General features: G+C 60.1%; 51 protein-coding genes (2 of these 51 running past the window's edge). 32 read left to right on the forward strand and 19 right to left on the reverse strand.

Going from position 1 to position 57,671, the window contains the following annotated elements; all coding sequences use genetic code 11:
- The 3 genes from glyS to M5B44_RS20425 all read left to right on the forward strand — a co-directional run.
- On the forward strand, window positions 1–1,832 hold the 3' portion of the coding sequence (glyS, locus tag M5B44_RS20415; protein WP_114880852.1) for a glycine--tRNA ligase subunit beta. It extends 223 nt beyond the left edge of the window; only the last 1,832 of its 2,055 coding nucleotides appear in the window; its start codon lies off the left edge, out of view; it ends in the stop codon at window positions 1,830–1,832.
- A gap of 4 nt (window positions 1,833–1,836) precedes the next feature.
- Window positions 1,837–2,376, forward strand: a complete 540-nt coding sequence (gene gmhB, locus M5B44_RS20420) for a D-glycero-beta-D-manno-heptose 1,7-bisphosphate 7-phosphatase (protein ID WP_167748786.1) — start codon at window positions 1,837–1,839, stop codon at window positions 2,374–2,376.
- 82 nt (window positions 2,377–2,458) lie between these two features.
- Complete coding sequence (locus M5B44_RS20425) at window positions 2,459–3,238, forward strand: lysophospholipid acyltransferase family protein (RefSeq protein ID WP_085713092.1); 780 nt, start codon at window positions 2,459–2,461, stop codon at window positions 3,236–3,238.
- A 157-nt stretch (window positions 3,239–3,395) separates the two neighbouring features.
- On the opposite strand, the gene M5B44_RS20430 is transcribed toward M5B44_RS20425, so the two are convergent.
- Window positions 3,396–4,937 (reverse strand): sensor histidine kinase, encoded by a 1,542-nt coding sequence (locus M5B44_RS20430; protein WP_248740315.1) that lies wholly within the window; start codon window positions 4,935–4,937, stop codon window positions 3,396–3,398.
- A gap of 166 nt (window positions 4,938–5,103) precedes the next feature.
- Here M5B44_RS20430 and M5B44_RS20435 point away from each other — a divergent pair, with 166 nt between their 5' ends.
- Window positions 5,104–5,820 carry a response regulator transcription factor gene (locus tag M5B44_RS20435; RefSeq protein WP_085713094.1) on the forward strand — a complete coding sequence of 239 codons (717 nt, stop codon included), beginning with the start codon at window positions 5,104–5,106 and terminating at the stop codon, window positions 5,818–5,820.
- A 62-nt stretch (window positions 5,821–5,882) separates the two neighbouring features.
- Here M5B44_RS20435 and gyrB read toward each other — a convergent pair whose 3' ends face one another.
- The 4 genes from gyrB to dnaA are packed head-to-tail and all read right to left on the reverse strand — an operon-like array spanning window position 5,883 to window position 12,090.
- Entirely contained in the window at window positions 5,883–8,300 is a 2,418-nt protein-coding gene (gyrB, locus tag M5B44_RS20440) for a DNA topoisomerase (ATP-hydrolyzing) subunit B (protein ID WP_085686140.1), read from the reverse strand.
- 5 nt (window positions 8,301–8,305) lie between these two features.
- Window positions 8,306–9,409: a DNA replication/repair protein RecF gene (recF, locus tag M5B44_RS20445; protein ID WP_248740316.1), complete on the reverse strand. Its 1,104-nt coding sequence runs from the start codon at window positions 9,407–9,409 to the stop codon at window positions 8,306–8,308.
- A 14-nt stretch (window positions 9,410–9,423) separates the two neighbouring features.
- Entirely contained in the window at window positions 9,424–10,527 is a 1,104-nt protein-coding gene (gene dnaN / locus M5B44_RS20450; protein WP_085733897.1) for a DNA polymerase III subunit beta, read from the reverse strand.
- A gap of 39 nt (window positions 10,528–10,566) precedes the next feature.
- Entirely contained in the window at window positions 10,567–12,090 is a 1,524-nt protein-coding gene (gene dnaA / locus M5B44_RS20455) for a chromosomal replication initiator protein DnaA (RefSeq protein ID WP_085713096.1), read from the reverse strand.
- Between the two features lie 566 nt (window positions 12,091–12,656).
- Between dnaA and rpmH the strand changes: the two genes are divergently transcribed.
- The 24 genes from rpmH to M5B44_RS20575 all read left to right on the forward strand — a co-directional run bounded on the left by rpmH (window position 12,657) and on the right by M5B44_RS20575 (window position 38,004).
- Window positions 12,657–12,791, forward strand: a complete 135-nt coding sequence (gene rpmH, locus M5B44_RS20460; protein ID WP_003213577.1) for a 50S ribosomal protein L34 — start codon at window positions 12,657–12,659, stop codon at window positions 12,789–12,791.
- Between the two features lie 16 nt (window positions 12,792–12,807).
- A complete protein-coding gene (rnpA, locus tag M5B44_RS20465) occupies window positions 12,808–13,209 on the forward strand; it encodes a ribonuclease P protein component (protein ID WP_011336726.1) in 402 nt (133 codons plus the stop codon).
- Window positions 13,202–13,447: a membrane protein insertion efficiency factor YidD gene (gene yidD / locus M5B44_RS20470; RefSeq protein ID WP_010465488.1), complete on the forward strand. Its 246-nt coding sequence runs from the start codon at window positions 13,202–13,204 to the stop codon at window positions 13,445–13,447. The genes rnpA and yidD overlap by 8 nt, the downstream gene beginning before the upstream one ends.
- A 2-nt stretch (window positions 13,448–13,449) precedes the next feature.
- Window positions 13,450–15,132 (forward strand): membrane protein insertase YidC, encoded by a 1,683-nt coding sequence (yidC, locus tag M5B44_RS20475; RefSeq protein ID WP_248740317.1) that lies wholly within the window; start codon window positions 13,450–13,452, stop codon window positions 15,130–15,132.
- 81 nt (window positions 15,133–15,213) lie between these two features.
- Window positions 15,214–16,584, forward strand: a complete 1,371-nt coding sequence (gene mnmE, locus M5B44_RS20480; protein ID WP_114886525.1) for a tRNA uridine-5-carboxymethylaminomethyl(34) synthesis GTPase MnmE — start codon at window positions 15,214–15,216, stop codon at window positions 16,582–16,584.
- Between the two features lie 553 nt (window positions 16,585–17,137).
- The gene (gene mnmG, locus M5B44_RS20485) at window positions 17,138–19,036 is read left to right on the forward strand and encodes a tRNA uridine-5-carboxymethylaminomethyl(34) synthesis enzyme MnmG (RefSeq protein ID WP_085702244.1); all 1,899 of its coding nucleotides are present in this window, start codon (window positions 17,138–17,140) and stop codon (window positions 19,034–19,036) included.
- A complete protein-coding gene (rsmG, locus tag M5B44_RS20490; RefSeq protein ID WP_007911906.1) occupies window positions 19,033–19,677 on the forward strand; it encodes a 16S rRNA (guanine(527)-N(7))-methyltransferase RsmG in 645 nt (214 codons plus the stop codon). Before mnmG ends, rsmG begins: the two co-directional genes overlap by 4 nt.
- A gap of 18 nt (window positions 19,678–19,695) precedes the next feature.
- A complete protein-coding gene (locus tag M5B44_RS20495) occupies window positions 19,696–20,493 on the forward strand; it encodes a ParA family protein (RefSeq protein WP_085713099.1) in 798 nt (265 codons plus the stop codon).
- Between the two features lie 9 nt (window positions 20,494–20,502).
- The gene (locus tag M5B44_RS20500; RefSeq protein ID WP_085713100.1) at window positions 20,503–21,375 is read left to right on the forward strand and encodes a ParB/RepB/Spo0J family partition protein; all 873 of its coding nucleotides are present in this window, start codon (window positions 20,503–20,505) and stop codon (window positions 21,373–21,375) included.
- A 148-nt stretch (window positions 21,376–21,523) separates the two neighbouring features.
- Window positions 21,524–21,931 carry a F0F1 ATP synthase subunit I gene (locus tag M5B44_RS20505; RefSeq protein ID WP_003229783.1) on the forward strand — a complete coding sequence of 136 codons (408 nt, stop codon included), beginning with the start codon at window positions 21,524–21,526 and terminating at the stop codon, window positions 21,929–21,931.
- Between the two features lie 16 nt (window positions 21,932–21,947).
- A complete protein-coding gene (atpB, locus tag M5B44_RS20510) occupies window positions 21,948–22,817 on the forward strand; it encodes a F0F1 ATP synthase subunit A (protein WP_085686128.1) in 870 nt (289 codons plus the stop codon).
- A gap of 134 nt (window positions 22,818–22,951) precedes the next feature.
- Window positions 22,952–23,209 (forward strand): F0F1 ATP synthase subunit C, encoded by a 258-nt coding sequence (gene atpE / locus M5B44_RS20515; protein ID WP_003097235.1) that lies wholly within the window; start codon window positions 22,952–22,954, stop codon window positions 23,207–23,209.
- Between the two features lie 58 nt (window positions 23,210–23,267).
- Window positions 23,268–23,738: a F0F1 ATP synthase subunit B gene (locus tag M5B44_RS20520; RefSeq protein ID WP_007954149.1), complete on the forward strand. Its 471-nt coding sequence runs from the start codon at window positions 23,268–23,270 to the stop codon at window positions 23,736–23,738.
- A gap of 12 nt (window positions 23,739–23,750) precedes the next feature.
- Entirely contained in the window at window positions 23,751–24,287 is a 537-nt protein-coding gene (locus M5B44_RS20525; protein ID WP_007911956.1) for a F0F1 ATP synthase subunit delta, read from the forward strand.
- 21 nt (window positions 24,288–24,308) lie between these two features.
- Window positions 24,309–25,853 carry a F0F1 ATP synthase subunit alpha gene (gene atpA, locus M5B44_RS20530; RefSeq protein ID WP_085606310.1) on the forward strand — a complete coding sequence of 515 codons (1,545 nt, stop codon included), beginning with the start codon at window positions 24,309–24,311 and terminating at the stop codon, window positions 25,851–25,853.
- Between the two features lie 50 nt (window positions 25,854–25,903).
- The gene (gene atpG, locus M5B44_RS20535; protein ID WP_008084419.1) at window positions 25,904–26,764 is read left to right on the forward strand and encodes a F0F1 ATP synthase subunit gamma; all 861 of its coding nucleotides are present in this window, start codon (window positions 25,904–25,906) and stop codon (window positions 26,762–26,764) included.
- 27 nt (window positions 26,765–26,791) lie between these two features.
- The gene (gene atpD / locus M5B44_RS20540) at window positions 26,792–28,168 is read left to right on the forward strand and encodes a F0F1 ATP synthase subunit beta (RefSeq protein WP_007954162.1); all 1,377 of its coding nucleotides are present in this window, start codon (window positions 26,792–26,794) and stop codon (window positions 28,166–28,168) included.
- Between the two features lie 45 nt (window positions 28,169–28,213).
- Complete coding sequence (locus M5B44_RS20545; RefSeq protein WP_007954164.1) at window positions 28,214–28,639, forward strand: F0F1 ATP synthase subunit epsilon; 426 nt, start codon at window positions 28,214–28,216, stop codon at window positions 28,637–28,639.
- Window positions 28,640–28,757: 118 nt separating this feature from the next.
- Window positions 28,758–30,125, forward strand: a complete 1,368-nt coding sequence (gene glmU / locus M5B44_RS20550; protein ID WP_248740318.1) for a bifunctional UDP-N-acetylglucosamine diphosphorylase/glucosamine-1-phosphate N-acetyltransferase GlmU — start codon at window positions 28,758–28,760, stop codon at window positions 30,123–30,125.
- Window positions 30,126–30,257: 132 nt separating this feature from the next.
- Window positions 30,258–31,034 (forward strand): DeoR/GlpR family DNA-binding transcription regulator, encoded by a 777-nt coding sequence (locus M5B44_RS20555; protein WP_085713102.1) that lies wholly within the window; start codon window positions 30,258–30,260, stop codon window positions 31,032–31,034.
- A gap of 2 nt (window positions 31,035–31,036) precedes the next feature.
- On the forward strand, window positions 31,037–32,869 hold the full coding sequence (gene glmS, locus M5B44_RS20560; RefSeq protein ID WP_085713103.1) for a glutamine--fructose-6-phosphate transaminase (isomerizing): 1,833 nt from the start codon (window positions 31,037–31,039) through the stop codon (window positions 32,867–32,869).
- A gap of 404 nt (window positions 32,870–33,273) precedes the next feature.
- Complete coding sequence (hutU, locus tag M5B44_RS20565) at window positions 33,274–34,965, forward strand: urocanate hydratase (protein WP_248740319.1); 1,692 nt, start codon at window positions 33,274–33,276, stop codon at window positions 34,963–34,965.
- 2 nt (window positions 34,966–34,967) lie between these two features.
- Complete coding sequence (gene hutH, locus M5B44_RS20570) at window positions 34,968–36,500, forward strand: histidine ammonia-lyase (RefSeq protein WP_248740320.1); 1,533 nt, start codon at window positions 34,968–34,970, stop codon at window positions 36,498–36,500.
- Window positions 36,501–36,597: 97 nt separating this feature from the next.
- A complete protein-coding gene (locus M5B44_RS20575; protein WP_248740321.1) occupies window positions 36,598–38,004 on the forward strand; it encodes an amino acid permease in 1,407 nt (468 codons plus the stop codon).
- Window positions 38,005–38,050: 46 nt separating this feature from the next.
- On the opposite strand, the gene M5B44_RS20580 is transcribed toward M5B44_RS20575, so the two are convergent.
- From M5B44_RS20580 to M5B44_RS20605, 6 genes are all read right to left on the reverse strand, one after another.
- Entirely contained in the window at window positions 38,051–38,959 is a 909-nt protein-coding gene (locus M5B44_RS20580; RefSeq protein WP_119426903.1) for a MurR/RpiR family transcriptional regulator, read from the reverse strand.
- A gap of 105 nt (window positions 38,960–39,064) precedes the next feature.
- Window positions 39,065–39,829 carry an ABC transporter ATP-binding protein gene (locus M5B44_RS20585; RefSeq protein ID WP_248740322.1) on the reverse strand — a complete coding sequence of 255 codons (765 nt, stop codon included), beginning with the start codon at window positions 39,827–39,829 and terminating at the stop codon, window positions 39,065–39,067.
- A gap of 18 nt (window positions 39,830–39,847) precedes the next feature.
- Complete coding sequence (locus tag M5B44_RS20590; RefSeq protein WP_248740323.1) at window positions 39,848–40,960, reverse strand: succinylglutamate desuccinylase/aspartoacylase family protein; 1,113 nt, start codon at window positions 40,958–40,960, stop codon at window positions 39,848–39,850.
- Window positions 40,961–40,969: 9 nt separating this feature from the next.
- Entirely contained in the window at window positions 40,970–41,668 is a 699-nt protein-coding gene (locus M5B44_RS20595; RefSeq protein WP_248740324.1) for an ABC transporter permease, read from the reverse strand.
- Between the two features lie 13 nt (window positions 41,669–41,681).
- Window positions 41,682–42,371, reverse strand: a complete 690-nt coding sequence (locus tag M5B44_RS20600; protein ID WP_096817045.1) for an ABC transporter permease — start codon at window positions 42,369–42,371, stop codon at window positions 41,682–41,684.
- Between the two features lie 89 nt (window positions 42,372–42,460).
- Window positions 42,461–43,237, reverse strand: a complete 777-nt coding sequence (locus M5B44_RS20605) for an ABC transporter substrate-binding protein (RefSeq protein WP_134828588.1) — start codon at window positions 43,235–43,237, stop codon at window positions 42,461–42,463.
- A 228-nt stretch (window positions 43,238–43,465) separates the two neighbouring features.
- Between M5B44_RS20605 and M5B44_RS20610 the strand changes: the two genes are divergently transcribed.
- The 3 genes from M5B44_RS20610 to M5B44_RS20620 all read left to right on the forward strand — a co-directional run bounded on the left by M5B44_RS20610 (window position 43,466) and on the right by M5B44_RS20620 (window position 47,193).
- Window positions 43,466–44,392, forward strand: coding sequence for a LysR family transcriptional regulator (locus tag M5B44_RS20610; protein ID WP_248740325.1), 927 nt, complete (start codon window positions 43,466–43,468; stop codon window positions 44,390–44,392).
- A gap of 104 nt (window positions 44,393–44,496) precedes the next feature.
- Entirely contained in the window at window positions 44,497–45,123 is a 627-nt protein-coding gene (locus tag M5B44_RS20615; protein ID WP_248740326.1) for a glutathione S-transferase family protein, read from the forward strand.
- 45 nt (window positions 45,124–45,168) lie between these two features.
- Complete coding sequence (locus tag M5B44_RS20620; protein ID WP_248740327.1) at window positions 45,169–47,193, forward strand: pyridoxamine 5'-phosphate oxidase family protein; 2,025 nt, start codon at window positions 45,169–45,171, stop codon at window positions 47,191–47,193.
- 4 nt (window positions 47,194–47,197) lie between these two features.
- On the opposite strand, the gene M5B44_RS20625 is transcribed toward M5B44_RS20620, so the two are convergent.
- From M5B44_RS20625 to M5B44_RS20660, 8 genes are read right to left on the reverse strand one after another with little or no spacing between them, the layout of a single operon-like run.
- Window positions 47,198–48,328 carry a glycosyltransferase family 4 protein gene (locus M5B44_RS20625; RefSeq protein WP_248740328.1) on the reverse strand — a complete coding sequence of 377 codons (1,131 nt, stop codon included), beginning with the start codon at window positions 48,326–48,328 and terminating at the stop codon, window positions 47,198–47,200.
- Window positions 48,329–49,459 (reverse strand): glycosyltransferase family 4 protein, encoded by a 1,131-nt coding sequence (locus tag M5B44_RS20630; protein WP_248740329.1) that lies wholly within the window; start codon window positions 49,457–49,459, stop codon window positions 48,329–48,331.
- Entirely contained in the window at window positions 49,443–50,810 is a 1,368-nt protein-coding gene (locus M5B44_RS20635; protein ID WP_248740330.1) for a glycosyltransferase family 4 protein, read from the reverse strand. Before M5B44_RS20635 ends, M5B44_RS20630 begins: the two co-directional genes overlap by 17 nt.
- Window positions 50,807–52,057 (reverse strand): ABC transporter ATP-binding protein, encoded by a 1,251-nt coding sequence (locus tag M5B44_RS20640; protein ID WP_248740331.1) that lies wholly within the window; start codon window positions 52,055–52,057, stop codon window positions 50,807–50,809. Before M5B44_RS20640 ends, M5B44_RS20635 begins: the two co-directional genes overlap by 4 nt.
- A complete protein-coding gene (locus M5B44_RS20645; RefSeq protein ID WP_248740332.1) occupies window positions 52,057–52,854 on the reverse strand; it encodes an ABC transporter permease in 798 nt (265 codons plus the stop codon). Before M5B44_RS20645 ends, M5B44_RS20640 begins: the two co-directional genes overlap by 1 nt.
- On the reverse strand, window positions 52,855–54,297 hold the full coding sequence (locus tag M5B44_RS20650; RefSeq protein WP_134828579.1) for a mannose-1-phosphate guanylyltransferase/mannose-6-phosphate isomerase: 1,443 nt from the start codon (window positions 54,295–54,297) through the stop codon (window positions 52,855–52,857).
- 3 nt (window positions 54,298–54,300) lie between these two features.
- Window positions 54,301–55,272, reverse strand: a complete 972-nt coding sequence (gene gmd / locus M5B44_RS20655) for a GDP-mannose 4,6-dehydratase (protein WP_085708757.1) — start codon at window positions 55,270–55,272, stop codon at window positions 54,301–54,303.
- Window positions 55,269–56,183, reverse strand: a complete 915-nt coding sequence (locus M5B44_RS20660) for a GDP-mannose 4,6-dehydratase (protein ID WP_248740333.1) — start codon at window positions 56,181–56,183, stop codon at window positions 55,269–55,271. The genes gmd and M5B44_RS20660 overlap by 4 nt, the downstream gene beginning before the upstream one ends.
- Window positions 56,184–56,611: 428 nt before the next feature.
- Here M5B44_RS20660 and M5B44_RS20665 point away from each other — a divergent pair, with 428 nt between their 5' ends.
- Window positions 56,612–57,671 carry the 5' portion of a glycosyltransferase gene (locus tag M5B44_RS20665; RefSeq protein WP_248740334.1) on the forward strand. The gene runs 500 nt beyond the window's last position, so the window shows 1,060 of its 1,560 coding nt (coding positions 1–1,060); its start codon is at window positions 56,612–56,614; its stop codon lies beyond the right edge, outside the window.

Here is a 57,671-nt window from a genome sequence, read left to right on the forward strand (position 1 = left end):
CGCCACGTCAGGCTGCGTTCGATGCCGAAGGCAATCCGACTCAAGCGGCACTGGGCTTCGCCAAGAAGTGCGGCGTCGAGCTGAGCGAAATCGACCAGAGCGGTCCGAAACTGCGCTACAGCCAGAACATCGCCGGCAAGCCGACCGCCAGCCTGCTGCCGACCATCGTCGAAGACTCGCTGAACGACCTGCCGATCCCGAAACGCATGCGTTGGGGTGCACGCAAGGAAGAGTTCGTGCGTCCGACCCAGTGGCTGGTGATGCTGCTCGGCGATCAGGTCATCGACTGCACGATCCTCGCGCAGAAGGCTGGCCGTGAATCCCGTGGCCACCGTTTCCACCACCCGGAAAGCGTGCGCATCGGTTCGCCGTCGAGCTACCTGGCCGACCTGCGTGCCGCTTACGTGCTGGCCGACGCCAACGAGCGTCGCGAGATCATCAGCAAGCGCACCGAAGAGCTGGCGACCCGTCAGGAAGGCACCGCGATCGTGCCGCCGGCGCTGCTCGACGAAGTGACTGCACTGGTCGAGTGGCCGGTGCCGCTGGTGTGCTCGTTCGAGGAACGTTTCCTCGACGTGCCGCAAGAAGCGCTGATCACCACCATGCAGGACAACCAGAAGTATTTCTGCCTGCTGGATGCCGACGGCAAGTTGCTGCCACGTTTCATCACCGTGGCCAACATCGAATCCAAAGACCCGCAGCAGATCATCGCCGGTAACGAGAAGGTGGTTCGCCCACGTCTGACCGACGCCGAGTTCTTCTTCAAGCAGGACAAGAAGCAGAAGCTCGAAGCGTTCAACGATCGCCTGCAGAACGTGGTGTTCCAGGAAAAACTCGGCAGCGTCTACGACAAGGCCGAGCGCGTGTCGAAACTGGCCGCGTACATCGCCGCACGCATCGGCGGCAACGCTTCGTGGGCTGCCCGCGCAGGCCTGCTGTCCAAGTGCGACCTGGCCACCGAAATGGTCGGCGAGTTCCCGGAGATGCAAGGTGTCGCCGGCTACTACTACGCCCTCAATGACGGCGAGCCGGAAGACGTTGCCCTGGCCCTGAACGAGCAGTACATGCCACGCGGTGCCGGCGCTGAACTGCCGGCCACCCTGACCGGTGCGGCCGTGGCCATCGCCGACAAGCTCGACACCCTGGTCGGCATCTTCGGCATCGGCATGCTGCCGACCGGCAGCAAAGACCCGTATGCCCTGCGCCGTGCGGCACTGGGCGTGCTGCGGATCCTGATCGAGAAACAACTGGATCTGGACCTCAACGACGCCGTGGCTTTTGCCGTGAATTCCTTCGGTGCCAAGGTCAAGGCTGCCGGCCTGAACGACGCGGTGCTGGAATTCATCTTCGACCGCCTGCGTGCGCGTTACGAAGACGAAGGCGTGGACGTGGCCACCTACCTGTCGGTACGTGCCCTGAAGCCGGGTTCGGCGCTGGACTTCGACCAGCGTGTGCAGGCGGTGCAGGCCTTCCGCAAACTGCCGGAAGCGGCAGCGCTGGCGGCGGTGAACAAGCGTGTGTCGAACTTGCTGAGCAAAGTGGAAGGCTCCGTGCCGACCGACGTTCAGGCCAAGTACTTCGACAACGCCAACGAGTTCTCGCTGTACTCGGCGATCCAGCAAGCGGACCAGGCAGTACAGCCAATGGCCGCAGCGCGTCAGTACAACGAATCGCTGGCACGCCTGGCCGCCCTGCGCGAGCCGGTCGACGCGTTCTTCGACGCGGTGATGGTCAATGCCGAAGACGCCAATGTACGGGCCAACCGTTACGCGCTGCTGGCGCGTCTGCGTGGCCTGTTCCTGGGCGTTGCCGACATTTCGCTGCTGGGTTGAGGGATTGCTGTTGAAACTGCTGATTCTCGATCGGGACGGAGTGATCAACTACGACTCCGACGCTTACATCAAGTCGGTGGAGGAGTGGATTCCGCTGCCCGGCTCGATCGAAGCGATTGCGCAGTTGAGCAAGGCCGGCTGGACGGTGGCGGTCGCCACCAACCAGTCGGGCATTGCTCGCGGCTACTACGACCTCGCCACCCTCGATGCCATGCACGCGCGCCTGCGCGAACTGGTGGCGGAGCAGGGTGGTGAAGTCGGGCTGATCGTGTATTGCCCGCATGGGCCGGACGAGGGTTGCGAATGTCGCAAGCCGAAACCCGGCATGCTGAAAACCATCGCGCAGCATTACAACGTGGCGCTGACCAATGTCTGGTTCGTCGGCGACAGCCTTGGTGACCTGGAGGCCGCCAAAGCCGTCGATTCACAGCCCGTTTTGGTAAAGACCGGGAAAGGCGAAAAGACTCTGGGCAAGACCCTTCCGGTCGGCACCCTGATTTTTGACGATCTGGCGGCGATTGCCGCAGAACTTATCCACAACTAGAGTACTTCTGAAGTTCCTGACCAGGGATTGATCGGGAGTGCGCTTGAACAGTCGGGCATCGCCCGTAACGGTAAACGTCGCCATGTCGATACTGCAGGCCATCAGAATCTTCCTCTTTTACCTGCTGCTGGGCACCACCGCTCTGCTGTGGTGCAGCCTGAGCTTTTTTATCGCGCCCTTTCTGCCGTTCAAGGCGCGCTATCGCTTCATCAACGTGTACTGGTGCCGCTGCGCCTTGTGGTTGACCAAGGTGTTCCTCGGTATCCGTTACGAAGTCAAAGGCGCAGAAAACGTGCCTGACCGGCCCTGCGTGATTCAATCGAACCACCAGAGCACCTGGGAGACGTTCTTTCTCTCCGCTTATTTCTCGCCCTTGAGTCAGGTGCTCAAGCGCGAATTGCTGTACGTGCCGTTCTTCGGGTGGGCGATGGCCATGCTGCGGCCGATCGCCATTGATCGCGACAACCCGAAAGCTGCGCTCAAGCAAGTTGCGGCAAAGGGTGACGAGCTGCTCAAGGACAATGTCTGGGTGCTGATCTTCCCGGAAGGCACTCGCGTTCCTCATGGCACCATCGGCAAGTTTTCCCGCAGCGGCAGCGCCCTGGCGGTGAATGCGGCACTTCCAGTGCTGCCGATTGCACACAATGCCGGCAAGTTCTGGCCGAAAATCGGCTGGGGCAAAAAGCAGGGTGTGATCACCGTAGTCATCGGTGAACCGATGTATGCCGAAGGATCAGGCCCTCGCGCCATCGCCGATTTGAACGACCGGGTACAGGCCTGGAACGAGCAGGCTCAACGGGAAATGGGTTCGTTGCCACCGGCACCACAAGCCCCGGCAGCCAGCGATCAAGTGACTGTCTGATTTTTGTGGATAACCTGTGTACGGTTTGTTGGCAATATTCCGAAAACAGCGATTAACTGACTGATTTATATATATATTTCTGAAGATGATAAAACACCGTAAAAGGTGCATAAGTTTTTTTCGGAAGTAAGAAAACCGGCTGATATAGCCGGTTTTTTTATGCCTGCTCTTCAACGATCAGCGGCAGCTCAAGACGGAATGTGGTGCCCTGATCGATGACGCTGATGCATTCGATCCGCCCACCGTGGTGATCCACCACGGCTTTGACCATCGACAGACCCAGCCCGACGCCATCGATGCCCTTGGCCGAAGAAAAACGCCGATATTGAGTGAACAGATCGGGCAGCTCTTCAGCCGCAATGCCTTTTCCCTGATCGGTCAGTTCGCAGTGCAGCCAGTCATCATGGCAGCGAACCCGCAACCTGACCGTGGACCCGGCGGGGCTGTACTTGATCGCATTTTCCAGCAGATTGAACAGCGCCCGGGTCAGCAGACCCTGGTCCGCCAGCACCAGACGTTCCTGGGATTGTTCATCCATATCGTTCAACAGCTCGATACGCTTTTGCTGGGCAATGGGCAGCGCCTGATCCAGGACGTCCATTACCAGCATCGCAAACAGACTCGGCTGGAACTGATAGGCCTTGGATTCGGCCCGGGCCAGCAGCACGAAACCGTCGGTCAGCTCCAGCGCTCGACGCACCTGGCGTTCAATCTGCTCGAATAATGGGGAATCTGCCCCGGCCTGATGTCGATGCACATCAAGCAGAGCGAGAATCGCTGAATGTGGCGCACGCAGGTCATGGGACAGAAAACGCAGCAACACGCCGCGCTGCTCTTCGGCGGCACGTTCGGCGCTCAGATCGGTAAGGCTCAGCAGCCAGCCAATCGGCGTGTCGCCGTCCACCGGTAACAATGCGGCGCGTTCCAGCCGCAAGCTGCGCTCCTTGTGATCACGAAACTCCACGAGAGGCAGGTCGGACAACTGTGGATGCGACGCTGTGGATAAATCCGGATAGCCAAGACTCGCCAGGCGATCGAGGACTTCATCACCGACCAGATCACTGCCGAACAAGTCACGCGCCTTGCGGTTGCCCAACAGGATCTGACCTTTGGGATCACTGATCAGGGTCGCAACCGGCAAATACTCCAGGCCATCGGCGATGAAACGCCGGGTGTCACGCGTGCGGCTCATGGCCTGTTCGAGGGCCATGATCTGACCTTGTAACCGGTCGCCACTGGCAAATTGTGCGCGCCGACGCTCGGGGAAAACCTTCGGTTCATCGTCCAGCCGGGACAACTCCCAGCCGAAGTAGGTCAGCACGACACTCAGACGTCGCCAGTTCCAGATCAGATAACCGAACAGCATGCCCAGCACTGCCGGCGTGGGGGACCACCAACGCTGAACTTCCGCCAGGCCGGCGCTGGTCAGCAGCACGCCAACCATGCCGATCAGCGTGAGCCAGAGCGCCAGACGCGGTCGCCACAGCAACAATCCCAGCACGATGGCCACCAGCACGGTAGACAGCACTGCGCCGCTGACAGGTGACGGGTCATGCAGATTGATCTGCGCACGCCAGGACAACAATGCAGTCAGCGGCAACAGCACTAGACTTATCCACACCCACTCGCGCACCAGTTGCCGAAACAGGCGTTGAACCTGACTTTGCACACGGCTTTCGTGGCGGCGTCGGTTAATCATGGAAAACAGGGCAGGGCGGGTTGAATGGTTTCATAGGCGACAGGTCTGAGGACGTAGACCCGAAGAATCATAGCGGCTCACCCCACGGCGTGCCGCTTACTTTCACTGCTTTGGTCGAACCGCCGGTATCGACCACCCATTACCCAAGCGACAAGGAATCCCGCGTATGCGCGTTGCGATACTGGACGATGAACCCGCCGAACTGCGCCGGGTCGAGCAGACCCTGCAACAAATGGCCGAGGCCGGCGAACAGCCCTGGTCGCTGCACAGTTTCGAACGCGGAGAAGACCTGCTGCGGCAACTGCGCCGGGAAACCTTCGACCTGCTGATCCTCGACTGGCAACTGCCCGACCTCACCGGCCTGGCGCTGCTGCGCTGGACCCGAGAGCACATGGAAGCGCCACCGGCCGCCATCATGCTCACCAGCCGTGACGGCGAGAGCGATATCGTCCAGGCGTTGAATGCAGGTGCCGACGACTATGTCAGCAAGCCCTTTCGTCCAAACGAGTTGAAGGCTCGTGTCACCGCCGTATTGCGCCGGCACAGCCATCAGCGCCCGACGGTGGCCAATGTCCTGCGTTTCAATGATCTGGTATTTGATGACGCCGAATTGACCGTTACCCGTGAGGGCAAGCCGATCATGATGACCGAGCGCGAGTATCGCCTCGCACATTGCCTGTTCAGTAACTTGGGTCGGCCGTTGTCGCGGGACTATCTATACGAAAGGTTCTGGCCCCACGAAGAAATGGCGTCATCGCGACCACTGGATACTCATATCTATCGGCTGCGTAACAAGCTGGGGCTGACGGCGGATCGGGGTTGGCAGCTGCTGACGATTTATGGGTATGGGTATCGGTTGGAGAGTGTGGCGGCAGGGGAATGAATCGCAGGCAATAAAAAAGGCCAACGCTTTTGCGTTGGCCTTTTCGTTGGCGCCGACCGGGATCAGAAATCCAGGTTGGACACCGCCAGAGCATTGCTCTCGATGAAGTCACGGCGAGGCTCGACCGCATCACCCATCAGGGTGTTGAAGATCTGGTCTGCGCCGATGGCGTCTTCGATGGTGACTTTCAGCATGCGGCGCACGCTTGGGTCCATGGTGGTTTCCCACAGCTGATCCGGGTTCATCTCGCCCAGACCTTTGTATCGCTGAATGGTGTGGCGCTTGGTGCTTTCGGCCATCAGCCAGTCCAGGGCTTCCTTGAACTCGGTGACCGCTTTCTTGCGCTCGCCACGCTGGATGTACGCGCCTTCGTCGAGCAGGGTACTCAGTTGAGCGCCGAGGGTGACGACAGTCTTGTAGTCGTTGCTGCCGAAGAAGTCGCGGTTGAAGGTGACGTAGTTCGACAGGCCGTGGGAGATCAGTTCGACCTCTGGCAGCCACACGCCACGTTCGCGGTCTTCACGCAGGCTGGCCTTGTAGACCAGGCCGGACTTCTCGACGGTGCGCAGACGGACTTCGTACTGGGCCAGCCAGTCTTGCATCTTGGCATGGTCGCCGAGCATTTCCAGGCTCACGGCCGGCAGGTAGATGAAGTGCTCGGTCAGCTCCTGCGGGTACAGACGCGACAGACGCTTGAGGGTCTTCATCACCATGCGGAAGTCGTTCACCAGACGTTCCAGCGCTTCGCCGGAAATGCCCGGGGCGTCTTCGTTCAGGTGCAGGCTCGCATCTTCCAGGGCCGACTGCGTCATGTACTCTTCCATGGCGTCGTCGTCTTTGATGTATTGCTCTTGCTTGCCTTTCTTGACCTTGTACAGCGGCGGCTGGGCAATGTAGATGTAGCCGCGTTCGATCAGCTCAGGCAGCTGACGGAAGAAGAAGGTCAGCAGCAGGGTACGGATGTGCGAACCGTCGACGTCAGCATCGGTCATGATGATGATGTTGTGATAGCGCAGTTTGTCGATGTTGTACTCTTCGCGACCGATACCGCAGCCCAGTGCGGTGATCAGGGTGCCCACTTCCTGGGACGAGATCATCTTGTCGAAACGGGCTTTCTCGACGTTGAGGATCTTGCCCTTCAGCGGCAGGATGGCCTGGGTCTTGCGGTTACGTCCCTGCTTGGCAGAGCCGCCCGCGGAGTCACCTTCCACAAGGTACAGTTCGGACAGCGCCGGGTCTTTTTCCTGGCAGTCAGCGAGCTTGCCCGGCAGGCCGGCGATGTCCAGCGCACCTTTGCGGCGGGTCATCTCACGGGCCTTGCGCGCCGCTTCACGGGCACGGGCGGCGTCGATCATCTTGCCGACGACCAGCTTGGCTTCGTTCGGGTTTTCCAGCAGGAAGTCCGAGAAGTACTTGCCCATTTCCTGTTCGACCGCGGTCTTCACTTCGGAGGACACCAGCTTGTCTTTGGTCTGGGAGCTGAACTTCGGATCCGGCACCTTCACCGAAATGATCGCAGTCAGGCCTTCACGGGCGTCGTCACCGGTGGTGGCGACTTTGTGTTTCTTCGCCAGACCTTCCTGCTCGATGTAGTTGTTCAGGTTACGCGTCAGTGCGGAACGGAAGCCCACCAGGTGGGTACCGCCGTCGCGCTGCGGAATGTTGTTGGTGAAGCACAACAGGTTCTCGTTGAAGCTGTCGTTCCACTGCAGGGCGATTTCCACGCCGATGCCATCTTCACGCTGGATGTTGAAGTGGAACACCTGGTTGACCGCAGTCTTGTTGGTGTTCAGGTATTCAACGAACGCACGCAGGCCGCCTTCGTACTTGAACAGCTCTTCCTTGCCGCTGCGCTCGTCCTTGAGGACGATACCGACACCGGAGTTGAGGAAGGACAGTTCACGAATACGCTTGGCCAGAATGTCCCAGCTGAAGTGAATGTTCTTGAAGGTTTCCTTGGAAGCCTTGAAGTGAATCTGGGTGCCGGTGGTTTCGCTGTCGCCAACGATCGCCATCGGTGCCTGAGGTACGCCGTGGACGTAAGTCTGTTCCCAGATCTTGCCGCTGCGGCGAACGGTCAGGACCAGCTCTTCGGACAGCGCGTTCACTACCGAAACACCTACACCGTGCAGACCGCCGGATACCTTGTAGGAGTTGTCGTCGAACTTACCGCCGGCGTGGAGGACGGTCATGATGACCTCGGCGGCGGATACGCCTTCCTCTTTGTGTACGTCTACCGGGATGCCTCGGCCGTTGTCTTTAACGGTGATGGACTCATCCGGGTGGATGATGATGCTGATGTCGTCGCAATGGCCGGCGAGGGCTTCGTCGATCGAGTTGTCGACCACCTCGAACACCATGTGGTGCAGACCGCTGCCATCGTCGGTGTCACCAATGTACATACCGGGACGTTTGCGCACGGCATCCAGGCCTTTCAGCACTTTAATGCTCGATGAGTCGTACGTATTTTCTTCGCTCAATGCCTTCACTCCCGATGGTCGTGGGTCTGGGTGATACGGCCCTGTTCCACGTGGAACAGAGCGACTGGCGTTTCCGTCTGCCAGCCTTCCCTCAATAATTCGTGATCTACACAGGTGATAAAAACCTGGCAGCGTAAGTCTTCCAGCAAGCGGCACAGCGCGCGACGGTGGCTCTCGTCCAGCTCGGACGGCAAGTCATCCACCAGATAAATACACTGACCGCGCCGGGCCTGGCTCACCAGATGCCCCTGGGCAATGCGCAACGCACAGACCACCAGCTTCTGCTGACCCCGGGACAAGATGTCCGCGGCATTGTGTGCGCCCAATCTAAGACGCAAGTCAGCGCGTTGCGGTCCGGCCTGGGTATGACCCATCTGCTGGTCCCGCTGCAGGGATCCGGCAAGTACGGCACTCAATTCCCGATCCTTGTCCCAGCCTCGGTAATAGCTGAGCGTCAAACCTTCGAGCTCAACCAGTTCGCTCAAGGTTTGTTCAAAGACTGGTTTCAAGGCTTTGATGTAAGCGCGGCGGTATTCATCGATTTCAGCGCTGGCCTGGCACAGTTCCCTGTCCCAAACCGCTTGCGAAACGGCGTCAAGTGTACCATGCCGCAGCCAGGAGTTTCTCTGGCGCAAGGCCTTCTGCAAACGCTGCCAGGTGGCCATGAACCGCGGTTCGACGTGGAACACGCCCCAGTCCAGGAACTGCCGGCGGATCTTCGGTGCCCCCTCCAGCAGACGAAAACTGTCGGGGTTGATCAACTGCAGCGGCAGGATCTCCGCCAGTTGTGCCGCGCTGCGGGCATTCTGGCCGTCGATGCGAATCTGGAACTCGCCCTGACGGTCGCGAGAGATCCCCAATGCGCTATGGCCACCCTCGGCGAGCTCGACCTGCCCGAATACGGTACAGGCGAGTTGCTCATACTGGATGACCGGCAACAGCCGCGTGCTACGGAACGAACGGGCAAGCCCCAGCAGATGAATGGCTTCCAGAACACTGGTTTTGCCGCTGCCGTTGGCGCCGTAAAGAATGTTGATTCGGGAGGAGGGGGAGAAGGTCACCGGGTGCAGATTGCGCACCGCGGTGACCGAGACGCGACTTAGCGACATCCAGAGTCAGCTGATTACAGACGCATCGGCATGACAACGTAAGCCGAATCGTCGTTGTCGGACTCTTGTACCAGCGCACTGCTGTTGGAGTCGGACAGGATCAGACGAACCTGCTCGGTGGTCATCACGCCCAGCACGTCGAGCAGATAGCTCACGTTGAAGCCGATTTCCAGGGAGCCGCCGTTGTATTCCACACCTACTTCTTCTTCCGCTTCTTCCTGCTCCGGGTTATTGGCCTGGATTTTCAGCTGACCGCTGGCCAGTTGCAGACGGATACCGCGGTACTTCTCGTTGGACAGAATCGCGGTACGGCTGAACGCTTCGCGCAGCGCCTGACGATCGCCCAGTACCAGCTTGTCGCCGCCCTTCGGCAGAACGCGCTCGTAGTCAGGGAACTTGCCGTCGACCAGCTTCGAAGTGAAGGTGAATTCACCCGTGGTAGCACGAATGTGGTGCTGACCCAGGACGATGCTGACGTTGCCGTCCGGCTCGGTGAGCAGACGTGCCAGTTCGAGAATACCTTTGCGCGGCACGATCACTTGATGGCGATCCTGCTGACCGATGTCGGCCTGCATTGAGCACATGGCCAGACGGTGACCGTCGGTAGCCACGGCGCGAATCACACCGGTGGACACTTCCAGCAACATACCATTGAGGTAGTAACGCACATCCTGCTGGGCCATGGCGAAACTGGTGCGCTCGATCAGGCGACGCAGCTTGCTCTGATCCAGGCTGGTGGTCAGCGAACCCGGGCCTTCTTCCACAGTCGGGAAGTCATTGGCCGGCAGGGTCGACAGAGTGAAGCGGCTACGGCCAGCTTTCACCACAAGCTTCTGCTCGTCGACCTTGATGTCGATCAGCGCGTCGTTCGGCAGGCTTTTGCAAATATCCATCAGCTTGCGCGCAGGCACGGTGATGGAACCTGTTTCAGCCGGCTCTTCGAGTTGCACGCGACCGACCAGCTCGACTTCCAGGTCGGTACCGGTCAGCGACAGCTGCTGGCCATCGACGACCAACAGCACGTTGGACAGTACCGGCAAGGTCTGTCGGCGCTCGACGACGCCTGCGACCAGTTGCAGGGGTTTCAACAGGGCTTCGCGTTGAATGGTGAAATGCATGGTCTAGTCCCTTGCCTTAATAAGCTGCGCTGGTGTTCATCAAGTGGTCAGTGTACGCAGCAGGTTCTTGTAGTCCTCGCGGATGTCCGCGTCGGATTCCTTAAGTTCGTTGATCTTGCGGCAGGCGTGCAACACCGTCGTATGGTCACGACCGCCAAACACATCGCCGATTTCCGGCAGGCTGTGGTTGGTCAGTTCCTTGGACAGAGCCATGGCGACCTGACGCGGGCGAGCGACCGAACGCGAACGGCGCTTGGACAGCAAGTCGGAGATCTTGATCTTGTAGTACTCGGCGACGGTGCGCTGAATGTTATCCACAGAGACCAGTTTGTCCTGCAATGCCAACAGGTCCTTCAGGGATTCGCGAATCAGCTCGATGGTGATGTCGCGGCCCATGAAGTGCGAGTGGGCGATCACGCGTTTCAGCGCGCCTTCCAGCTCACGGACGTTGGAGCGAATTCGCTGGGCGATGAAGAACGCCGCATCGTGTGGCAACTCGACTTTGGCCTGGTCGGCCTTCTTCATCAAGATGGCGACGCGGGTTTCCAGCTCCGGCGGCTCGACGGCGACCGTCAGGCCCCAGCCGAAGCGGGATTTGAGGCGCTCTTCAAGGCCTTCGATTTCTTTCGGGTAGCGGTCACTGGTGAGAATGACCTGCTGGCCACCTTCAAGCAGGGCGTTGAAGGTGTGGAAAAACTCTTCCTGGGAGCGCTCCTTGCGGGCGAAGAACTGAATGTCGTCGATCAGCAGGGCGTCCACCGAACGGTAGAAACGCTTGAACTCGTTGATCGCGTTCAGTTGCAGCGCCTTGACCATGTCGGCCACGAAACGCTCGGAATGCAGGTACACGACCTTGGCATTCGGGTTCTTCTTTAACAGGTGGTTACCCACCGCGTGCATCAAGTGCGTTTTACCCAGACCGACGCCGCCATAAAGGAAGAGCGGGTTGTAGCCGTGCTTGGGGTTGTCTGCCACTTGCCATGCCGCCGCACGGGCGAGCTGGTTGGATTTACCTTCGACGAAGTTCTCGAAGGTAAAGGTGCGATTCAGGTAACTGGTGTGCTTGAGCGCACCCTCGACCTGCACGGTGCGCTGTTCGGCACGCACTGGCGCTTGCTGGGAGGCGGCGCCTGCCATCGGATCGAAACTGTCGCGGGAAGGCTCTTCGCTGACTTCCTCGGTTTTCTGCGTCGCACGCTTGGCCGGGGTTGGAGCCGGCGCTGGTGCCGGAGCGCTGACGGGTGCGGCATTGGCCTGAGCCAGGGATGCAGCAGCGGCGGCCAACGGTGCATTCGGCGCAGCACGCGGCGCAGAACTGCGTTTGCTGCCTATTAATAAGGAGAGCGACGGTGCGAGGCCATTGCCATGCTCATCCAGCAGTTCAAGGACGCGCCCCAGGTACTTTTCGTTGACCCAGTCCAGAACAAAACGGTTCGGTGCGTAGACACGCAACTCGTCGCCTTCGGCTTCGACCTGTAATGGACGGATCCAGGTGTTGAATTGTTGGGCTGGCAGCTCTTCGCGCAAAAGCTCCACGCACTGCTGCCAAAGTTCCACTGACACGGAAATCCCCTAAGTTGAAAGCCGGTGAGGCAAAAACAAGCGGCCATTGTAGCGGCGGGACGTTCACTTATCCACATGCAGGTTGCCCGGTGGACATGATTTATCAATGCCTTAACCGGTGAAAAAGCGACCGACGGTGTGTGAATAAGCTCTGTGGATAACCTTAGCTGAGGGCACTGGACAACTGGGGGCGAAACTCGGTGGATAACGCGCCTGTGGATAACAGCGCTTTCCACACACAGGTTATCCGATAGCGCAGCACAGGCTGAACACGGTTTTCCACCGTAGTTGTCATTCTCTGTACATCACGCCGAACAAGGTCTGAAAGCAGTTATCCACAGAAGAAGGCGGTCCTAGCTTTTACAAGCTTTACAGAAAAGCTTTAAATAATTCCCTTCTTTATTTTTATGTCTGGCAGACAAGGTTTCGATCCTGGAGGCATCAGAGATCTATTTATAAGGAAACGTTGGTTGGAAATTGACCTATTGCCTTGCTTTCTCTAGAATCCCCGGTCTCTTAAAACGGGGGCCATTCCGGCCCGTTGTGGACGAACCAGGTAACACGACATGAAACGTACTTTCCAACCAAGCACTATCAAACGCGCTCGTACCCACGGTTTCCGTGCTCGCATGGCTACCAAGAACGGTCGTGCCGTACTGTCGCGTCGTCGCGCCAAAGGCCGCGCACGTCTGGCAGTTTGATAATCCGGCACTGGAGGTGAGTCAGGACTTCAGTCGGGAAAAGCGTCTGCTTACTCCCCGGCATTTCAAGGCAGTCTTTGACTCCCCTACCGGCAAGGTTCCGGGGAAAAATCTCCTGCTCCTTGCACGCAACAACGATCTCGATCACCCCCGTCTTGGACTGGTTATCGGGAAAAAGAGCGTGAAGCTCTCCGTTGAGCGCAATCGCCTCAAACGTCTGATGCGCGAATCGTTTCGCCTGCACCAGGATTCACTGGTCGGCTGGGACATCGTTATCGTCGCGCGCAAAGGTTTGGGGGACGTAGAAAACCCCGAATTGATTCAGCATTTCGGCAAACTCTGGAAGCGTCTGGCACGCAACAAGCCGGTACCAGCAGTCAAAACCGAAACTGTAGGGGTAGACAGTCCAGATGCGTAAACTGGCACTCGTTCCGATCCAGTTTTACCGCTACGCCATTAGTCCCTTGATGGCCAGTCACTGTCGTTTCTACCCCAGTTGTTCTTGCTACGCGTATGAAGCCATCGAAAATCATGGCCTTCTGCGCGGTGGCTGGCTGACCTTTCGTCGTTTAGGTCGCTGTCATCCGTGGAATCCCGGTGGTTATGACCCGGTTCCACCTATCCCTACCTCCCGTTCTTCTTCGATGGCCGAGTAATCATGGATATCAAACGCACGATCCTGATCGTCGCCCTGGCAATCGTGTCCTATGTCATGGTTCTTAAATGGAACCAGGACTATGGTCAGGCTGCCCTGCCGACTCAGAATGTTGCTTCCAGTACGACTACATCCGGTTTGCCGGACACCGCCACTGGCAATAACGCTGCAGCCAGTGACGATATTCCGCGCGCCGCAAGCGATACCAGCGCACCTGCCGAAACGCCGGTCGCCGCCAGCAAGGATCTGATCCAGATCAAAACCGACGTGCTCGATCTGGCGATCGATCCACAGGGTGGCGATGTTGCTCAACTGACCTTGCCGCTGTATCCACGTCGTCAGGATCGTCCGGACGTTCCGTTCCAGCTGTTCGACAACGGCGGCGAGCGTATCTATCTGGCGCAAAGCGGTCTGATCGGCACCAACGGTCCGGACGCCAGCCCGGCCGGTCGCCCGATCTACTCCTCGGAGAAGAAGACTTATCAACTGGCTGACGGTCAGGACCAATTGGTCGTCGACCTGAAGTTCAGCAAGGACGGCGTCAACTACATCAAGCGTTTCACCCTGAAACGTGGCCTGTATGACGTGACCGTGACTTATCTGATCGACAACCAGAGCGCGCAGCCCTGGTCCGGTTCGATGTTTGCTCAGCTGAAACGCGATGCAAGCGCCGATCCTTCGTCGACCACTGCTACCGGCACCGCGACTTACCTGGGTGCCGCCCTGTGGACAAGTTCCGAGCCGTACAAGAAAGTGTCCATGAAAGACATGGACAAAGGTCAGCTCAAGGAAACCGTCACCGGTGGCTGGGTTGCCTGGCTGCAACACTACTTCGTGACGGCATGGGTTGCTCCGAAGGGCGAAAACAACATCGTCCAGACCCGTAAAGACAGCAAAGGTAACTACATCATCGGTTACACCGGTCCTTCGCTGACCGCTGCACCGGGTGCAAAAGTCGAGACCAGTGCTGTTCTGTACGCCGGTCCGAAAAGCCAGGCTGTATTGAAAGAGTTGTCCCCAGGTCTGGAACTGACCGTCGACTACGGCATTCTGTGGTTCATTGCCCAGCCGATCTTCTGGCTGCTGCAACATATCCACGCCATTGTCGGCAACTGGGGCTGGTCGATCATCTTCCTGACCATGCTGATCAAAGGGCTTTTCTTCCCTCTGTCGGCCGCCAGCTACAAGTCGATGGCCCGCATGCGTGCCGTGGCGCCGAAACTGGCTGCACTGAAAGAGCAACATGGCGATGACCGGCAGAAAATGTCGCAAGCCATGATGGAGCTGTACAAGAAAGAGAAGATCAATCCGCTGGGTGGCTGCTTGCCGATCCTCGTGCAGATGCCGGTTTTCCTTTCCCTGTACTGGGTTCTGCTGGAAAGCGTGGAAATGCGCCAGGCGCCGTTCATGCTGTGGATTACCGACCTGTCGATCAAGGATCCGTTCTTCATCCTGCCGATCATCATGGGCGCGACCATGTTCATCCAGCAGCGTCTGAACCCGACTCCTCCGGATCCGATGCAGGCGAAGGTCATGAAAATGATGCCAATCATCTTCACCTTCTTCTTCCTGTGGTTCCCGGCGGGTCTGGTGCTGTACTGGGTTGTGAACAACTGCCTGTCGATTGCCCAACAGTGGTACATCACGCGTAAGATCGAAGCGGCGACGAAAAAAGCCGAGGCGTAACTTACTCTGTGGATAACACCACTCAAAACGCCCCCTAGTGGGGCGTTTTGCTATCTGCCATTTTTGTCTGGATACCGGTTTATGAGCGCACCTCGTGAAACCATCGCAGCCGTCGCTACCGCCCAGGGCCGTGGCGGCGTGGGCATCGTTCGAATTTCCGGGCCGCTGGCCAGCGTTGCGGCCAAGGCCATCAGCGGCCGTGAACTGAAGCCACGGTTCGCCCACTACGGCCCGTTCTTCAGTGACGATCAACAGGTTCTCGATGAAGGTCTGGCGCTGTATTTCCCCGGGCCGAACTCGTTCACCGGTGAAGATGTGCTGGAACTGCAGGGCCACGGCGGTCCGATCGTCCTCGACATGTTGCTCAAACGTTGTCTGGAACTGGGTTGCCGTCTGGCCCGTCCGGGGGAATTCAGCGAACGCGCCTTCCTCAATGACAAACTCGACCTGGCTCAGGCCGAGGCCATTGCCGACCTGATCGAAGCAAGTTCTGCACAGGCTGCACGTAATGCCTTGCGTTCCTTGCAAGGTGCATTTTCCCAACGTGTGCATAACCTCACCGAACAACTGATAGGTCTGAGGATTTACGTCGAGGCAGCCATCGATTTCCCGGAAGAAGAGATCGATTTTCTCGCCGATGGCCATGTATTGAGCATGCTCGACAAGGTACGCGACGAGTTATCCACCGTCCTGCGTGAAGCCGGGCAGGGTGCGCTGCTGCGTGATGGCATGACGGTGGTGATTGCAGGTCGTCCGAATGCCGGCAAGTCCAGTCTGTTGAATGCACTGGCCGGACGAGAAGCCGCCATCGTGACGGAAATCGCCGGCACGACCCGGGATATCCTGCGCGAACATATCCACATCGATGGCATGCCGCTGCATGTCGTGGATACCGCCGGTTTGCGTGATACCGACGACCATGTGGAAAAGATTGGTGTCGAACGTGCGTTGAAAGCCATTGGCGAAGCCGATCGGGTACTGCTGGTGGTCGACGCCACAGCGCCGGAAGCTGCCGATCCGTTCGCGTTGTGGCCCGAATTCCTTGAAACCCGGCCAGATCCGGCAAAGGTCACCCTGATTCGCAATAAAGCGGATCTCACCGGTGAAGCGATTGCCCTGGAAGTCAGCGACGATGGCCATGTAACTATCAGCCTGAGCGCCAAGGCTGCCGGCGAAGGCCTGGATCTGCTTCGCGATCACCTCAAGGCCTGCATGGGTTACGAGCAGACCTCGGAAAGCAGCTTCAGCGCACGCCGCCGCCACCTGGAAGCACTGCGTCATGCCAGCGCGGCCCTGGAACACGGTCGTGCACAGCTTACTCTGGCAGGGGCTGGCGAACTGTTGGCGGAAGATCTGCGTCAGGCTCAGCAGTCCCTCGGGGAAATTACCGGGGCGTTCAGCTCCGATGATCTGCTCGGACGGATCTTTTCCAGCTTCTGCATCGGTAAATAACCCTTCTGTTGTCCACAGACAGGTCCATTCGCGACCTGTCTGTTTCTCCTTTTCGAATTCCTTCCTTTCCAGTGCCGGGCAGATTCCTTCTCCCTGAGCGGATTTCCCCTGCCCGCTGCATGCTCATTCATCCGATTTCTGTGGATTAAGCCCTGTGAATAACTGCCGCTGAGGGCAGTTGATAACAGGGCCTGAAAACTGAACATAACTGCCTCTGTGGATAACCAACCCATTCATCCACAGGCTTACACCGGTTATCCAAGGGCCTCATGGCCACATGAGCACAGGGTTTTGAATCTCTGTACATATTGAAAATAAAGGTCTGTAGCAATCTATCCACAGAAATCATGGGCAGTAAGAATAAGCTTTAAAACAAAGGTTTTATAAATTTCTCTCTTTTTTATTCTTTTAACCGCGAGTTCTCCACAGCTGGTTAAATTTTGTGCAAAGGGTTCTTTAGGAAGGGCGAAGTCCCTATACTTGTCGACCAGGTCCAGAAACCTGATCTCAAACTATTCCTGAATTACCTACTTAAGCAGGCACGAGGTGCGTGGTGGATTTCCCTTCCCGTTTTGAAGTGATCGTCATCGGCGGCGGTCATGCCGGTACCGAGGCAGCACTGGCCTCAGCACGCATGGGTGCAAAAACCCTTCTGCTGACGCATAACGTGGAAACCCTCGGTGCCATGAGTTGCAACCCGGCCATCGGCGGCATCGGCAAAAGCCATCTGGTCAAGGAAATCGACGCCCTCGGCGGCGCGATGGCCATGGCCACCGATCTGGGCGGCATCCAGTTTCGCGTGTTGAACAGCCGTAAAGGCCCGGCCGTACGTGCAACCCGTGCACAAGCCGACCGGATTCTTTACAAGGCCGCTGTCCGCGAAATCCTGGAAAACCAGCCGAACCTGTGGATATTTCAACAAGCCGCCGACGACCTGATCGTCGAGCAGGAACAAGTACGCGGTGTCGTCACACAAATGGGTCTGCGTTTCTTCGCCGATTCCGTGGTGTTGACCACCGGTACCTTCCTGGGCGGACTTATCCACATCGGTTTGCAGAATTTTTCCGGCGGTCGTGCCGGTGATCCGCCGTCGATCGCCCTGGCGCATCGTCTGCGCGAACTGCCGCTGCGTGTCGGTCGCCTGAAAACCGGTACGCCACCGCGTATCGACGGCAAGTCTGTGGATTTCTCGGTCATGACCGAGCAACCAGGCGATACGCCGATCCCGGTGATGTCGTTCATGGGCAACAAGGAACAACATCCACGGCAAGTCAGTTGCTGGATCACCCACACCAACGCCCGTACCCACGAAATCATCGCCGCGAACCTCGATCGTTCGCCGATGTATTCCGCTGCCGGCGAAATCGAAGGCATCGGCCCGCGTTATTGCCCGTCGATCGAAGACAAGATCCACCGCTTTGCCGACAAGGAAAGCCATCAGGTGTTCATCGAGCCGGAAGGCCTGACCACCCATGAGCTGTATCCGAACGGGATATCCACAAGCCTGCCGTTCGACGTGCAATTGCAGATCGTGCAGTCGATTCGCGGCATGGAAAACGCGCACATCGTGCGTCCGGGTTATGCGATCGAGTACGACTACTTCGATCCGCGTGACCTGAAGTACAGCCTGGAAACCAAAGTCATCGGCGGTCTGTTCTTTGCCGGCCAGATCAACGGCACCACCGGTTACGAAGAAGCCGGCGCCCAAGGTTTGCTGGCCGGCGCCAACGCCGCACTGCGTGCCAAAGGCAAAGAAGCCTGGTGCCCGCGTCGCGATGAAGCGTACATCGGGGTATTGGTTGACGACCTGATCACCCTCGGTACCCAAGAGCCGTACCGTATGTTCACTTCCCGTGCCGAGTACCGCCTGATCCTGCGTGAGGACAACGCCGACCTGCGTCTGACCGAAAAAGGTCGCGAACTGGGTCTGGTCGATGACGCGCGCTGGGCGGCGTTCTGCAAGAAGCGCGAAAACATCGAGCTGGAAGAGCAGCGTCTGAAAAGCACCTGGGTTCGCCCGGGCACCCAGCAGGGCGATGCGATTGCGGAAAAATTCGGTACGCCGCTGACTCACGAATACAACCTGCTCAATCTCTTGAGCCGTCCGGAAATCGACTACGCTGGTCTGGTCGAAGTGACCGGGCAGGGCGCCGAAGATCCACAGGTCGCCGAGCAGGTCGAGATCAAGACCAAATACGCCGGTTACATCGACCGTCAACAGGACGAAATCGCCCGTCTGCGTGCAAGCGAAGACACGAAACTGCCTGTGGATATCGATTACACCAACATTTCCGGTCTCTCCAAGGAGATCCAGAGCAAGCTGGGTGCCACGCGTCCCGAGACGCTGGGCCAGGCTTCGCGGATCCCGGGTGTGACCCCGGCAGCGATTTCGCTGTTGATGATTCATTTGAAAAAACGCGGCGCGGGCCGTCAGTTGGAGCAAAGCGCTTGAGTTCTAAGGTCACTTCGCAACACGCCGAAGAGTTATCCACAGGAGCCCGCGAGCTCGGTGTCAACCTCACTGAAACCCAGCACGAACTGCTGCTGGGTTATCTGGCCCTGTTGATCAAATGGAACCAGGCCTACAACCTGACCGCCGTTCGCGATCCGGACGAAATGGTTTCCCGTCACCTGCTCGATAGCCTCAGTGTGATGTCGTTCATCGAAAACGGTCGCTGGCTGGATGTCGGCAGCGGCGGAGGCATGCCGGGGATCCCTCTGGCGATCCTGTATCCGGACTCGCAGGTGACCTGCCTGGACAGCAACGGCAAGAAAACCCGCTTCCTGACTCAGGTCAAACTCGAACTCAAACTGGATAACCTGCAAGTTATCCACAGTCGCGTCGAAGCGTTCCAGCCTGCACAGCCATTCAACGGGATCATTTCCCGGGCATTCAGCAGCATGGAGAACTTCACCAACTGGACTCGCCACCTCGGCGATGCCGATACGCGCTGGCTGGCAATGAAGGGCGTCCATCCGGCCGATGAGCTGGTAGCATTGCCGGCAGACTTCAAACTCGATAGCGAACACGCCCTGGCCGTACCCGGTTGCCAAGGCCAACGCCATCTGCTGATACTGCGCCGCACGGCATGATTGGGAACACAAGCAAGAATGGCTAAGGTATTCGCGATAGCGAACCAGAAGGGTGGTGTGGGCAAGACCACCACCTGCATCAACCTCGCAGCATCCCTGGTCGCGACCAAGCGCCGGGTGCTGTTGATCGATCTCGATCCACAGGGCAACGCCACCATGGGTAGCGGTGTGGATAAACATGGCCTGGAAAACTCGGTCTACGACCTGCTGATCGGCGAATGCGATCTGGCTCAGGCCATGCACTTCTCGGAACACGGTGGTTATCAACTGCTGCCGGCCAACCGGGATCTGACGGCGGCCGAAGTGGTGCTGTTGGAAATGCAGATGAAGGAAAGTCGTCTGCGCAGCGCGTTGGCGCCGATCCGTGAAAACTACGATTACATCCTGATCGACTGCCCGCCGTCGCTGTCGATGCTCACACTGAACGCACTGGTCGCGGCTGACGGGGTCATTATCCCCATGCAATGCGAGTACTTTGCGCTCGAAGGTTTGAGCGACCTTGTGGATAACATCAAGCGCATCGCCGAACTGCTGAACCCGAACCTGAAAGTCGAAGGCCTGCTGCGGACCATGTATGACCCGCGCCTGAGCCTGATGAACGACGTATCGGCCCAGCTCAAGGAACACTTCGGCGACCAGCTGTACGACACCGTCATCCCGCGCAACATCCGTCTGGCCGAAGCACCGAGCTACGGCATGCCGGCGCTGGCCTACGACAAGCAATCGCGTGGCGCGCTGGCCTATCTGGCCCTGGCGGGCGAGATGGTTCGCCGTCAGCGCAAAAATTCACGCATCGCCGCTGCCCAGCCAACTTAAGGAATCCCCATGGCCGTCAAGAAACGAGGTCTCGGACGAGGACTGGATGCACTGCTGAGCGGTCCGACTGTCAGCTCGCTGGAAGAACAGGCGGCACAGGCTGACAGCCGTGAGTTGCAGCACCTGCCGCTGGACCTGCTCCAGCGCGGCAAGTATCAGCCACGCCGGGACATGGATCCGCAGGCGCTGGAAGAACTGGCGCAGTCGATCAAGACTCAAGGCGTGATGCAGCCGATCGTGGTTCGCCCGATTGGTGGCGGTCGCTTTGAAATCATCGCCGGTGAGCGCCGCTGGCGTGCCAGCCAGCAGGCCGGGCAGGAAACCATTCCGGCCATGGTCCGTGATGTGCCGGATGAAACCGCGATCGCCATTGCGCTGATCGAGAACATCCAGCGTGAAGACCTGAATCCGATCGAAGAGGCGGTTGCCCTGCAGCGCCTGCAGCAGGAATTCCAGCTCACCCAGCAACAGGTCGCCGAGGCTGTGGGTAAGTCCCGCGTCACCGTGGCCAACCTGTTGCGCCTGATTGCACTGCCGGAAGTCATCAAGACCATGCTGTCCCACGGCGACCTGGAAATGGGCCATGCCCGTGCATTGCTCGGTCTGCCGGACAATCAGCAGGTGGAAGGGGCGCGACATGTTGTCGCACGCGGTCTTACCGTGCGCCAGACTGAGGCACTGGTTCGCCAGTGGTTGAGTGGCAAACCCGAGCCTGTGGAACCTGCAAAACCGGACCCGGATATCGCCCGCCTCGAGCAGCGTCTGGCCGAGCGCCTAGGCTCTGCGGTGCAGATCCGCCACGGGAAGAAGGGAAAGGGTCAGTTGGTGATCGGTTACAACTCTCTCGATGAGCTTCAGGGTGTGCTTGCACACATCCGCTGAAACAATTCCTCTTGTAGCGCGCAGTCGGAAATCACTACCTGACAGTTGAATAGGGGCAGAACCGCCCCTATACTCTGCGCGCATTTTGTCGGCACAAATTATGCCAAGTTATTGAATTTCGGCAGCCGACCATTGGAGAGCAATAGTGATGGAAACCCGCAAGCCAAACCGCCTGCCGTTCCATCGCCTGGCGGTTTTTCCGGTGTTGATGGCTCAATTTGTCATTTTGCTCATTGCCGCTTTGGCGCTTTGGCAATGGCACGGAGTCGTTGCCGGATACTCGGGACTTTGCGGAGGCCTGATAGCCTTGCTGCCCAATGTTTATTTCGCTCACAAGGCATTTCGGTTTTCCGGCGCCCGAGCAGCCCAGTCCATCGTCCGGTCTTTCTATGCCGGCGAGGCAGGCAAACTGATTTTGACGGCAGTGCTGTTTGCACTGGTGTTTGCAGGTGTGAAGCCACTGGCGCCGATCGCTGTATTCGGCGCCTTCGTGCTGACTCAGTCGGTCAGCTGGTTCGCTCCCCTGCTGATGAGAACAAGACTTTCGAGACCTTAGGGCGTTTGAGGCAACCATGGCAGAAACAACCGCTTCGGGCTATATCCAGCACCACTTGCAGAACCTGACCTTCGGTCAGCTACCCAACGGCGGCTGGGGCTTTGCCCACACCGCAGCAGAAGCCAAGGAAATGGGCTTCTGGGCTTTCCACGTCGATACCCTCGGCTGGTCGGTCGCACTGGGTCTGATCTTCGTCATTCTTTTCCGCATGGCGGCCAAGAAGGCGACTTCCGGTCAGCCAGGTGCACTGCAGAACTTCGTTGAAGTCCTGGTCGAATTCGTCGATGGCAGCGTGAAAGACAGCTTCCATGGCCGTAGCCCGGTGATCGCACCGCTGGCACTGACCATCTTCGTCTGGGTGTTCCTGATGAACGCCGTCGACCTGGTACCGGTCGACTGGATTCCTCAGCTGGCCATCCTGATCTCCGGCGACCACCACATCCCGTTCCGTGCCGTGTCGACCACCGACCCGAACGCGACCCTGGGCATGGCGTTCTCGGTTTTCGCACTGATCATTTTCTATAGCATCAAGGTCAAGGGCCTCGGCGGCTTCATCGGCGAGCTGACCCTGCACCCGTTCGGCAGCAAGAACATCTTCGTTCAGGCCCTGCTGATCCCGGTGAACTTCCTGCTGGAATTCGTGACCCTGATCGCCAAACCGATCTCTCTGGCTCTGCGTCTGTTCGGCAACATGTATGCCGGCGAGCTGGTGTTCATCCTGATCGCTGTGATGTTCGGCAGCGGCCTGCTCTGGCTGAGCGGCCTGGGTGTTGTCCTGCAGTGGGCGTGGGCTGTGTTCCACATCCTGATCATTACCCTGCAGGCGTTCATCTTCATGATGCTGACCATCGTCTACCTGTCGATGGCGCACGAAGAAAACCATTAAGACCGGTCTCGACCAGTCTGATGTCCTTCCCGGTAAAACGGGAAGGGGCTCCTCACGGGGCACCATGAAACGATTTGTTTTACCGCTTTAATCTAAAAAACCTAAACCATACGACGTAAAAGTCGGGAGGAAAGATGGAAACTGTAGTTGGTCTAACCGCTATCGCTGTTGCACTGTTGATCGGCCTGGGCGCACTGGGTACCGCAATTGGTTTCGGCCTGCTGGGCGGCAAGTTCCTGGAAGGCGCAGCGCGTCAGCCAGAAATGGTTCCAATGCTGCAAGTTAAAATGTTCATCGTTGCCGGTCTGCTCGACGCCGTAACCATGATCGGTGTTGGTATCGCTCTGTTCTTCACCTTTGCGAACCCGTTCGTTGGTCAAATCGCTGGCTAATCATTCGGACTTTCCGAGTGATTTGGTGTGATGGACAACGTAACTGCGAGGTGTTGGCGTGAACATTAATGCGACCCTGATTGGCCAGTCCGTTGCGTTCCTGATTTTTGTACTGTTCTGCATGAAGTTCGTATGGCCTCCGGTCATCGCAGCTCTGCACGAACGTCAAAAGAAGATCGCTGATGGTCTGGACGCTGCCAGCCGTGCAGCTCGCGACCTGGAGTTGGCCCAAGAGAAAGCGGGTCAGCAACTGCGCGAAGCGAAAGCTCAGGCAGCTGAAATCATCGAGCAAGCCAAGAAACGCGGTAACCAGATTGTCGAAGAGGCCGTTGAAAAGGCCCGTGTCGACGCTGACCGTGTGAAGGTTCAGGCTCAAGCCGAGATCGAACAGGAACTGAACAGTGTCAAAGACAAGCTGCGCGCCCAAGTGGGCTTGCTGGCTGTCGGCGGCGCCGAGAAGATCCTGGGTGCCACAATCGATCAAAACGCGCACGCAGAGCTGGTTAACCAACTGGCTGCTGAAATCTAAGCGAGGGCGATCATGGCAGAACTGACCACGTTGGCCCGACCTTACGCTAAGGCGGCCTTCGAGCACGCTCAGGCCCACCAGCAACTGGCCAATTGGTCAGCCATGCTCGGCCTGGCTGCAGCGGTGTCGCAAGACGACACCATGCAGCGCGTGCTCAAGGCCCCGCGACTGACGAGCGCAGAAAAGGCCGCCACGTTCATTGACGTGTGCGGCGACAAGTTTGATGCCAAGGCACAGAACTTCATCAATGTCGTTGCCGAAAACGACCGTCTCCCGCTTCTGCCGGAGATCGCTGCTCTTTTCGACCTGTACAAGGCCGAACAAGAGAAATCGGTAGACGTTGAAGTGACCAGTGCTTTTGCATTGAACCAAGAACAGCAAGACAAACTCGCCAAGGTTCTCAGTGCACGACTCAACCGGGAAGTGCGCCTGCAAGTTGCGGAGGATGCTGCCCTCATAGGTGGTGTCGTTATCCGCGCCGGCGACCTGGTTATCGATGGCTCGATTCGCGGCAAAATCGCGAAACTTGCCGAAGCATTGAAATCTTGAGTTTGAAGGGGCAGCAGAGCAATGCAGCAACTCAATCCTTCCGAAATAAGTGAAATTATCAAGGGCCGCATCGAAAAGCTCGATGTGACCTCCCAAGCCCGTAACGAAGGCACTGTCGTCAGCGTATCTGACGGTATCGTGCGGATTCACGGTCTGGCCGACGTCATGTACGGCGAGATGATCGAGTTTCCGGGCGGCGTCTACGGTATGGCCCTCAACCTGGAGCAAGACTCCGTAGGTGCCGTTGTACTGGGCGCATACACGACTCTGGCTGAAGGCATGAGCGCCAAGTGCACCGGCCGCATCCTCGAAGTTCCGGTTGGTAAGGAACTGCTGGGTCGCGTTGTCGACGCACTGGGTAACCCTGTTGACGGCAAAGGTCCACTGGGCAACACCGAGACCGACGCGGTCGAGAAAGTTGCTCCGGGCGTGATCTGGCGTAAGTCGGTAGACCAGCCTGTACAGACTGGCTACAAGGCTGTCGATGCCATGATCCCTGTCGGCCGTGGCCAGCGTGAGCTGATCATCGGTGACCGTCAGATCGGCAAGACCGCTCTGGCGATCGACGCGATCATCAATCAGAAAGACAGCGGCATTTTCTGCGTCTACGTGGCAATCGGTCAGAAGCAATCGACCATCGCCAACGTGGTTCGCAAGCTGGAAGAAAACGGTGCACTGGCTAACACCATCATCGTTGCAGCGAGCGCTTCGGAATCTGCAGCACTGCAATTCCTGGCTCCGTACTCCGGTTGCACCATGGGTGAATTCTTCCGCGACCGCGGTGAAGACGCGCTGATCGTTTATGACGATCTGTCCAAGCAAGCAGTGGCTTACCGCCAGATTTCCCTGCTGCTGCGCCGTCCACCAGGTCGTGAAGCTTACCCAGGCGACGTGTTCTATCTCCACTCCCGTCTGCTGGAGCGCGCATCCCGCGTTTCGGAAGAGTACGTAGAGAAGTTCACCAACGGCGCAGTGACCGGCAAAACCGGTTCCCTGACCGCACTGCCGATCATCGAAACCCAGGCTGGCGACGTTTCCGCGTTCGTTCCGACCAACGTGATTTCCATCACCGACGGTCAGATCTTCCTGGAATCGGCCATGTTCAACTCGGGCATCCGCCCTGCAGTGAACGCCGGTGTTTCGGTATCCCGTGTGGGTGGCGCCGCTCAGACCAAGATCATCAAGAAGCTGTCCGGTGGTATCCGTACCGCCCTGGCTCAGTACCGTGAACTGGCGGCATTCGCCCAGTTCGCTTCTGACCTGGACGAAGCGACCCGCAAGCAACTTGAGCATGGTCAGCGCGTTACCGAGCTGATGAAGCAGAAGCAATACGCACCGATGTCGATCGCCGACATGGCGCTGTCGCTGTATGCCGCTGAGCGTGGGTTCCTGACTGACATTGAAATCGCCAAGATCGGCAGCTTCGAACAAGCGCTGATTGCTTTCTTCAACCGCGATCACGCCGACTTGATGGCGAAGATCAACGTTAAAGGTGACTTCAATGACGAAATCGACGCTGGCCTGAAAGCCGGTATCGAGAAGTTCAAGGCCACCCAAACCTGGTAAGCCGCAGCGGGAGCCGCAAGGCTCCCGCTTGCTAACCTGATAGGTGTTACATGGCAGGCGCAAAAGAGATTCGCAGTAAGATTGCGAGCATCAAAAGCACGCAAAAAATTACCAGCGCCATGGAAAAAGTGGCGGTCAGCAAAATGCGCAAGGCACAAATGCGCATGGCTGCTAGCCGTCCTTATGCGGAGCGTATCCGCCAGGTAATTGGGCATCTGGCCAACGCCAACCCGGAATACCGCCATCCGTTCATGATCGACCGCGCAATCAAGCGCGTTGGTTATGTCGTGGTGAGCAGTGACCGTGGTCTGTGCGGCGGCTTGAACACCAACCTGTTCAAGGCCCTGGTCAAGGACATGGCGGTAAACCGCGAAAACGGCGTCGAGATTGATCTGTGTGTCGTTGGTAGCAAGGGTGCGGCCTTTTTCCGCAACTTCGGCGGTAACGTCGTTGCAGCTATCAGCCACCTGGGTGAAGAGCCGTCGATCAATGATCTGATCGGCAGCGTCAAGGTGATGCTGGATGCCTATCTGGACGGCCGTATTGACCGCCTGTCCGTGGTATCCAACAAGTTCATCAACACCATGACGCAACAGCCTACCGTGGAGCAGTTGATTCCGCTGGTAGCGACCCCGGATCAGGATCTCAAGCACCACTGGGACTACCTCTACGAACCAGACGCCAAAGAGCTGCTTGACGGCTTGATGGTGCGTTACGTGGAGTCGCAGGTGTACCAGGCGGTGGTCGAGAACAACGCGGCCGAACAAGCTGCGCGGATGATCGCGATGAAGAACGCTACCGACAACGCCGGTGATTTGATCAGCGATTTGCAGCTGATCTACAACAAGGCGCGTCAGGCTGCGATCACCCAAGAGATCTCGGAAATCGTCGGCGGCGCTGCCGCGGTTTAACGGTTCAAATATTCAGAGGATCCAGCTATGAGTAGCGGACGTATCGTTCAAATCATCGGCGCCGTTATCGACGTGGAATTTCCACGCGACAGCGTACCGAGCATCTACGACGCCTTGAAGGTTCAAGGCGCCGAAACCACTCTGGAAGTTCAGCAGCAGCTGGGCGACGGCGTGGTTCGTACCATTGCGATGGGCTCCACCGAAGGCTTGAAGCGCGGTCTGGACGTCAACAACACTGGCGCAGCCATCTCCGTACCGGTCGGTAAAGCGACTCTGGGCCGGATCATGGACGTACTGGGCAACCCGATCGACGAAGCTGGCCCGATCGGCGAAGAAGAGCGCTGGGGTATCCACCGCGCCGCTCCTTCCTTCGCAGAACAGGCTGGCGGCAACGAGCTGCTGGAAACCGGCATCAAGGTTATCGACCTGGTTTGCCCGTTCGCCAAGGGCGGTAAAGTCGGTCTGTTCGGTGGTGCCGGTGTAGGCAAGACCGTAAACATGATGGAACTGATCCGTAACATCGCCATCGAGCACAGCGGTTATTCCGTGTTCGCCGGTGTGGGTGAGCGTACTCGTGAGGGTAACGACTTCTACCACGAGATGAAGGACTCCAACGTTCTCGACAAAGTAGCGCTGGTCTACGGTCAGATGAACGAGCCACCGGGAAACCGTCTGCGCGTAGCGCTGACCGGTCTGACCATGGCCGAGAAGTTCCGTGACGAAGGTAACGACGTTCTGCTGTTCGTCGACAACATCTATCGTTACACCCTGGCCGGTACCGAAGTATCCGCACTGCTGGGCCGTATGCCTTCGGCAGTAGGTTACCAGCCGACCCTGGCTGAAGAGATGGGCGTGCTGCAAGAGCGCATCACTTCGACCAAGCAAGGTTCGATTACTTCGATCCAGGCCGTATACGTACCAGCGGACGACTTGACTGACCCGTCGCCAGCGACCACGTTTGCTCACCTGGACGCCACCGTCGTTCTGTCCCGTGACATCGCTTCCCTGGGTATCTACCCGGCGGTAGACCCACTGGACTCGACTTCGCGTCAGCTGGACCCGAACGTGATCGGCAACGATCACTACGAGACCGCTCGCGGCGTTCAGTACGTGCTGCAGCGTTACAAAGAGCTGAAGGACATCATCGCGATCCTGGGTATGGACGAGCTGTCGGAAGCCGACAAGCAGTTGGTAAACCGTGCTCGTAAGATCCAGCGCTTCTTGTCGCAGCCGTTCTTCGTGGCTGAAGTCTTCACCGGTGCTTCGGGTAAATACGTTTCCCTGAAAGACACCATTGCTGGCTTCAAAGGCATCCTCAACGGTGACTACGACCACCTGCCAGAACAAGCGTTCTACATGGTCGGCGGCATCGAAGAAGCGATCGAGAAAGCCAAGAAACTGTAATCCCGGCGCCCGGCAACGGGCGCTCATTTAGGTTGAGGCAATCAGATGGCTATGACAGTCCATTGCGATATCGTCAGCGCGGAAGGAGAAATCTTTTCCGGCCTGGTCGAGATGGTGATTGCGCACGGTGCTCTGGGTGATCTTGGTATCGCTCTGGGTCACGCGCCGCTGATCACGAATCTCAAGCCGGGTCCGATCCGCCTGATCAAGCAAGGCGGGGAAGCCGAGGTGTTCTACATCTCCGGTGGTTTCCTCGAGGTTCAGCCGAACATGGTCAAGGTGCTTGCCGATACCGTGCAACGTGCCGCCGACCTGGATGAAGCTCAGGCTCAGGCAGCTCTCAAGGCTGCCGAGGCCGCTCTGCATGAGAAGAGCGCAGATTTCGACTACGGAGCTGCGTCCGCACGTCTGGCCGAGGCTGCAGCTCAGCTGCGCACCGTCCAGCAGATCCGCAAGAAGTTTGGCGGTTAATCCGTCAGCCACTTGTTGTGCGATTGATAAAAAAGGGTAGCCTCGGCTACCCTTTTTTCTTTTCAGAATTCTACAAACCCGGTCGCAGTTGCTGACCACCCAGGATTGGTAGCCAGTCATGTCTCTTGAAATCGTTATCCTCGCGGCCGGCCAAGGCACCCGCATGCGTTCGGCACTGCCGAAAGTGCTGCACCCGATTGCCGGCGACTCCATGCTCGGCCATGTTATCCACAGTGCCCGTCAACTCGATCCACAGCGCATTCACGTGGTCATCGGCCATGGCGCCGATGTCGTGCGCGAGCGCCTGGCCGCCGATGATCTCAATTTCGTGCTGCAGGACAAGCAATTGGGCACCGGCCATGCCACCGCACAGGCTGTTCCGTTCATTACGGCCGACACCGTTCTGATTCTCTACGGTGACGTGCCGTTGATCGAAGTGGAAACCCTGCAGCGCCTGCTCAAGCACGTCGTTCCCGGCCAGATGGGACTGCTCACTGTCGAGCTGGACGACCCGACCGGCTACGGCCGCATCGTGCGCGATGCGAACGGCAAGGTTGCGGCAATCGTCGAGCACAAGGATGCCACTGAAGCGCAACGCGCGATTACAGAAGGCAATACCGGGATTCTCGCAGTGCCTGCCAGCCATCTGGCTGACTGGATGAGCCGCCTGTCGAACAACAACGCCCAGGGTGAGTACTACCTGACCGACGTGATTGAAATGGCGGTCGGTGATGGCCTGGTAGTCGCCACGGAACAACCTCACGACCCAATGGAAGTGCAGGGCGCCAACGATCGCAAGCAACTGTCCGAACTGGAGCGTCATTATCAGTTGCGTGCCGGCCGCCGCTTGATGGCGCAGGGCGTGACCCTGCGTGATCCGGCCCGCTTTGATGTGCGTGGCGAAGTGACCGTCGGTCGCGACGTGCTGATCGACATCAACGTGATTCTTGAAGGCAAAGTCGTCATCGAGGATGACGTGGTGATCGGCCCGAACTGCGTGATCAAGGACAGCACCCTGCGCAAGGGTGTGGTGATCAAGGCCAATAGTCATATCGAAGGCGCAGTGCTCGGTGAAGGCAGCGATGCCGGCCCGTTTGCACGCTTGCGTCCGGGCACCGTGCTGGAAGCTCGCGCCCATGTGGGTAACTTCGTCGAGTTGAAAAATGCCCGCATGGGCGAAGGCGCCAAGGCCGGACACCTGACTTATCTGGGCGATGCCGAGATCGGTGCCCGCACCAACATCGGCGCCGGCACCATCACCTGCAACTACGATGGCGCCAACAAGTGGAAAACCGTGTTGGGCGAAGACGTGTTCATCGGCTCCAACAACTCGCTGGTGGCGCCTGTGGATATCTCTGCCGGTGCAACCACCGCAGCCGGTTCGACCATCACTCAGAATGTGGATAACGCCCAACTGGCCGTCGGTCGCGCGCGGCAGAAGAACATCGATGGCTGGAAGCGGCCGGAGAAGATCAAGAAGAGCTGAGTTATCCACAGCGCTTCAATCAAAAGGATCGCTGCCCTTGGGCAGCGATTTTTTTTCATCCCCGGCTTGACGACTTTGCGTCGATAGGTTTTGATTGCTTCCGTTATCTTTCGAATCGAAACTTACCAAGCCATGTCGAAACGCAATACGCCCCAACGTCGCCACAACATACTGGCCTTGCTCAACGAGCAGGGCGAAGTCAGTGTTGACGAACTCGCCAAGCGTTTCGAAACCTCGGAAGTTACGATTCGCAAGGATCTGGCCGCACTGGAAAGCCATGGTCTGCTGCTGCGCCGTTATGGCGGAGCGATCACCATGCCCCAGGAACTGGTGGCCGATGTCAGTCAGAACGTTTCCAAGTACAAACAGGCGATTGCCCGCGCGGCGGTGACACGTATTCGCGAGCACGCCCGCATCATCATCGACAGCGGCAGCACCACGGCCGCGATGATCCCCGAGCTCGGCCAGCAACCGGGGCTGGTGGTGATGACCAACTCCCTGCATGTCGCCAATGCCCTGAGCGAACTCGAACATGAACCTGTCCTGCTGATGACCGGCGGCACCTGGGATCCCCATTCGGAATCCTTTCAGGGCCAGGTCGCCGAGCAGGTACTACGCTCTTACGACTTCGATCAGTTGTTCATCGGTGCCGACGGCATCGATCTGGTGCGTGGCACCACCACCTTCAATGAATTGCTCGGCCTGAGCCGGGTGATGGCGGAAGTGGCGCGGGAAGTGATCGTGATGGTCGAGGCCGACAAGATCGGCCGCAAGATTCCAAACCTGGAGCTGCCATGGAGCAGCGTCCATACCCTAATCACCGATGATCGCCTGCCGCAGGAGGCACGGGATCAGATTCAGGCTCGCGGTATCAATTTGATTTGCGCGACGGTCAGTCAGGAGAAATAAGCATGTGTGGAATTGTCGGCGCGGTAGCTGAACGTAATATCACCGCCATCCTGGTCGAAGGCCTCAAGCGCCTCGAATACCGGGGTTATGACAGTGCCGGTGTGGCGGTGTACACCAATGACGGCACGCTGGAGCGCACCCGTCGTGTGGGCAAGGTCAGCGAACTGGACGCGGCCCTGGCGGAACACCCGCTGGTTGGCCGTCTCGGTATTGCCCACACCCGTTGGGCAACCCACGGTGCGCCGAGCGAACGCAATGCCCACCCGCATTTCTCCGGCAATGTGGCAGTGGTGCACAACGGCATCATCGAAAACCATGAAGCGCTGCGCGAACAGCTCAAGGCGCAGGGTTACGTGTTCTCTTCCGACACCGACACCGAAGTCATCGCGCACCTGCTGACCGAAAAACTCAAGAACCTGCCGGACCTGACCGACGCCCTGAAGGCAACGGTCAAGGATCTGCATGGCGCCTACGGTCTGGCGGTCATCCACGCGCTGCAACCGGATCGTCTGGTCGCTGCCCGTAGCGGCAGCCCGCTGGTGATCGGCCTGGGTCTGGGCGAGAACTTCCTCGCTTCCGACCAGTTGGCCCTGCGTCAGGTCACCGACCGTTTCATGTACCTGGAGGAGGGCGATATCGCCGAAATCCAGCGCGACAAGGTGCAGATCTGGGACGTGACCGGCAAAGCCGTCGAGCGCCAGACCGTGCAGTACACCGACGGTGCCGAAGCCGCCGACAAAGGTGAGTTCCGCCACTACATGCTCAAGGAAATCCATGAGCAGCCATCCGTGGTGCAGCGCACCCTGGAAGGTCGCCTCAGCCCGAACCAGGTACTGGTGCAGGCGTTCGGCCCACAAGCGGCTGAACTGTTCGCCAAAGTGCGCAACGTACAGATCGTTGCCTGCGGCACCAGTTACCACGCCGGCATGGTTGCCCGTTACTGGCTCGAAGAGCTGGCCGGGATTCCGTGCCAGGTCGAAGTCGCCAGTGAGTTCCGCTACCGCAAGGTTGTGGTACAGCCGGACACGCTGTTCGTCACCATTTCCCAGTCCGGCGAAACCGCCGACACCCTGGCCGCACTGCGCAACGCCAAGGAGCTGGGTTTCCTGGGTAGCCTGGCAATCTGCAACGTCGGCATCAGTTCGCTGGTGCGCGAATCCGACCTGACCCTGCTGACCCAGGCCGGTCGCGAAATCGGCGTGGCCTCGACCAAGGCGTTCACCACGCAACTGGTTGGCCTGCTGTTGCTGACCTTGTCCCTGGGCCAGGTGCGCGGCACGCTGGGCAAAGACGTTGAAGCCACGCTGGTCGAAGAACTGCGTCGCCTGCCAACCCGTCTTGGTGAAGCGCTGGCCATGGACAGCACCGTGGAAAAGATCGCCGAACTGTTCGCCGACAAGAACCACACCCTGTTCCTCGGGCGTGGCGCGCAGTATCCGGTCGCGATGGAAGGGGCCCTGAAACTCAAGGAAATCTCTTACATCCACGCCGAAGCTTATCCTGCCGGTGAACTGAAGCATGGCCCGCTGGCACTTGTGGATAACGACATGCCGGTGGTCACCGTTGCGCCGAACAACGAACTGCTCGAGAAGCTCAAGTCCAACCTGCAGGAAGTCCGTGCACGTGGCGGCGAACTGATCGTGTTCGCTGACGAGAAAGCCGGGATGACCAACGGCGAAGGCACCCACGTGGTGCAGATGCCGCACATCCACGACATCCTGTCGCCGATCCTCTACACCATTCCGTTGCAACTGCTGTCGTACTACGTCGCCGTGCTCAAGGGCACTGACGTTGACCAGCCGCGTAACTTGGCGAAGTCGGTGACGGTGGAATAAGTTATCCACACGCCGCAATAGACGACCACAGCCTGGAGACTTATTGGGTCTCCGGGCTGTGGGATGTTTCCCACTTTTTGTTACCGAACACCCCAGCGCGGTGCAATACCACGCTTCTGTAACAGCCTCTCTGCTTTCAAAAAGCGCCCCTTCGAAAAAAATTCAATCACTCGATGCCCCGTGATTTCGGTGTCCTCAGCGATGTCCGCCGGTTTTGTCGTACAGCTTCTTCATAAGTTGGCCGTTCAATTGCATATGCTTGTATGTACAAGTAAAGACGTATGCATACGAGTTGAAAGAAACCGAGCATCTCGTCCACTGATTCGCTTGTCGCGCATTGAAGCGCACAAGCCGCTTGCCCATCGCCAGGGTTGGTTTGAATTGATCGCTGAGGAGTCTTTTTCGTGACTGACGCAAAAACTACTAAATTCCGTGACGTCGAAATCCGCGCCGCACGCGGCAACAAGCTGACCGCCAAGAGCTGGCTGACCGAAGCGCCGCTGCGCATGCTGATGAACAACCTCGACCCGGAAGTGGCCGAAAACCCGAAAGAGCTGGTGGTCTACGGTGGCATCGGCCGCGCCGCGCGTAACTGGGAGTGCTACGACAAGATCGTCGAAAGCCTGACCAACCTGAATGACGACGAGACCCTGCTGGTGCAATCCGGCAAGCCGGTCGGCGTGTTCAAGACCCACAGCAACGCCCCGCGCGTGCTGATCGCCAACTCCAACCTGGTGCCGCACTGGGCGACTTGGGAACACTTCAACGAACTCGACGCCAAGGGCCTGGCCATGTACGGCCAGATGACCGCCGGCAGCTGGATCTACATCGGCAGCCAGGGCATCGTGCAGGGCACCTACGAAACCTTCGTCGAAGCCGGTCGCCAGCATTACGATTCCAACCTCAAGGGCCGCTGGGTCCTGACCGCCGGCCTTGGCGGCATGGGCGGCGCCCAGCCGCTGGCCGCGACCCTGGCCGGTGCCTGCTCGCTGAACATCGAATGCCAGCAGGTGAGCATCGATTTCCGCCTGAAAAGCCGTTACGTCGACGAGCAGGCCAAAGACCTCGACGACGCCCTGGCGCGCATCGAGAAGTACACCAAAGAAGGCAAGGCCATCTCCATTGCGCTGCTGGGCAACGCCGCCGAAATCCTCCCGGAACTGGTCCGTCGCGGTGTGCGCCCGGACATGGTCACCGACCAGACCAGCGCCCACGACCCGCTCAACGGTTACCTGCCGGCCGGCTGGACCTGGGACGAATACCGCGCCCGCGCCAAGACCGAACCGGCCGCTGTGATCAAGGCCGCCAAGCAGTCGATGGCCGTCCACGTCAAAGCCATGCTGGATTTCCAGAAACAAGGCATCCCGACCTTCGACTATGGCAACAACATCCGCCAGATGGCTCAGGAAGAGGGCGTGGAGAACGCTTTCGACTTCCCGGGTTTCGTACCGGCCTACATCCGTCCGCTGTTCTGCCGTGGCATCGGCCCGTTCCGCTGGGCGGCGCTGTCGGGCAACTCTGAAGACATCTACAAGACCGACGCCAAGGTCAAAGAGCTGATCCCGGACGACGCCCACCTGCACAACTGGCTGGACATGGCCCGCGAGCGCATCAGCTTCCAGGGTCTGCCGGCGCGTATCTGCTGGGTCGGCCTGGGCCAGCGCGCCAAGCTCGGTCTGGCGTTCAACGAAATGGTCCGTCGCGGCGAGCTGTCGGCACCGATCGTGATCGGTCGCGACCACCTCGACTCCGGCTCGGTCTCCAGCCCGAACCGTGAAACCGAATCGATGCAGGACGGCTCGGATGCCGTGTCCGACTGGCCACTGCTCAACGCTTTGCTCAACACCGCCAGCGGCGCGACCTGGGTCTCGCTGCACCACGGCGGCGGCGTCGGCATGGGCTTCTCCCAGCACTCGGGCATGGTGATTGTCTGCGACGGTACGGATGAAGCAGCCGAGCGTATCGCTCGTGTGCTGCACAACGACCCGGGCACCGGTGTGATGCGTCACGCCGATGCCGGTTACCAGATCGCCATCGACTGCGCCAAGGAGCAGGGCTTGAACCTGCCAATGATTACTTCGGTTAAAGGAGCCTGAACATGACTGCACTGAACCTGATCCCTGGCCAACTGAGCCTGTCGCAACTGCGTGCTGTCTACCAGCACCCGGTCAAACTGACCCTCGACTACAGCGCTGCTGCACAGATCGAAGCCAGCGTCGCCTGCGTCGAGCAGATCCTCGCCGAGAACCGCACCGCCTACGGCATCAACACCGGTTTCGGCCTGCTGGCCTCGACCCGCATCGCCAGCGAAGACCTGGAAAACCTCCAGCGCTCGCTGGTGCTGTCCCACGCTGCGGGCGTTGGTCAGCCGATCAGCGATGAGCTGGTGCGTTTGATCATGGTGCTCAAGGTCAACAGCCTGAGCCGTGGTTTCTCGGGTATCCGCCGCGTGGTGATCGACGCGCTGATCGCTTTGATCAACGCCGAGGTTTATCCGCACATTCCGTTGAAAGGTTCGGTCGGTGCCTCCGGCGACCTGGCACCGTTGGCGCACATGTCGCTGGTGCTGCTGGGCGAGGGCAAGGCGCGCTACAAGGGCGAGTGGATGGAAGCCACTGAAGCGCTGAAAGTTGCCGGTCTGACCCCGCTGACTTTGGCGGCGAAGGAAGGCCTGGCGCTGCTCAACGGCACGCAGGTGTCTACCGCATTCGCTTTGCGCGGTCTGTTCGAAGGTGAAGACCTGTTCGCCGGCGCGCTGGCGCTGGGCGGCCTGACGGTGGAAGCGGTGCTCGGTTCGCGCTCGCCTTTCGACGCCCGCATCCACGCCGCCCGTGGTCAGAAAGGCCAGATCGACACCGCTGCCGCTTACCGTGATCTGCTCGGTGAGCGTAGCGAAGTCTCCGACTCGCACCAGAACTGCGAAAAGGTCCAGGACCCGTACTCGCTGCGTTGCCAGCCGCAAGTCATGGGCGCGTGCCTGACCCAGTTCCGTCAGGCCGCCGAGGTGCTGGTCATCGAAGCCAACGCCGTCTCCGACAATCCACTGGTGTTTGCGGCCGAAGGCGACGTGATTTCCGGCGGCAACTTCCACGCCGAGCCAGTGGCCATGGCCGCTGACAACATGGCATTGGCCATCGCCGAAATCGGCTCCCTGAGCGAGCGTCGCATCTCGCTGATGATGGACAAGCACATGTCGCAACTGCCGCCGTTCCTGGTGGCCAATGGCGGGGTGAACTCCGGCTTCATGATCGCCCAGGTGACCGCTGCGGCCCTGGCCAGCGAGAACAAGGCACTGGCTCATCCGCATTCGGTGGACAGTCTGCCGACCTCCGCCAATCAGGAAGACCACGTATCGATGGCCCCGGCCGCCGGCAAGCGCCTGTGGGAAATGGCCGAGAACACTCGCGGCATTCTCGCGGTGGAATGGCTGGCGGCAGTGCAGGGCCTGGATCTGCGCAACGGCCTGAAGACCTCGGCCAAACTGGAAAAGGCCCGGGAAATCCTGCGTCGCGAAGTGCCGTTCTACGAGAAGGACCGTTTCTTTGCGCCGGACATCAATGCCGCGACCGAACTGCTGGCGTCGCGCACGCTGAATGATCTGGTTCCGGCGAACCTGCTGCCGAGTCTGTAAGTGCCTCATCGCCAACAGGCTGTCTTCCACACTGCGTGGAGGCCGGCCTGTTGGCGTTTCGATTTTTGCGTCGAATAAAAATAAATAAGGACGAAAAATGCAGCAGTCAGCAAAAGGTTTGAAACGCGGGCTCTCGGCCCGACACATTCGCTTCATGGCCCTGGGATCGGCGATCGGTACCGGGTTGTTCTACGGTTCTGCCTCGGCCATTCAGATGGCCGGTCCAGCGGTTCTGCTCGCTTACCTGATCGGTGGCGCGGCGGTGTTCATGGTCATGCGCGCCCTCGGCGAGATGGCGGTGCATAACCCGGTCGCCGGCTCGTTCGGGCAGTACGCAAGCACTTATCTCGGCCCCATGGCGGGCTTCATTCTCGGTTGGACCTACGCGTTCGAAATGGTCATCGTCGGCATGGCCGATGTGACGGCGTTCGGCATCTACATGGGTTTCTGGTTTCCGGAAGTCTCGCGCTGGATCTGGGTGCTGGGCATCGTTTCGGTGGTCGGCGGGCTGAACCTGTGCAACGTCAAAGTCTTTGGTGAAATGGAGTTCTGGCTGTCGTTGCTCAAGGTCGCGGCCATCGTCGCAATGATCCTCGGCGGCTTCGGCATCATGCTGTTCGGCATCAGCACTGCCCCCGGTCAGGCCACCGATATCAGCAACCTGTGGACCCAGGGTGGCTTCATGCCCAACGGCGTGGGCGGCCTGATCGCCTCGTTTGCGGTGGTGATGTTTGCTTTCGGCGGCATCGAGATCATCGGTGTGACCGCCGGTGAAGCCAAGGATCCGCACCGTGTGCTGCCCAAGGCGATCAATGCCGTGCCGATGCGCATCCTGCTGTTCTACGTGCTGACGATGCTGGTGCTGATGTCGATCTTCCCGTGGCAGCAGATTGGTAGCCAGGGCAGCCCGTTCGTGCAGATTTTCGACCATCTGGGCATCAGCTCGGCGGCCACCATTCTGAACATCGTGGTGATCTCGGCTGCGGTGTCGGCCATCAACAGCGACATCTTCGGTGCAGGCCGGATGATGTACGGCCTGGCTCAGCAAGGACATGCGCCGAAAGGCTTTGCGCGCCTGTCGCGCAATGGCGTGCCGTGGCTGACGGTGATCGTGATGAGCTGCGCGCTGCTGCTGGGCGTGTTGCTGAATTACCTGATCCCGGAAAACGTGTTCCTGCTGATCGCGTCCATCGCAACCTTCGCCACGGTGTGGGTCTGGCTGATGATTCTGTTCACCCAGGTGGCCATGCGTCGTTCCATGACGCCGGAGCAGGTGGCGCAACTGAAATTCCCGGTACCGTTCTGGCCGTACGCTCCGATGGCGGCGATTGCCTTCATGTTGTTCGTGTTCGGCGTGCTGGGTTACTTCCCGGACACCCAGGCGGCATTGATCGTCGGCGTGGTCTGGATCGGATTGCTGGTGCTGGCCTACCTGACGTGGGTCAAGCCGGCAGCCGGACAGGCTGCGCAGGTGACCGGCGATCAGCCGGTTTCTCAGTCCTGATCTGATCGAAGGGGCGTCCGGGATCTTCCGGCGTCCCTTTCACGCATCACTTCTTTGGTGATTTGCTGCCATTGGGGATGTGCAGGTAAGACATCACGCTTTCGGTCAGCTCGGTCGCCAGTTTGACCGCTTCCTTGTTGCGCGCCATCACGCCCGCGACCAGTCCCTCGATCAGCGCCAGCATGGCCACGTTGGAGCTGGTCAGCACCGGATGATCGCAAGGGGCAAACAACACATGCTCGGCAATGCCGGTGAGCGGCGACGCCGGTGAATCGGTGATGGCCAGTACCGACGCGCCGCGTTCGTTGGCGAATCGGGCCAGCTGCAGGGTATCGAGGGAATAACGCGGCAAGGAAATCGCCAGCAACACATCCTGATCGGTGATCGCGGCCAGTCGGTACGCAGCGTTTTCGTTGCCACCCTCCATGCTGATGGCCGTAGCATCGGCGCAGAACGGCATCAGGGTCGAGGCGGCGAGGCCGGCAAAATAGACGCTGTTGCCGAACCCGAGGATGTAGATCTTGCGCGCAGTGGTCAGCCGGGTGACGAAGGCTTCGAAGGCTTCGGCATGGTTGTTGGTCGCCGCCGTGGCCAGGTTGCTGCTGGCGCTCTCGATCTGCTCATGCAGACCAAACGCTCCGCCCGGACGATGGGCCAGTTCATTGCGCAGCTTGTCGACCGGCGACACCATCTGCTGCAACGTCGCTACCAGTTCAGCCCTCATGCCCATGTAGCCACCGAGGTCCATCGCCTTGGCCAGTCGGTTGACGGCGGCCGGCGAGGTCGATGTTTCGTGGGCCATTTCCTCGATTGTCAGCGTCGCGGCTTTCAGCGGATGACGCAGGATGAAGTCAGCCACCTTGCGCAGCGACGGCGGCAGATCGGCAACGATTTCCGCCAGCTTGCGCATGACCGGTGCGGCGTAGACCGTGGTGTCTTTCGATGAGCTGGGCATATCCGGATCAACAGTTCCTGAAAGTGAGAGAAGGGCTGCGCCTGACAAGGTTGGCTGGAGTGTATCCGAAGCCAACCGTTGCAGGACAACGCCGCGCGCGGGGGCTTACTTCAGGCTGCCGGCGAGGAACTGTTGCAGGCGTTCGGACTGTGGATTGACCAGCACTTCACGTGGATCTCCGCGCTCCTCGACCCGCCCTTTGTGCAGGAACACCAGTTGGTTGGAGACCTCGCGGGCGAAGCCCATTTCGTGGGTCACGACCACCATGGTGCGGCCTTCCTGGGCAAGGTCCTGCATGACCTTGAGCACTTCGCCCACCAGCTCGGGATCGAGCGCCGAAGTGGGTTCGTCGAACAGCATCACTTCCGGTTCCATGGCCAGTGCGCGGGCAATCGCCACCCGCTGCTGTTCGCCGCCCGACATGTGGGCAGGCCAGGCATCCTTGCGGTGCGCCACGCCGACTTTGTTCAAATAGTGCTCGGCCTTTTCCCGGGCCTCTTTCTTGCCTACGCCGAGCACGTGCACCGGGGCTTCCATGACGTTTTCCAGGGCGCTCATGTGCGACCACAAATTGAAGTGCTGAAACACCATCGACAGCCGTGAACGCATGCGTTGCAACTGCCGGGGTTCAGCGGCCTTGAGCCCGCCCAGTTTGTTGGCCACCAGTTTCAGTGGCTCGCCATTGAGCACGATGTTGCCGGCGTTGGGTTGCTCCAGCAGGTTGATGCAACGCAGGAAGGTGCTTTTGCCCGAACCACTGGAGCCGATGATGCTGATCACGTCGCCGGCCTGGGCCTGCAGGGACACGCCCTTGAGCACCTGGTGGGCGCCGTAGCTTTTGTGCAGGTCCTGAATTTCAAGTTTGTACATGATTTGAACTCTCTGGCATCAGTCGCTGAGCAAGCGGCCTTGGCGAATAGGGGTGAAACCGGCGACCTTGGCCAGCCACAGGCCGGGCTGGGCAAAGCGCAGGCGTTCGCGGGCGTAGAGCACGCCGTCGGTGCAGGCGCGGACGATGCTGTGGCGGTCGTTGAGCGGGTCATGGACTTCGAACAGCGGATCGCCGACCTTGACCCGCGCGCCCAGCGGCTGCAGGAAACTGACCACGCCCGGGTGCGGCGCACAGGCGTACTGCGCGCCGGCGAACGGCATCGCTTCGCAACGGCTCGACGGTGCTGGCGGCCATTCACCGCTGATCAATCCCTGCTCGGCCAAATAGCCGAGAATCGCCTGGGCGCTGTCGGCACATTGCTCGCGTTCGGTGTCGGCCATGCCGCGCAATTCGATGGTGGTGGCTGCGCACGCCAGCGGAATACTGGCTTCCGGGAACAGCTCGGTCAGGCGTAGCCACGGGACCGCACAGGCCTCGTCGAATGCACTGCCGCCTGCATCCTCGGCCAGCAGCGTGACTTCGGCACCGAGGCGCGCTGCCAGTGAATGCAGGCGTCCCCAGTGTTGCGGCATGGTGTACAGCAACATCACCGACTCGAAATCGCAGTGCAGGTCCAGCACCACATCGGCGTCGCAGGCATGTTGCAGCAACAGGCGACGCAGGCCATCGAGTTCCGAGGTCGGTGGCGGCATGTCGGCGAGGGTGTCGATCAAGGCGCGGCGGATCAGCGCGACGTTGGCGTCGGCGTCATCGCCCAAACGGCCTTTGAGCAACGGTGCCACGGCTTCGGCCAGCTCCGGGAAGTCGCGATTGAAGTTCTTGCCGCTGGCGAACTCGAAGCGACCTTGGTGGGTGGCCTGGAACATCTGGGCGATGCCGATCGGGTTGGCCATCGGCACCAGTTCGATCACACCGTTCAGGCGGCCCTGTGCTTCCAGTTCCAGCAGGCAGCGCTTGAGCTCGACGGCCACGCGCATGCCCGGCAGCTCGTCGGCGTGCAGGGAAGCCTGGATGTACGCCTTGCGCGAGCCGGCGCCAAACCGGAACACCGACAGTGTCCGTTCGGTGCCCGAAGCGCTCCACGGCAACAGGTATTGAGTCTTTTCCATGTCAGCTCCTTAGTGCTTGCGCGGTGCCAGGTAGGCCAGCCAGCGGCGTTCGGCCAGCTTGAACAGGCGCACCAGAATGAAAGTCAGGGCGAGGTAGACCAGGCCGGCGGTGATGAACGCTTCGAACGGCATATAGAACCGCGAGCTCACCGTGCGCGCCGCACCGGTGATATCCACCAGCGTGACGATGGAGGCCAGGCTGGTGGTTTGCAGCATCATCAGCACTTCGTTGCTGTACTGCGGCAGTGCCCGGCGCAAGGCCGATGGCAGCAGGATGCGGCGGTACAGGGTCAGACGGGACATGCCCATCGCCCGGGCGGCTTCGATCTCGCCGTGGGACGTGGATTTCAGGCTGCCCGCCAGCAATTCCGCGCTGTAGGCACTGGTATTGATGGCGAATGCCAGACAGGCACAGAACGTGGCGCTGGAGAGGTAAGGCCAGAGCATGCTTTGGCGTACCGATTCGAACTGCGCCAGGCCGTAATAGATCAGGAACAGTTGCACCAGCATCGGCGTGCCGCGAATCACGTAGGTGTAGAGCCACGCCGGGAAGCTGAGCAGCAGCGAGCGCGACACCCGCATCAGCGCCAGCGGAACCGCCAGCACCAGCCCCAGGCTCAGGGAAATCAGCAGGACCTTGAGGGTCAACAAGGCGCCGTCGAAATACAGCGGCAGGTTTTCCCGGATCAGGTTGTAGTCGAGAATCATCGGCAGGTTCTCCTCACAATTCGGCGGCTTTGATGCCGACCGAATAGTGTTTTTCCAGGGCGCGCAGCACCAGCAGCGACACACTGGTGAGCATCAGGTACAGCGCCGCCACCGCGATGAAAAACGTGAACGGCTCGTGGGTGGCATCGGCGGCGTTCTTGGCCTTGAACATCATGTCCTGCAGGCCGATGACCGAAATCAGCGCGGTGGATTTGGTCAGCACCAGCCAGTTGTTGGTGAACCCCGGGATTGCGAAACGAATCATCTGCGGCACCAGAATCCGCCAGAACACTTGCGTGCCACGCATGCCGTAGGCTGCGCCGGCCTCTGCCTGACCCTTGGGGATGGCCATGAACGCGCCGCGAAAGGTTTCCGAGAGATAGGCACCAAAAATGAAGCCCATGGTGCACACGCCGGCGATGAACGGGTTGATGTCGATGTAGCGGGTGTAGCCGCACGCCAGGGCGATGCGGTTCACCAGATCCTGGCCGCCATAGAAAATCAGCAGGATCAGCACCAGATCGGGAATGCCGCGAATCAGGGTGGTGTAGCCCTCTCCGAGCATGGCCAGCCATTTCAGCGGCGACAGGCGAAACGCCGCGCCGATCAGGCCCAGGGCAATGGCCAGCGACATGGAGGTCAGGGCCAGGTTGATGGTCAGCCAGGCACCATCGAGAATGCTCGATCCGTAGCCGTGGAGCATGATGAAGTTCCTCAAGCGTGCGCCCAAAGGCGCGCAAGACAAGTCCGAAGGGCGCCCGCAACGGGCCGGCGCCGGGCGGAGGCGACGGTTTATTCGCCGTAGATATCGAAGGCGAAATACTTGCCCATCACTTGCTGGTATTTGCCGTTGGCGCGGATGGCGTCGATGGCCGCGTTCAGGCGCGCAGCGTTGGCGACGTCACCCTTGCGCAGCGCGATCCCGGCGCCTCGACCGAAGTATTTCGGGTCGTTGATGTCCGGCCCGGTCAGGGCGAAACCTTGTCCGGCCGGTGTCTTGATGAAGCTTTCATCGGTGTTGACGATGTCGGCGAGGGTGGCGTCCAGGCGACCCGAAGCGAGGTCGAGGAAGGCTTCGTTCTGGGAGCCGTAACGCACCACGACGACCCCGGCCTTTTCCAGTTGCTCGGTGGCAAACCGGTCATAGGTCGAAGAGCGCTGTACGCCGAGTTTCTTGCCCTTGAGGTCCACCAGCGGGTCGTTGATCACGCTGCCGGCCTTCATCGCGAACTTGCCCGGCGTGTGGTAGTACTTTTTGCTGAAGTCGACCGACTTCATCCGGTCTTCGGTGATCGACATCGACGACAGCACAGCGTCGATCTTGCGCACCTTGAGCGACGGAATCATGCCGTCGAACTCCTGAATCACCCACTCGCACTTGACCTTCATCTCTTCGCACAAGGCGTTGCCGATGTCGTAGTCGAAGCCGCTGACATTGCCTTCCGGCGTTTTGTAGGAAAAGGGAGGGTAGGCGGCTTCGATACCGATACGCAGGCTGTCTTCATCGGCATGGGCCATGAAGCTGAATGCGCACAGCGCCAGAGCACCTAGAAGTTCTGTCTTGTTCATGTTGTCGACTCCTGGGAGGGCGTTAGGGAAACAGGTGCCCGCCATCCGGGTGGCGCGCTGGATCGTTCCTGTGATCGGCGAGGCTATAAATGACATGAAATAAATCATTCATCAATACAACTGAAAATAAAAATATCAATTCTGGATCGGCGGTCGTTTGGCCATGCCCGTTGAGCTCCGTGGGCTGCCTATAATGCGAGGCGGTTTTTCATCCACTTCGGGGACACCATGGATCGCTTCCAGGAAATGCAGGTCTTCGCGGCCGTAGCGCAGGAACAGGGCTTTTCGGCGGCGGCGCGGCGCTTGGGGCTGTCGGCGGCCAGCGTCACCCGGGCGGTGGCGGCGCTGGAGCAGCGGATCGGTACGCAGTTGCTGATTCGCACCACCCGCAGCGTGCATCTGAGCGAGGCGGGCCAGCGTTACCTGGAGGACTGTCGGAGGATTCTTGCCGAGGTGCAGGAAGCGGAAGACTCCGCCGCCGGCAGCCACACCCAGCCCCGTGGGCAATTGACGGTGACCGCGCCGGTATTGTTCGGCGAGCTGTTTGTCACACCGGTGATGGCGGGTTATCTGACGCAATACCCGGACGTTTCCATCAACGCCTTGCTGCTGGATCGCGTGGTGAGCATGGTCGAGGAGGGCGTGGATGTGGCGATCCGCATCGGTGAGTTGCCGGACAGCAATCAGCATGCGATCCGGGTCGGCGAGGTGCGCCGGGTGATCTGCGGCTCGCCGGGGTATTTTGCCGCTCACGGTCGGCCAACCCATCCACAGGCACTGGCCGGCGCGCCGGTGGTGGCGACCTCGTCCATCGGTCAACTGCGCAACTGGCCGTTCCTGGAGGACGGTGAACCCTTGGTCGTCCGCCCCGAGCCGCGACTGGTGGTCACCGGCAATCAGGCGGCAATCACCGCTGCTTGTCTGGGGCTCGGGTTGACCCGGGTGTTGTCTTATCAGGTCGCCAGCAAAATCGCTTCCGGGGAGCTGGAAATCGTTCTCGCCGAGTACGAATTGCCGCCGCTGCCAATCCATGTGGTGTATCAGGGCGGGCGCAAGGCACCGACCCGGGTGCGCAGTTTTGTCGACTACGCCGTGAACGCCTTGCGCGAACATCCGGCCCTGAAAAACGCGGCATTATTTCATCAAGAGAAATAATGGATTGCGTTTGCTGGTGATTCTGTTGTTTTCAAGATAGGTGGAAGATGGCTGCCACGGTTGTTGCCCATTCCGGGCGACGCAAACGTCCAGCGGAGTCGACCATGCAAGCGATCAAACTCTACAACTTCCCGCGTTCCGGCCACGCCCACCGGGTCGAGCTGATGCTGTCACTGCTGCAATTGCCGACCGAACTGATCTTCGTCGATCTGGCCAAGGGCGAGCACAAACAACCCGAGTACCTGGCGATCAACAGCTTCGGGCAAGTGCCGGCCATTGATGACAACGGCGTGGTGCTGGCCGATTCCAACGCGATTCTGGTGTATCTGGCGCAGAAGTACGGCAACGGTCGCTGGCTGCCAGGCGATCCGGTCGGTGCGGCGCGCGTTCAGCGCTGGCTGTCGGCAGCGGCCGGGCCGATTGCCTTTGGCCCGGCTGCGGCGCGGCTGGTCACGGTGTTCGGGGCAAAACTCAATGCCGATGAAGCGATCACCCGTGCGCACAACCTGCTCAAGGTGATGGATCTGGAACTGGGCAAGACTTCGTTCCTGGTCGGCAGCGAACCGACCATCGCCGACGTATCGGCCTACAGCTACATCGCCCATGCGCCGGAAGGCAATGTGTCGCTGGACGACTACGCCAATGTGCGCGCCTGGCTGGCGCGGATTGAAGCCTTGCCCGGTTTCGTCGCGATGCCACGCACCGTTGCCGGTCTGCAAGCCACGGCTTGAGTTTCACCATCCAGACTGCGCCGCTGGCGTGGGGGAGAGGTCGTCATGGAACGTTCACCCTGGCACGCCGGCGAGCGGCAACTGCAAGCGCAGGTCGGTGTCGCCGAGCGCATGGAGGAATTCGGTCGCAAGGTGATTCGCACCTGGATGCCGGATCAGCACCGTCAGTTTTATGAGCAATTGCCGTTCATGCTGTTCGGCGCGGTGGATGCCGATGGTCGTCCATGGGCCAGCGTATTGGAGGGCGAGCCGGGTTTCGCTCACTCTCCCGAGCCGACGCAATTGCACTTCGACAGTTTGCCCGCCGCCGATGATCCGGCGCAGTTGCAGGCCGGCGCGGCCATCGGTCTGCTTGGCATCGAGTTGCACACCCGTCGGCGCAATCGTCTCAATGGCCACATCGGCAACCTGGGGGCTACGGGTTTCGATTTGACGGTCGACCAGTCCTTCGGCAACTGCCCGCAGTACATTCAGTTGCGCCAATTCCAGCGGGTGCCGCTGACTGATCCGCAGACCCGCCGCGCCGAACATTTCGACGGGCTCGATGACGCGGCGGTCGCGCTGATCGAAACCGCCGACACCTTCTTTGTCGCCAGCTACGTCGATGTCGATGGCGAGCGTTCGGTGGATGTTTCCCACCGGGGCGGCCAGGCCGGTTTCGTGCGGGTGGAGGGCAATCGCCTGACCATCCCGGACTTTGCCGGCAACCTGCACTTCAATACCCTTGGCAACCTGTTGCTCAATCCTCGGGCCGGCTTGCTGTTCATCGACTTTTCCACAGGTGACCTGTTGCAGCTCAGCGGCCGTACCGAGGTCATTCTCGACGGGCCGCAAATCGCAGCCTTCCAGGGCGCCGAGCGGTTGTGGACGTTCGAGGTGGAAAAAGTGGTGAGGCGTCCAGGTGCATTGGCCCTGCGCTGGCGCTTCGACGGCATGTCGCCGACCAGTCTGTTGACCGGAACCTGGGCTCAGGCCGACGCGCGTTTGCAGGCCCAGGCTCTGGGTGACAGCTGGCGGCCGCTGCGGGTGACGCGGATTGAAGCGCAGAGCCGGCACATTCGTTCGTTCTACCTCGAACCCGTGGACGGGGCCGGTTTGCCGGTGTTCCAGGCCGGGCAGCATCTGCCGTTGCGCTTCAATCTCGATGGTGAGGTGTTCATCCGCACTTACAGTCTGTCGGGTGCGCCGTCGGACGACTTCTTCCGGGTCAGCGTGAAGCGTGAAGGGCGGATATCGACGCATCTGCACGATCAGGTGCGCGTCGGCGATGTGCTGGAGGCGCGTTCGCCTCAAGGGCATTTCACCGTGGCGCCGCTGGAGCGTCGGCCCTTGGTGTTGCTGGCGGCCGGGGTCGGGATCACGCCGTTGCTGTCGATGCTGCGCGAGGTGGTGTATCAGGGGCTGCGCACCCGGAGGATTCGTCCGACCTGGCTGATCCAGAGTTCCAGAAGCCTTGCAGACCAACCGTTTCGCGCGGAACTGGACCGCTTGCTGGAAGACGCCGGCGATGCGGTGCGGGTGTTGCGCCTGCTCAGTCAGCCCGAGCCCGACCTGGTGGAAGGCGAGGATTACGACCTCCACGGGCGCATCGACGGTGCCTTGTTGAGGAACCTTATCGACGAATTTGATCAGATCGATTTTGTGCTCTGCGGCCCCGGCGGATTTACCCAGGGCCTTTACGACAGCCTGCGCGAACTGGACGTGCGCGACGACCAGATCCACGCCGAAACCTTTGGCCCCTCGACCCTCAAGCGCCAGGCCGATCCGGACGCCATCGTGATCGAACAATTGCCGGCCGCCACCACGTCGGTGCCGGTTGTCTTCGAACGTTCGGCCAAGGAAGCACGGTGGCAGCCCGAGGGCGGCAGTCTGCTGGAACTGGCCGAGAGCCGTGGCCTGCGCCCCGAGTTCAGCTGTCGCGGAGGTTCATGCGGTACCTGCAAGACGCGGCTGATCAGCGGCGCGGTGAATTATCCACAGCCCCCGGCCGAAGTGCCGGAGGAAGGGCAGGTGCTGATCTGCTGCGCGGTGCCGGCGCAAAGTGCGCAGCCGCTGGTGCTGGACCTGTAGAGGATCAGGCGTAGGACAGCGCCTTTTCCTCCAGCAGTTCCTGATACAGCTCGGTCCACTTGCGGCCCATTTCGTCGGCTGTGAATAACTGCCGGTAACGGGCTTCAGCCTTGACGCCCATTTCGGCGGCGCGGGTCGGGTTTTCCCACAGGGTGCGCATCGCTTCACGAAACGCCTGTGGATGACTCGGCGGCACCACCAGCCCGGTTTCGTTGTGGATATTGATGTAGCTGGTGCCGGTGCCGATCTCGCTGGAGATCATCGGCTTGCCGTACATCGCACCTTCCAGCAGCGAAATGCCAAACGCTTCCGAGCGCAGGTGCGACGGGAAGACGATGGCGTAGCTCAGTTGCAGCAGGGCGACCTTGTCTTCATCGCTCACCCGCCCAAGGAAATGAATGTTGCGCAGCCCCAGCGCCGCGGCCTGGGCGTGCAGTTCCTGTTCCAGCGGGCCGGCGCCGACGATCACCACCGGGTAGTCCACGTCTTTCAAGGCTTCGAGCAGGATGTGCAGGCCCTTGTAGTAGCGCATCACCCCGACGAACAGGAAAAACTTATCCCCAAGCTGCTGGCGCCAGCGGTTCATGCGCTCGACGTCGGGCTGTGGATAACCGGCCTTGTTCAGACCGTAGGGGATGACGCGGGTCTTGTCCTGGAACTGCTGCAACACATCGCTGGTGTGCAGGTAATTCGGCGAGGCCGCGACAATCCGGTCGGCGCTGGCGAGGAAGCGGTTCATCAGCGGGCGGTAGAGCTTGAGCAGGTTCTTCTGGCGAATGATGTCCGAGTGGTAGGTCACCACACTCGGTTTGTTCATGCCGCTGGCGAAATGCACCAGGTCCATGAACGGCCACGGGAAGTGATAGTTGATCACGTCGGCTTCGGCCGCCAGTTCGCGAAACTGCTTGAACACGCTCCAGGAAAAACCGGTGGAGGCGAACTGAATGTCGAGCCTGGCGCGATGCACTTCGTGCTGGCCCAGTTGCAGCACCGCCGGCTCGGGATTGGCGCTGAGGGTCAGCACCTGGCCTTCGATACCGTGCTGGGCGCCGCTTTCGCAGAGCTGGAAGATTACTTGCTCGATGCCACCGACCGAGTCAGGCAGGTACGTCTTGAAAAAATGAAGAACTCGCATTCAACCTCCCAAAGCCTGGCGGTAGGCGCCGGCCGTGGCCTGCGCGCAACGCTTCCAGGAAAAAAGCCGTGCCTGCTGCAATCCGGCTTCCCGGCATGCCTGCCAATGCGCTTGATCGTCGATCAGGCGGCTCAGCGCATCGCGCAAACCGTCCGCATCGTCAGCTTCAATATAGTTTCCGGCAGCCCCCGCCACTTCCGGCATTGCCGATGAGCGAGTGACCACCACCGGCGTGCCACTGGCCATCGCTTCCAGCACCGGCAGGCCAAAACCTTCATACAACGAGGGAAAAACCAGCGCCCGGGCGCCGGCCAGCAATTGCGCCACCTGCTCATCGGGCAAGTAGCCGAGCAGGCACACATGACCGTTGGCCAGGGCCTGACGCAATTCGTCACTGAACTGTTCGCGCTGCCAGCCGGCCATGCCGACGATCAACAGCGGGAAGCGCTGGCGCACGGCTTCGGGCAATAGCGCGTGGGCGCGCAGGGCCAGGCTCACGTTCTTGCGCGGCTCCAGGGTGCCGACACACAGGAAATACTCCCGCGCTTCCACGGCATGGGCCTTGAGCACGGCGTCGATGGCTTGCGGCTCCCGTGGATGAAAGCGCTCGGCGACACCCAGGGGCGCCACCACGAAGCGTTCGGCGGGCAGCCCGAAATAGTCTTGGGCTTCGTCAGCGATGGCTTGCGAGTCGGTCAGAATCACCCGCGCCTGCCGGATGCCGTCGGCCAGTCGCCGCTCGATTTCCTTGAGCCGCGCCTGCGGCTGGGTGTCCGGGAAATGCAGGTGCGTCAGGTCGTGCAGGGTGATCACGGTCGGGCCCTCGAAGGCCAGCGGCCACAGGCTCGGTTCGTGGTACAGGTCGATGTCGGACGCGCGGCCCTGATCGAAGCGTTTCTGCTCCAGCCAGCGGCGTGCCTGATAGGCACCGGGGATCTTGCGCAGCATCGGGGTCAGGCGCGAGTAACCGGGCATTGCCGCTTCCGGCAGCTGCGAACTCCAGCCCCAGCCGTGAAACAGCGCCACGTCGATATCGGTTTCGGTGTGCAAGGCGTTCACCAGTTCGGCGACGTAGTGACCGATCCCGGTGCGTGGCGCCTGGAGAATCCGCGCGTTAAGGGCTATGCGCATGGGACCTCGCTTGCGTCGCAGGCGCTTGCAGCACATGGCGTGCGGTGCGTTCGGCCAGTTGCTGACTGGCTTCGCGCCAGCCGATCCATTGCCAGTCGGTCACATCGCGGGCGGCAGGGAATTGGCCGCTGCGCTCGAAGGCCATGACCAGCTCGGCGAGTTGTTGCGGATCGTGCAAATCGAAATAGGCCATGAACTCACCGCCGATCTCACGGAACACCGCAATGTCGCTGCCCATGGCCGGCAATCCGCGCTGCATGGCCTCCACCAGCGGCAGACCGAAGCCTTCGACGAAGGACGGGAACACCAGCGCGCTGGAATGGGCATAGGCGTGTTCCAGGCTGGTGTCGCTCAGGTCGTTGAACATGAACAGGCGCCGGTTCAGTTCGGCGTGGTTGCGCACCCGGGCGAGCAGGGCGTCGCACTTCCAGCCGATGCGTCCGGCGATGCACAGGCGTGCGTTCGAACCGGCCGCCCAGGCGCGCTCGAACGCATCCAGCAGGTAGTCGTGGTTCTTGCGCGGTTCGATGGTGCTGACCATCAGGAACACTGGCTCCGGTGTGGCGAACAGACGTTCCAGACGCGGCTCGACAGCGGCCTCGACGCTCTGCAGATCCAGCTCCGATCCCAGGTGGAAGTAGTCGAACCAGCGTTTTTCGACCTGTGCCGAACCGAGGCGGCGCTGCACTTCCTCGCGAACCTGATCACGCACGGTAGCGGAAATCGCCAGATAGCCGTCGGCGGTACGGGTAATCCAGTCGAACCATTCGCTGAAAACCTGCACCAGCCGCGTGTCGTAAAACTGCGGATGAGTCAGGGGAATCAGATCGTAGATCACCGCAACGATGCCCACGCCTTCGCGTTTGAGTCGTTCGGCATGCAGGAAAAAGTCCGAGTGCCAGGACGAATCCAGCAACACCAGTTGATCGCCCGGCCGGTGTTGCAAAGGCTCGCAGCGCTGGGGCAACTGATAGCTGTTGACCTGCTCGACCAGCCGCAGCGGGATGCCGAACAGACCGAACGAAGCCAGACGATAGCCGACGTATAGGGCACGTCGTGTCAGTTTGCTCCGGCAACGGCTGTCGAGGCGCTGATGCAGTTGCCAGAAACGATGGGCCAGGCGTTCCAGGCGCTCGCCGAACGTGACGATGGCGTTGAACAGCGGCGAGTCCAGTGGCGCCAGGCGCGTCACGCGGTACAGCTTGCCCTTGAGCAGGACCACCGGCACACACTCGACACCTTCCGCGCTCGGCGGCAATTGTTTGATGACATTGCGCACCACCCGCTGAATCCCCGAATTGACTTTCGGGTGCCGGAACACGTGGGTGCATTCGACCAGCAGGCGAGTCATGGCGCACGCTCCGCGAGGGCTTCAGTGCGCCGGGTGATCGATGTTCTGGCTCCGAGCCACGAGCAGCCGACGAAATCTTCCTGACGGTTATTGATCACGTGGAACACCAGCCCGTAGTCGCGCCATTCGAAATTGCGGTCCAGGTGCGAGTCCAGCCGTGAGAGGCTCAGGGCTATAGAGTAGTTGCCCTTGCCCAACCCCATCACGAAAGCAAAGCGGTAGGTGATGCGCTCGCCTGCGTGCAGGTCTTCCAGAGCCTGGTTCTGGCGATGGGTGTTGATCCCGTACATGGCCTGACCGAGGCGATCCTTGATCATGAAGCCCAGCACCAGCCGTTCGATGTCCTGACGGACTTCGACCTGCACCTCCAGCACCACCGCCTGGCCGACTTCGGCGGCGTCGATGGAGCGCTCGTGCTCATCGAGCAGGCGCACGCTGAGAATGCCGGCCTCGCCGGTGCCGGACACGGTCTGTACCTGGCCGCCGGGCAGTGTTTCCTGGCGCACCGTCTGGCCTTCGCGCTCGGCGAGCAGGGCGTTGTAGTAATCCATGACCGCTTCGGGCTTGTCGTGCATGGCCATGTGGCCACCTTCGAGCAGGATCGCCGAGTCGCAGATCGACTGGATCGCCGAGCGGTCGTGGGACACGATCAGCAGCGTGGTGCCGGCCTTGCGGAAGCTGCGGATGCGGTCGAAGCTCTTGTGCTGGAAATACGAATCGCCCACCGACAGCGCTTCGTCGACGATCAGGATGTCCGGGCGGCGCGCGGTGGCGACACTGAAGGCCAGGCGCATCTGCATGCCGCTGGAATAGGTGCGCACCGGGTGATCGATGGCCTCGCCGATTTCCGCGAAGCGTTCGATGTCCGGCATCAGGGTTTCGATCTCTTCGACCTGCATGCCCAGCAGTTGCCCGGCCATCACGGCGTTCTGCCGGCCGGTGAAGTCCGGGTGGAAGCCCATGCCCAGCTCCAGCAGTGCCGCGACCCGGCCTTGCAGCTGAATCTGGCCGCAGGTTGGCTGGGTGGTGCCGGTGATCATTTTCAGCAGGGTGCTTTTGCCGGCGCCGTTGACCCCGACGATGCCCACCGCTTCACCGGGAGCGATCTCGAAATTCACATCCTGCAGCACCCAGTGCTGGCGATGACGCTCTTTCGAAAACGGGATCAGCCATTCGGCCAGGCGACTCCAGCGGGTGGGGTACTGCTTATAGGCCTTGCCCAGGCCTGTGACGCGTATGTGCCCCATCAGAGTTCATCCACCATTTCGCCGACCCGCCGGCGGAACAGGCGCAGTCCGATCACGCACAACAGCAGGCCGATCACGAAGACCGGCAGCAGCGAGCTCCACACCGGCCATTGACCGTAGAGAAACAGGTTCTGGTAACTGCCGATCAGGTTGGTCAGCGGATTGAGTTGCAGCAGGCGCTGCACCCACTCGGGCAGGATGCTCAGCGGGTACACGATCGGCGTCAGCCAGAACCAGAATTGCAGGCAGATGGCGAACAATTGCCCGACATCGCGAAAGAACACGTTGAGCACGCCGAGGATCATGCCCAGCCCGGCGCAGAACAGCACTTGCAGCGCCAGCAGCGGCGCCAGTGCCAACAGCGCCATACCCGGCCAGCGCCCGGTGATCAGCAGGAAACCGAGAAACAGGCCGATGATGATCGCGAAATTGATCCCGGCGTTGAGCAGCACGATCACCGGCAGGCAGAGGCGCGGGAAGCTGATCTTCTTCAGCAGGTTGGCGTTCTCCAGAAACATGTTCTGGCTGCGCAGGGTGATTTCCGAGAACAGGCCCCAGGTCAGCAACCCGGCGCACAGGTAGACGCTGTAGGCCATGCCGTCGTCCACGCCGGGCAGACGGGCACGCATGATGTGAGAAAAGATCACGGTGTAGACGATGATCATCGACAGCGGGTTGAGTACCGTCCACAGCGCGCCGAACAGCGAATTGCGGTACCGCGCTTGAAACTCCCGCTTGACGCTACCGAGGATGAAACCCCGGTAGTCGTGCAGCGAGCGGTACAGGGAAAGCAGCATTCACACCGTCCTGCCGTATTGGTCTTCGAAGCGGACGATGTCGTCCTCTCCCAGGTATTCGCCGCTTTGCACTTCGATGATCACCAGATCGATCACGCCGGGATTTTCCAGACGATGCTTGTGGCCGGCGGCGATGAACGTCGATTCGTTCTTGGCCACCAGGGTCGTGCCGCTGCCGTTGTTGGTGACCTTGGCCATGCCTTCGACCACCACCCAGTGTTCATTGCGGTGATGGTGCATCTGCAACGACAGCTTGCCGCCAGGCTTGACCACGATGCGCTTGATCTTGAAGCGCGGGCCTTCCTCGAGCACGGTGTAGGTGCCCCACGGACGGCTGACCGTGCGGTGCAGGCGATAGGCTTCGTGGGACTTGTCCTTGAGCTGCTTGGCGACCCGCCGCACATCTTGTGCGCGGTCGGCGTGCGCGACGAGAACCGCGTCGGCGGTGTCGATCACGATCAGGTCTTCCACACCCACGGCGGCCACCAGCCGGCCTTCGCTCTGGACGAAGTTGTTGCGGCTGTCGATGAAGATTGCTTCGCCGCTGGCGCGGTTGTTGTCGGCGTCGGCCGGCACCAGCGCGGCGACCGCACCCCACGAACCGATGTCGCTCCAGTCGAAACCGGCAGGCACGACCGCGACCTTTTCCGAGCGCTCCATCAGTGCGTAATCAATGGAAATGTCGGTGATTTCGGCGAACAACGCCGCAGAGAGTTCCTGTTGCAGGTAACCGGTGGTTTCCAGCGGCTCACTCGCCGCCATGCAGGCGCGGGTTTGTTCCAGCAGCTCGGGGGCGTGCAGTTGCAATTCGGCGATCAGGGTCGCAATGGAGAAACAGAACATCCCCGAATTCCACAGGAAATTGCCGCTTTCCAGGTAGTGAGTGGCGGTTTGCAGGTCGGGTTTTTCCACGAAGCGCTGCACCTTGGCTGCGCCTTTTGCATCCAGCGGGGCGCCGGTCTCGATGTAGCCGAAGCCGGTTTCCGGGGCGGTCGGCACCACGCCGAAGGTCACCAGATAACCATCCTTCGCCAGGTTGACCGCGTGTTCGACCGCACGTTTGAGTGCGTCTTCGTCGACGATCAAATGGTCGGCGGGCATCACCACCATGATCGCCGCATCGCCATGCAGGGCTTGCAGCGACAGGGCCGCTGCCGCGATGGCCGGCGCGGTGTTGCGCCCGGTGGGCTCGAGCAGGAAGTGCCCGCGATGCCGCGACAGTCGCGCGGCCTGATAGTGATCCTTGCTCTGGAAGTAGTACTCGCGGTTGGTCACCGTGACGATGTCGCCCCAGCCGTCCAGCAGGCCGGCGGCGCGCCGATAGGTCTTGCCCAGCAGTGACTGGCCGTCGGGCAGGGTCATGAACGGCTTCGGATGGCCCTCGCGGGATACCGGCCACAAACGCGTACCGGCACCGCCGGACAGAATCACGGGGATCAGCATGGCCTACTCCTTGGCGACGCGTTTCATGTCCGCATCCATCATCATGCGGATCAGGGTGTCGAGGTCGGTCTTCGGTTTCCAGCCGAGTACGCGCTGGGCCTTGGCCGGGTTGCCGAGCAGCACTTCGACCTCGGCCGGGCGGAAGAATGCCGGGTCGATCTTCACGTAGTCGCGGTAGTTGAGACCCACGTGATCGAAGGCGATGCGGCACATCTCGCGCACGGTGGTGGTGACGCCGGTGGCGACCACGAAGTCGTCAGGCTTGTCTTGTTGCAGCATCAGCCACATGGCTTCGACGTAATCGCCGGCAAAGCCCCAGTCGCGCTTGGCGTCGATGTTGCCCAGGGCCAGTTCCTGCTGTTTGCCCTGCTTGATTCGGGCGGCGGCGTCGGTGACCTTGCGGGTCACGAATTCGATGCCGCGCAGTGGCGATTCATGGTTGAACAGGATGCCGCTGCTGGCGTGCAGGTTGAAGCTTTCGCGGTAGTTGACGGTGATCCAGTGGCCATAGAGTTTGGCCACGCCGTAAGGGCTGCGCGGGTAGAACGGGGTGTTCTCGTCCTGTTGCTCGGCCTGGATCAGACCGAACATTTCGCTGGTGGACGCCTGATAGAAGCGCGTGTGCGGGCTGAACTGGCGGATGGCTTCAAGCAGGTGAGTCACGCCCAGGCCATCGACGATGCCGGTGGTCACCGGTTGATCCCAGGACGCGGCGACGAAGCTTTGTGCGGCGAGGTTATACACCTCGTCCGGCGCCGACTTGATGACTGCGCGCTGCACCGAGCAGGCGTCGGCCATGTCGCCGTCCAGGTACACGATGTCGCCTTCGACGCCCATTTCCCGCAGGCGCCATCGCGAGTCGCTGCTGCGTCGCGCCACCAGGCCGTGAACCTTATAGCCCTTGTCGAGCAACAGTCTGGCCAGATAGGCGCCATCCTGACCGGTGATCCCTGTGATCAATGCACTTTTTGTCATTCTTGTCGTACTCGCTTCTCCCAGTCGGACAGGATCGCCCGCAGGGATTGTTGTATAGAGATTTGCGGCGTCCATCCTGTGGTCCGGGCGAGCCGTTGATGGCTGCCGCAGACGCGACGCTGATCCGCGCGGCGCATGCGCGCCGGATCCTGAACCAGTTGCAGCTCGACCTCGGCCAGGTCGCCCATCTGCTCGATGAGGCTGCGAATGCTTTGCTCATGGCCCGAGCAAATGTTGTACACCTGTCCCGGCGTGCCTTTTTCCAGCAGCGCGAAATAGGCCGAAACCACGTCGTCGACGTCGAGGAAGTCCCGGGTGACATCGATGTCGCCGACTTCCAGTTGCGGCGCTTGCAGCCCCTGCTTGATGCGGTTGATCTGCCGTGCGGCGCTGGCGATCACAAAGCTGTCTTTCTGCCCGGTACCGATGTGGTTGAACGGACGCGCCACCAGCACTGGCCAGCTTTCGCTCAGGCCCCATTGCAGGCTGAGGAATTCGGCGGACAGTTTGCTCACGGCGTAGGGATTGCGCGGGCAGGGCGGCTGTTGCTCGGTGATCGGCAGTGCGGATTCGTCGACCTGACCGTACACGTCGCCGGAACTGACGTACAGGAACGGGCCCTTGAAGCCTCTGGCCTTGAGCGCCTGCAACAGATTCAGGGTGCCGAGCAGATTGATGTCGAAGGTGCGGGCCGGATCGCGGAACGCCTCGGGGACGAAGGTCTGGCCGGCCAGGTGAATGACGGCGTCAGGCAATTGCGGCCACAGGTCGACAAGGCTTTGCGGATCCGTCAGGTCATAAGGTGAAGCGGCAGGCAGCAGTTCCCACGCCGAGTCATCGAGCATCAGGCGCGACTGGATATGTTGTCCCACGAATCCGCTGAGACCCGTGATGAACAGACTTCTTTTCAAACAGCGACCCCTTGGTCTTTAACTCTCACCTTTTCCCACAGGCTTGAATGGGGAATGTCTGTCAGACCGTGTGTAAGTTTCGGTCGGAAGACGGGTGAAGTCGTTGTTGTAGTTGTTTGGCTGCCAATCTGTGCCAATTGCGCGGCAATTTCAACCGACCAAACCGTGACCGGTCAGTTCTCGTCAGCGTAGCCCGGTTTTTCTCGCCGGGCGGTTCACGAATCCCGAACGGATGTGTTTAGAATGCCCCTCGTCGCGGTTTGCCGAGCGTTGCCGGAGTGGTAGCGCGGCACGGTGAAACTGACCACTAAAACAAGAACGACGACGTGCTTCGGGACACAGGATGATTGTCGGCCATGCCGACCCGATCCGATGCCTGGCCGTCATAGCGTGAGGCTGCCGGGATGGTGGCCGCACCGTGGGATGCCATGAATTTCATTCTCTACTCGGACGTCAACGACCGCTCCATCAGCCAGAGTCTCGGGCGTCCCGAATACAGCTATTACTTCGTGCTCAAGGCCTATCGCCCGGTGCTCGAAAGTCTGGGCCGGGTGCATGTGGTGTCCACTCGCGCCGAGGTCGATCCACTGTATCGACAGCTGTTCGCTGCCGGCGAAAGCAGTGTGTTCCTGTCCTTTACCCCGCCGCAGAATACCCCGACCGATCTGGAATGCCCGACGATCTGCGTGATTGCCTGGGAGTTCGACTCCATCCCCGATGAGTCGTGGGACGGTGATCCGCGTCAGGACTGGACACAGATGCTCGCACGGCAAGGACGGGTCATCACGTTGTCGAGCCACACCGCCCGGGCGATCCGCCGGGCCATGGGCGAAGACTTTCCGGTCCTGGTATTGCCGACGCCGCTGTGGGAAAACTTCGCGGCCATTCGTGAGCAACAGGTCAGCACGCCGATCAACCCCGGAACCACGCTGGCGATCAAGGGCTGCATTTTCGACAGCCGTATGCTGGGACTCTGTGCCGATGACTTGCTGCCCAAACCGCTGACCGCCGAACAACTGGCCGATATCGAGGCACGGCGCCCGCCACCCCTGACACTCAAGCGCCGACTGGTCATCGCCCGCCATTACCTGCGTCTGTGGGCGTTGAATCCGAGCGATCAACCCGAGCCCATGGCCCGCGTGAAATACCTGCACCACGGCTACTGGGAAGGCTTTCGCGATCTGTTTTCGGACAAGGTCCATGCCTGGCTCGAACGGCACCTGCCGAACATTGCCGGTCCCCATGAAGTGGCGGTGGACGAACCGCCGCTGGAACTGCCGGACACTTCGACAGTGGTGGAAACCACCGTCGATGGCGTGATCTACGTCACTGTGTTCAACCCCAAGGATGGCCGCAAGAACTGGCATCAACTGATCACGGCGTTCTGCTGGGCATTTCGAGAAACGTCTGACGCGACGCTGGTGTTGAAGATCACCCAGAACGATCTGGCGTCCTACTACAGCGAACTGATGACCCTGCTCGCGCAAC

This window comes from Pseudomonas sp. MWU12-2029, from assembly GCF_023242425.1.
GTDB classification, from domain to species: domain Bacteria; phylum Pseudomonadota; class Gammaproteobacteria; order Pseudomonadales; family Pseudomonadaceae; genus Aquipseudomonas; species Aquipseudomonas kribbensis.

Coding starts and splice junctions, on each gene's coding strand:
- M5B44_RS20425 (WP_085713092.1), top strand. CDS start 2,459: ATGTCGATACTGCAGGCCATCAGAATCTTCCTCTTTTACCTGCTGCTG.
- M5B44_RS20430 (WP_248740315.1), bottom strand. CDS start 4,937: ATGATTAACCGACGCCGCCACGAAAGCCGTGTGCAAAGTCAGGTTCAA.
- M5B44_RS20435 (WP_085713094.1), top strand. CDS start 5,104: ATGCGCGTTGCGATACTGGACGATGAACCCGCCGAACTGCGCCGGGTC.
- recF (WP_248740316.1), bottom strand. CDS start 9,409: ATGTCGCTAAGTCGCGTCTCGGTCACCGCGGTGCGCAATCTGCACCCG.
- dnaN (WP_085733897.1), bottom strand. CDS start 10,527: ATGCATTTCACCATTCAACGCGAAGCCCTGTTGAAACCCCTGCAACTG.
- rpmH (WP_003213577.1), top strand. CDS start 12,657: ATGAAACGTACTTTCCAACCAAGCACTATCAAACGCGCTCGTACCCAC.
- yidD (WP_010465488.1), top strand. CDS start 13,202: ATGCGTAAACTGGCACTCGTTCCGATCCAGTTTTACCGCTACGCCATT.
- yidC (WP_248740317.1), top strand. CDS start 13,450: ATGGATATCAAACGCACGATCCTGATCGTCGCCCTGGCAATCGTGTCC.
- mnmE (WP_114886525.1), top strand. CDS start 15,214: ATGAGCGCACCTCGTGAAACCATCGCAGCCGTCGCTACCGCCCAGGGC.
- M5B44_RS20495 (WP_085713099.1), top strand. CDS start 19,696: ATGGCTAAGGTATTCGCGATAGCGAACCAGAAGGGTGGTGTGGGCAAG.
- M5B44_RS20500 (WP_085713100.1), top strand. CDS start 20,503: ATGGCCGTCAAGAAACGAGGTCTCGGACGAGGACTGGATGCACTGCTG.
- M5B44_RS20505 (WP_003229783.1), top strand. CDS start 21,524: ATGGAAACCCGCAAGCCAAACCGCCTGCCGTTCCATCGCCTGGCGGTT.
- atpB (WP_085686128.1), top strand. CDS start 21,948: ATGGCAGAAACAACCGCTTCGGGCTATATCCAGCACCACTTGCAGAAC.
- atpE (WP_003097235.1), top strand. CDS start 22,952: ATGGAAACTGTAGTTGGTCTAACCGCTATCGCTGTTGCACTGTTGATC.
- M5B44_RS20525 (WP_007911956.1), top strand. CDS start 23,751: ATGGCAGAACTGACCACGTTGGCCCGACCTTACGCTAAGGCGGCCTTC.
- atpA (WP_085606310.1), top strand. CDS start 24,309: ATGCAGCAACTCAATCCTTCCGAAATAAGTGAAATTATCAAGGGCCGC.
- atpG (WP_008084419.1), top strand. CDS start 25,904: ATGGCAGGCGCAAAAGAGATTCGCAGTAAGATTGCGAGCATCAAAAGC.
- atpD (WP_007954162.1), top strand. CDS start 26,792: ATGAGTAGCGGACGTATCGTTCAAATCATCGGCGCCGTTATCGACGTG.
- M5B44_RS20545 (WP_007954164.1), top strand. CDS start 28,214: ATGGCTATGACAGTCCATTGCGATATCGTCAGCGCGGAAGGAGAAATC.
- glmU (WP_248740318.1), top strand. CDS start 28,758: ATGTCTCTTGAAATCGTTATCCTCGCGGCCGGCCAAGGCACCCGCATG.
- M5B44_RS20555 (WP_085713102.1), top strand. CDS start 30,258: ATGTCGAAACGCAATACGCCCCAACGTCGCCACAACATACTGGCCTTG.
- glmS (WP_085713103.1), top strand. CDS start 31,037: ATGTGTGGAATTGTCGGCGCGGTAGCTGAACGTAATATCACCGCCATC.
- hutH (WP_248740320.1), top strand. CDS start 34,968: ATGACTGCACTGAACCTGATCCCTGGCCAACTGAGCCTGTCGCAACTG.
- M5B44_RS20575 (WP_248740321.1), top strand. CDS start 36,598: ATGCAGCAGTCAGCAAAAGGTTTGAAACGCGGGCTCTCGGCCCGACAC.
- M5B44_RS20580 (WP_119426903.1), bottom strand. CDS start 38,959: ATGCCCAGCTCATCGAAAGACACCACGGTCTACGCCGCACCGGTCATG.
- M5B44_RS20585 (WP_248740322.1), bottom strand. CDS start 39,829: ATGTACAAACTTGAAATTCAGGACCTGCACAAAAGCTACGGCGCCCAC.
- M5B44_RS20590 (WP_248740323.1), bottom strand. CDS start 40,960: ATGGAAAAGACTCAATACCTGTTGCCGTGGAGCGCTTCGGGCACCGAA.
- M5B44_RS20595 (WP_248740324.1), bottom strand. CDS start 41,668: ATGATTCTCGACTACAACCTGATCCGGGAAAACCTGCCGCTGTATTTC.
- M5B44_RS20600 (WP_096817045.1), bottom strand. CDS start 42,371: ATGCTCCACGGCTACGGATCGAGCATTCTCGATGGTGCCTGGCTGACC.
- M5B44_RS20605 (WP_134828588.1), bottom strand. CDS start 43,237: ATGAACAAGACAGAACTTCTAGGTGCTCTGGCGCTGTGCGCATTCAGC.
- M5B44_RS20610 (WP_248740325.1), top strand. CDS start 43,466: ATGGATCGCTTCCAGGAAATGCAGGTCTTCGCGGCCGTAGCGCAGGAA.
- M5B44_RS20615 (WP_248740326.1), top strand. CDS start 44,497: ATGCAAGCGATCAAACTCTACAACTTCCCGCGTTCCGGCCACGCCCAC.
- M5B44_RS20620 (WP_248740327.1), top strand. CDS start 45,169: ATGGAACGTTCACCCTGGCACGCCGGCGAGCGGCAACTGCAAGCGCAG.
- M5B44_RS20625 (WP_248740328.1), bottom strand. CDS start 48,328: ATGCGAGTTCTTCATTTTTTCAAGACGTACCTGCCTGACTCGGTCGGT.
- M5B44_RS20630 (WP_248740329.1), bottom strand. CDS start 49,459: ATGCGCATAGCCCTTAACGCGCGGATTCTCCAGGCGCCACGCACCGGG.
- M5B44_RS20635 (WP_248740330.1), bottom strand. CDS start 50,810: ATGACTCGCCTGCTGGTCGAATGCACCCACGTGTTCCGGCACCCGAAA.
- M5B44_RS20640 (WP_248740331.1), bottom strand. CDS start 52,057: ATGGGGCACATACGCGTCACAGGCCTGGGCAAGGCCTATAAGCAGTAC.
- M5B44_RS20645 (WP_248740332.1), bottom strand. CDS start 52,854: ATGCTGCTTTCCCTGTACCGCTCGCTGCACGACTACCGGGGTTTCATC.
- M5B44_RS20650 (WP_134828579.1), bottom strand. CDS start 54,297: ATGCTGATCCCCGTGATTCTGTCCGGCGGTGCCGGTACGCGTTTGTGG.
- gmd (WP_085708757.1), bottom strand. CDS start 55,272: ATGACAAAAAGTGCATTGATCACAGGGATCACCGGTCAGGATGGCGCC.